This is a genomic window from Synechococcus sp. RC10A2, from assembly GCF_047502605.1.
In genome coordinates this window covers 1-47,547 of record NZ_JANSHP010000086.1, presented here as the reverse complement: position 1 = coordinate 47,547, position 47,547 = coordinate 1, and the positions used below count along the sequence as shown (strand labels likewise).

Below are 47,547 nucleotides of genomic sequence, written 5' to 3'. Positions count from 1 at the left end.
TACGAACAGATCCAGGCCCGCCTAGGGGATCTCAGCGCCAAACTGGAAACCCTGCACCAAGAGCGCACCGAATTGTTGCTGCGCATCGAGAACTTTTCCACCCTGCGCCGCCAAGCGTTTTTGGATGCCTTCCATGCCATCAACGGCCATTTCCAGACCATCTTTGCCCAGCTTTCCGAGGGAGAGGGCTATTTAGAATTGGAGAACCCAGAGGATCCGTTGGCCGGGGGTTTGACCCTGGTGGCCCGCCCCAAAGGCAAGCCAGTGCGTCGTCTCAGCGCCATGTCGGGCGGAGAAAAATCCTTGACGGCCCTCAGCTTTATTTTTGCGTTGCAGCGCTATCGCCCCTCTAGCTTTTATGCCTTTGACGAGGTGGACATGTTTTTGGATGGGGCCAATGTAGAAAAATTGGCCGACATGATCTGGCAGCAATCCCGCCAGGCGCAATTCTTGGTGGTCAGCCTGCGCCGTCCCATGCTTGAAAAAGCGGAGCGCACCATTGGAGTGACCCAAGCTCGCGGCGCCTACACTCAAGTGATCGGCCTAGTCAACCCCACCGCTCACGTCGGCTAAAGCACCCAGCAGGCGGCAATCGCGGCGGGATCCCATCTCGCTTGCTATCTAGAGAAGAGCGTAGATTCCAAAAACTCCGCAGGGCAAACCATTTCAGCAGATGTTGATGAAAATGCAAGCTCTTCTATCCCAAAGCTGCCGATCGATATTGAGCTTGAGGAAAATCCCATCAGCATTGTCGATAGCAACAACGCTGCTGCTTTTGGTCGGCAATGCCTCTGCGCAATCCCTGGACAAGGGTGGATCCAAGGCAGAAGCTCCTACAGCTTCCCTTCAAGTTTTGTCGGCTTTGCCAGCTGCCACAGCGAGAACTTGGGTCGCGCAAACCTTGCCAAACCCCGGCAGCTCTGGTGATCGCACTGCCATAAGGCAAGCTGTGCTCACCGACCCATTGATCAACGAGTATCTCCGACAAGCAGCAGCTCGATCTCCCGGTGTGCCGGTTCATCCTCTGGAAACCGGAGCAATCGCCATTGCCGAAAACTATGCTCTGGTTGAAGTCTCTGCCGGAGTTGGCGACCTTCCGGTAATTGATGGCTGCTATTTGCTTAAAAAACACAGTGGTCAGTGGGTAGTGGTGGCTCAGGCGGGCTGGGAGCCAGGGCTAAGCATTAATCCAAGTTGGCTCTCGACAGTGCTAGATGTGCCCAAAGATGTTGTCAGTCGGCTAATTGATACACTTCGCAGTGCCGGCAAGGAGGTTGAGATCGACGACACCTTGTACACAGATGTCCCCCTGCCCTGCATTACTCAGATAGAGGATCCCAATCCGCCGACTAATGTACGATCGACACCCGCTGTAGCCGCAGGCAATGTTATCGGTCAACTGCCCAATGGAACCGAAGTGCGGGTCATGGAAGTACTCAACGGCTGGCTCAAGATTCGGCAGCCATTGGTGGGCTGGGTATCGATGGGTCTGACACGGGTATCCTGTGGCAACTCCCTGGCAGAAGTGGAAAAGAATCTAGAAGCTCTGCATTCTCTGAAGGGGGAATTGGCCAGAGAGGCCGCCGATACCCTGGTGCGATACCTCTATCGGGGTGCAGAGGGATCCTTTGCCGCAGCGGCGCTGGCCCATTTCAACGAGCTTGCCATCAACCGGTTTTATGCTCTGAAAATGGTGCTTGACAGGCACACTGAAGAGGTGCGTCGTCACGTATTGCAGCAAGCCATCGCAGCAGGGATCCATCCTCAAGCCCGGACACACTTCGAGCAGGAAATTGCCCAGAGCAAGACTCTCTCCCCTACTCTCAAGACCTGGAAAACGTTGAATCAGAGCCAAACCAGACTGAGACTTTATAAACTAGAGCCCTAGAGCCAGGGCTCCCAATTGCTTCCTATTGCCCTTCAGCAGGGGGTTATTCTGGAATCCAGTTTTGCATGGGAGTGTCCAGTTCCTGCCATGACGGTCTTAACACTCAATCTCAGCCCTTTGATGACTCTGACGCGGGAGGATTTTATCCGGCTGTGTGCGGCCAATCCTGAGCTAAAGCTGGAGCGCACCGCCCAGGGAGAGCTGGTGATTATGTCTCCAACCGGAGGTGAAATTGGCAACCTCAACTTTGAAATTGCGGGGGCAGTCTATGTCTGGAACCGCCAATCAGGTCGAGGCAAAGCCTTTGATTCTTCCACGGGGTTTTCTCTGCCTTCAGGCAGCGACCGCTCTCCTGACCTGGCCTGGATCCCGCTGGAAAAGTGGGAGGCTCTGGATCCCCAGGCGCGCCGGGGATTCTTGCCCTTGTGCCCCGACTTTGTGGTGGAGATTTTCCCGCCCACTGATTCTTGGGTTCAAGCCCAGGCCAAGATGCAGGAGTACTTGGACAACGGCTGCCGCTTGGGGTGGCTTTTGGATGCCAAGGCCAAGCGGGTGATGATCTACCGAGCAGGACAGGCGCCGGAACTGTTGGAAGACCCAGAAACCTTGTCGGGAGAAGACGTGCTGCCCGGCTTCACCCTGCCTATCCGCACAATCTGGTCTGCCGAGAGCTAGGGCACACCCGCGCTGCTTCGGGATCCGAACCGGGAAACGCCCAGACAGAGGCAAGAGGGCAAGACAACCAGTAGTGTCTCATGATTTAAAAAACAAGTATTTGGCCCTGCCGACAGTGGTAGAGGAGATTGCCCAGAGTTTATCCTATTCACAGCATCTGCAAACAAGGGCAGGCCACCATGAAGGGATTTGCGCGGGCAGTTCAGGTGTGGGGCACAGTCGGGGCGCTCAGCGGAGTCCTTTCTGGCAGAGTGATGGGGCAAGCGGCCTTGCCCCCTGTGCCGGTCATGCCCTCAGTTGAGGATCCGATTGCGAATCCGATTTCTCCCTTCCAGGGTGCGTCGCCCGATCTGGGCATCCCGGCAGCTCCTCCTTTGCCAGCAATGGGCCAGGATTTGCGCTATCTGGTGGAGTTGTTCATCAACGAGTCTTGGCAGGCGGGCAAGCAAGCCGCTGCGGTTAACTACAACGACCTCTACACCCGCCTGTTGGCCCGCACCTACAGCGATCCCCGTCCGCCCATCGAAGTCGAGTACGAGCTGATTCGAGAGGTTCTGCGCGAATACGGGGATCCCGCCGATCGCTTCTGGGATCCCCAAAGCTTCAGGGACTTGCTCAACCGCCCTCGTCCACCCCTGCAGGCGCGTCAGATTGGGCCGCGCCAGGTTTACCTGGCAGTGCCGGAGCTCACCCCTGCCACAGCCCAGCAGATCCGCCAAGCCCTCTACACCCAGGATTACAGCCAAGGCATTGTCCTCGACCTGCGCAGCTCGGTGGGCTATGACCCGCAAGTGATAGCGGATGTGGCGCGCCTATTTTTGCCTCGCTCCGTGCAGCCGCTGCTGGTTACCGAAGACCGCTTTGGCCAGCCTACCCCCTGGAACAGCGAAAACCTGCCACTGGCTGCTGGGATCCCATCGGCCGTCCTGGTCGACGGCAACACCCGCCAGGGGGCCACCCTCCTGGCGGCCCAGTTGGGAGCCAGCGGCAGCACCGTTATAGTAGGGCAACCCACTCAAGGCAGCGAACGCCAGACCCGCTTCTTTGCCCTTCCTTCTGGCGCGGCGGTGGAACTGGCCGTGGCCACCTGGAAGACAGGCGATGGACGCTCCCTAGCCCAGGGTTTGGTGCCCCTGCAAAAGGTGGAGGGGGATGAGAACGCCTGGCTAAAGGCCGCCCTAGAAGCGCTGGCCCTGCCCCGCCGCCCCAGCCCTCCCCCCCGCCCCACCGTCCTGGTGCAAGAGGGCCGTGTTGGTCGCTTTGTCCTGGGCATGGATACCCGCAACGTCGATACCCACCTCTTGGGCAACGTGGATTTGATCCCGGCCGAATCGCGGGCAAATGTATTTCAGCCCAACAGCGACCTGAAGATCTTCTACTTGCAGGACTACATCCTCTTTGCCTACCGCCGTCCGGGCGTTCTCAATAGCTTTTTTGCCGACCGCATCTACACCACCCAACCCGAAGCCATGACTGGCGAAGGGATCCGTATCGGCTCCACCTACTCGGAAGTGATCGCCATTTACGGCGGGCCTGGCGAGAACGGCTACAACGAGGTGGTGCCCTACCCCAAGGGGAGCCGAGAATATCTGCGCGACGATCGCTACTATGTCAACTACGACGCCCTTGGCCTGTCCTTTGCCTTTGCGGCGGGATCCAACCAGGTCACCGCCATTGGCCTGTTCAAGCCGGGGAGCTAAAGGGAGCGGGCTGCTGCCCTAGCGAGGGGTCGAAATTAATCGATTGTTAACGTTTTTGTCCGAAGCCCTCAACACTGCCTGGAGCAATGCGGTAAATTAGTGCAGCGACCCCGCAAAGGGGATTTTTTGTGCCGTTCAGAGACTGTAGGAGAAGCCCTTGGCAAACGTTGTGGTTGTCGGTGCCCAGTGGGGCGACGAAGGAAAAGGTAAGATCACCGACCTCCTCAGTGAAAAGGCGCATGTGGTCGTCCGCTACCAAGGCGGGGTTAACGCAGGACATACCGTGGTGGTGGGGGGCCAAATCTTTAAGCTGCACCTGATCCCCTCCGGCATCCTCTACCCCGACAAGCGCTGCATCATCGCCAGCGGCACGGTGATCGACCCTGAGGTGTTGCTGGCCGAGATCGACCAACTGCACCAACTGGGGATCTCCACCCACAACCTCTACATCGCCGAGACAGCCCACGTAACCTTGCCCTACCACCGCGTCATCGACGTGGCCGAGGAAGAGCGACGCGGCATCTACCGGCTGGGCACCACCGGGCGAGGCATTGGCCCTACCTACGCCGACAAGGCCGAGCGCATGGGCATCCGCGTCGTGGACTTGATGTACCCCGACCAACTGCGGGAGCGCCTCAGTTGGGCCATTCCCTACAAGAACGTTTTGCTGGAAAAAATCTACAACCTACCCCCTCTGGATCCCGAGCCGATCATCGAGCAATACCTGGCCTACGCGGAGCGGCTGCGCCCCTACGTCACCGACGCTGCCCTACTCCTCACCCAGGCCATCGAGGAGCGGCAGAACATCCTCTTTGAGGGGGCCCAGGGCACGCTGTTGGATCTCGACTACGGCACCTACCCTTACGTCACTTCCTCCCATCCCATCGCCGGCGGCGCCTGCGTGGGGGCCGGGATCGGCCCCACCAGCATTGACCGGGTGATTGGGGTAGCCAAGGCCTACACCACCCGCGTCGGCGAAGGCCCCTTCCCCACCGAGCTCAAGGACGAGATTGGCGCTTACCTGGGGGCGGCGGGAGCCGAATTTGGCACCACCACCGGGCGGCAGCGGCGCTGCGGCTGGTTCGACGGCGTAATCGGGCGCTACGCCGTGCGGATCAACGGCCTGGATTGCTTGGCCATCACCAAGTTGGATGTGCTGGACGGCCTAGACGAGATCAAGGTGTGCGTGGCCTATGAGTACCAGGGGCGCGAGATCCGTCACTTTCCCAGCGATGCCCGCGTCTTTGCCCAGTGCAAGCCCATTTATGAAACCCTGCCCGGCTGGAAGTGCTCCACCAAAGACTGCCGCTCCCTTGAGGACTTGCCTCCCGAAGCCTACGACTACCTGAAGTTTTTGGCCCAGTTGATGCAGGTGCCGATTGCCATCGTCTCCCTGGGAGCCAGCCGCGACCAAACCATTATCGTGGAGGATCCCATCCACGGCCCCAAGCGCGCCTTGCTCTACCCCAACGGCCGCAAGCAAGTTCACGCCCTCATGCCCGACTGACGCGCCCTAGCTCAGTGGCTACTCTGCTGAGGGACACTGCTTAGCAAACCAGCCTGGGCCGCGCAGAGGGAGCCAAGGGAGAGGGATCTGCCCCCCAACCCTTACGTTGCCGCTACCGCCCCATAAGGATCCGCTAAGCTCAAAAAAGGTAGAGATTGCTGACCCTGTCTTCTGGTCTTGCCATGGCTGCTCCCACCTATTACACCATCACCTTCGGCTGTCAAATGAACCGGGCCGATAGCGAGCGCATGGCCGGGATCCTCGAGTCGCTGGGGTATGTGCCCGCCGAAGACGAGCTGCAGGCAGACTTAGTTCTCTTCAATACCTGCACCATCCGCGATAACGCTGAGCAAAAGGTGTATTCCTACCTGGGCATCCAGGCGCAGCGCAAGCGGAAAAACCCAGCCATCAAGCTCATCGTGGCCGGCTGCGTGGCCCAGCAGGAGGGGGAAAGGTTGCTGCGCCGCGTCCCCGAGTTGGATCTGGTCATGGGCCCCCAGTACGTCAACCGCCTTGGGGATCTGCTGGCCCAGGTGGAGGCGGGCAACCAGGTGGTGGCCACCGAGCCTGTCGAGATCCCGGAAGACATCACCAAGCCCCGCCGGGATAGCCGGGTGACAGCCTGGATCAACGTCATCTACGGCTGCAACGAGCGCTGCACCTACTGCATTGTGCCGTTGGTGCGGGGACGGGAGCAGTCGCGCCAGCCGCAGGCCATCCGCGCCGAGATTGAGGACGTGGCCCGGGCCGGCTACCGCGAGGTCACCTTGCTAGGGCAAAACATCGACGCCTACGGGCGGGATCTGGATCCCAAGACCAACCTGGCCAGCCTGCTGCGCTTTGTCCACTCGGTGGAAGGGATCGAGCGGATTCGCTTTGCCACCAGCCACCCGCGCTACTTTACTGAAGAGCTGATCGCCACCTGTGCCGAGCTGCCCAAGGTGTGCGAGCACTTCCACATCCCCTTCCAGGCGGGCAGCGACGCCGTCCTCAAGCGGATGCGGCGGGGCTACACCCAGGAGCGCTACCGCCAGCTCATCCAGCTCATCCGCCAGTACATGCCCGAGGCCACCATCAGCGCCGATGCCATCGTCGGCTTCCCCGGCGAAACGGAAGCCCAGTTTCAGGAAACCCTGCAACTGGTTCAGGATATCGGCTTTGATTTCCTCAATACTGCCGCCTACTCTCCCCGCCCTGGCACGCCGGCAGCCGAGTGGCCTGACCAGGTGCCGGAAGAGGAAAAAAGCGACCGCCTGCAACGGCTCAACCGCTTGGTCGCGGAGGTGGCTGCCGCCCGCAGCGCCCGGCTGCTGGGCCAGGTGCAGGAGGTGCTGGTGGAAGGCCCCAATCCCAAAAACCCCCGCCAGGCCATGGGGCGCACCCGCGGCAATCGCATCGTCTTCTTCGACGGCGATCCCGAGCAATTGCAGGGATCCCTGGTGCCAGTGCGCATCACTGCCACACGGGCCTTTTCCCTCAGCGGCGAGATCGTCAAGCCAGGGGAAGAGAAACCTCAAGCGGCGGAACTTGGAGCCTGCACGTAAGCCCACGACGAGGATTGAACTCGTGACCTCCCCCTTACCAAGGGGGTGCTCTGCCACTGAGCTACGTGGGCGGCATGGTGGGCCGAGTTGGATTCGAACCAACGTAGGCATAAGCCAGCGGATTTACAGTCCGCCCCCTTTAACCACTCGGGCATCGACCCTTGGACACTGGCTTCCTATATTAGCAGAAAGTGCTGCCCAAGATCGAATCCAGGCGAGAAGAGCTGTCTTGGGGACGGGAGCTAAACAGGGAGGGAGTTCCCGGCAAGACATCATGCCCTACCTTGCGGGGGCTGCTGGCAACAAGGGGCTTGAGGGCATTTGGCCAAACTGGAGAGAAAACTTGATAGGGTGGAGGACAGTCCCTTCACTTGTCCCTATGGTTTCAACCCTCGGCACTTCCACCTCCGTCGAACAAGTTTCTCCCAACCAGTCGCTATTGCCCCTGACCAGCCGCACCAACAGCCAGGGCCACCTGGAAATCGGCGGCTGCGACGTGGTAGAGCTGGTGCGCCAGTTTGGCTCTCCCCTCTACATCCTGGACGAGTGGACGTTGCGACACGCCTGCGGGCTCTACCGCGACACCTGGGCCCGCTGCTACCCTGGGGGATCCCAGGTCTTGTATGCTACGAAAGCCTGGAACTGCTTGGCCATCTGCGCTTTGGCCTTACAAGAAGGGCTGGGGCTGGACGTGGCCTCCGGCGGGGAGCTCTATACCGCTATTCAAGCAGGAGCCAGGGGTGAGGAGCTCTACCTGCACGGCAACGCCAAGTCGGCGGAGGAGCTGGCCATGGCCCTGGAGGTGGGCTGCACCCTGGTGGCCGATAGCCTCTACGAGCTACAGCAACTGGCCGCTCTGGCTACCCCTGCACGACCGGCCCGCTTGTTGGTGCGGGTCAACCCCGGCATTGACGTCCACACCCACGAGTACATCCGCACTGGCCAAACCGACAGCAAATTTGGCATCGGCCAGTGGCAACTGCCGGAGGTATTTGATTTTTTGGCAGCCCATCCCCAATTGCAATGCGTCGGGCTCCACGCCCACATCGGATCCCAGATCTTCGACCTACAAGGCCACCGGGATCTGGCAGGGGTACTGGCCCAGGTCTGGCGCCAAGGGCTGGAGAAGGGGCTGCCCTTGCAGGAGCTGAATGTGGGCGGCGGACTAGGGATCCGCTATGTCGAATCCGACGATCCCCCCTCCATTCCGGAGTGGGTGGAAGCCGTGGCCACTGCAGTGCAGCAGAGCTTCACCGCCGCCGGGATCCCGCTGCCCAAGGTGCTCTGCGAGCCTGGACGGTCTGTGGTTGGGCCAGCGGCTGTAACCGCCTACACTTTGGGGGGCAAGAAGTGGATCCCGCCCAGCGAAGACCTTCCCGAAGGGCGTCTCTACGTCACCATTGACGGCGGCATGTCCGATAACCCCCGCCCTATCACCTACGGAGCCCGCTACACCGCCCTTCTGGCCAACCGCCCTGAGGCCGAGGCCACCCAGCGGGTGACAGTGGCCGGCAAACACTGCGAGTCGGGGGATGTGCTCTTGAAAGATGTGCTTTTGCCCAACCCAGCGCCCGGCGAAGTCCTAGTTGTGTTGACCAGCGGGGCCTACAACTACAGCATGGCCTCCAATTACAACCGCTTCCCTCGGCCCGCGGCAGTGCTGGTCAACCAAGGGAAGGCCCAGTTGATCCTGCGGCGGGAAACTTATGCAGATCTGATCCGTCAGGACATCTTACCGGAGCGGTTGCAGCGGTGAAGGGCAGAGACGGCTGCCTGTAACCGTTGCCGTTGAGGGCGGGGCCCGGCTTTCTCTGCAGCGGCGACCCCGCTGGCTCTGGGGCAGGAAAGACTGGAAGACAGGTAGGAGGTGAGTGGTAGGCTGGTCAGGGGGCCGCAGTCCAACAGGGGTTCCGGAGCCAAAAGGTTCTGGGGCGCAGGATGGCGTAGGCAAAGGGTCCGCAACGAGGGGAGCGTGAACGGGGTTTTTCGGCATGCTGGCGGCCTTATGGGCTTGGCTACAGCAATTTAATGTTCTCAGCCTGTTGGACTGGGCTCTGGCCGTCTTGCTATTGGCTTTGGCCCTCTATTACACCCGCGAGAGCCGGGCCGGGGTGCTGGTGCGGGGGTTTATGGTGCTGCTGGTCCTGTATCTGGCCACCGCCTCGCTGCCGCTGGTGCACCTGATTTTGGATCGCTTGCTCCTGGCCGCGGCTGTGGCGATGGGGGTACTCTTTCAGCCGGAGTTTCGGCGGCTCCTGGAGCAACTGGCGAGGGCCATCTGCGTTGAGTGGCCGAACAGCACAGACGATGACGAGGATGACCCTAAGGAGGATTTGGTGGAGGAGGTGGTGCAGGCGGTGCGAGAACTCTCCCAAAATCGGACAGGGGCGCTGATTGTCATCGAGCCAGATCAGCCCATTGACTCGCGGGTGTTCACCGATAAAGGGGTTCCTCTCCAGGCGCGGGTGTCCCGGGAGCTCTTACAGACGATCTTCCAGACCTCGACGCTCCTGCACGATGGGGCTGTAATTATCCATCGGGATCGGATTCGCGCGGCAGGGGTGATCCTGCCGGTTTCGGAGCGAACTGCCTCTCGCCAACTGGGCACGAGGCACCGGGCGGCGATGGGGATCACAGAACAGGCCAATTGCTTGTGTATTGTGGTCTCAGAGGAGACGGGATCCATCTCACTGGCAGAAGGCGGACGCCTCGAGCGACCTCTGACCAGTGCCAAGCTCCACGAACTGCTGGTGCAGCGGTTGCGCCATCCGCGCGAAGCCAAAAAACGGGATGCTCCTCTGCAGGGATTGTGGGCCCACCCGTGGATTCACAATGGGCTGTTGCGCTGGTGGGGATCCCTGCCAGATCTAGCCAAACTCCTTCGCAAACCTGAGAAAACCCTTCCTAAAGACTGATCCGCATGACCCTTTCTCCTGTCCATCTTCTGCAGTTGCCTGCCGACCTAGATCCGCAGTTATTGCCCCGCCATGTGGCAGTGGTCATGGATGGTAACGGGCGGTGGGCGCAAAAACGAGGCTTGCCCCGCAGTGTCGGGCATCAGCGCGGGGTAGCGGCTTTGAAGGAGTTGCTCCGCTGCTGTCACGATTGGGGGATCCCCCTCCTCACCGCCTACGCCTTCTCCACGGAGAACTGGGGCCGCGCCCGCGAGGAGGTGGATTTCCTCATGACCTTGTTCGAGCAGGTGCTGTGGCAGGAACTGGCGGAAATGGTGCAGCAGGGGGTGCGCATCCAGTTTGCCGGCCAGTTGTCGGCCCTGCCCCGATCTTTGCAGGACACGATCCTGCATGCGGTGGAACGCACCCAGCACAACGAGGGCATTTGCCTGACGGTGGCCCTCAACTACGGCGGCAGACAGGAGATCGTGCAGGCTTGCCGCTCGATTGCCACCCTGGTGCAGCAGGGGCTTTTGCAACCGGATCAGATCGACGAGGCCCTCTTTTCCCAATTTCTCTACACCACTGGCTTGTCGGATCCCGACCTGTTGATCCGCACCAGCGGCGAGATGCGCATCAGCAACTTCCTGCTCTGGCAGATGGCCTACACCGAGCAGTACTTCACCCCCATCCTCTGGCCGGATTTCGACCGCGCCGCCTTTCACCAAGCCCTGCTCAGCTATCAGTCGCGGCAGCGGCGCTTCGGCAGATAAGACCTTGACGGATCCCCGCCTGGTCAAATCCAACTAGGGGCCGACCCAAGCGCTCCTGCCCTCACCCCCAACCCCTCTCCCTCAGGGAGAGGGGAGTTAGGGAACGACTTAGATGGACAGGCAGCACATATGTAGGAATGTGTACCTGAAGCCCCCCAGCTAGCGCAGAAAGCTGGTGACCAGCCACATCACCGCAAACGTGATCCCCACCAACAGGGCGCCGGGGGCATCGCCGCCGGTGAGGGGAAGGGCAATGGCGTAGGCCAACATCAGTCCCAGGCTCAGTCCTGCCAGCGCCAAGAGAAAAGCGCGAAGGAAGCGGCGCTCTTTGCGGTACAGGAAATAGATACAGGCCATCAGCCCCAGCGCCAGTTGCAGGGAGGGATACTCATCGGGAGCCAAGACAACCCAACCCACCAGTCCTCCCAGCAACACGGCGGGCCAGAGCATATCCGGGGCAGAGGGGCTATCCAGCCAGCGGCTGATCCAGGGGGGATTTTGGGCAGCGGGACGGGGCAAACTCGGTTCTGTCTCTGGACGGGCAGCCCGCTGTTCAGCGTAGCGAATGCGGTCGGGGACGGCGATCTTGCCCTCCTTGCGCAGGCGCAGGCGCTGCATCAGGATGGCGTCGTAGGCTTGTTCCACCCGCTCCTGCTGCTGTTCATCCGCACCCAAGCTGGCCAGGAGCCGTGCCCGCGCCGATTGGATCTCCTCAAAGGAGGCTTCTTCGCTGACTCCCAACACTTGATAGGGACTCATCTCAGCCATAACGACCAGCCCTGTAACTCTCTATCACCTTAGCCCAGCCGCCAATTCAGCGGCAGGAGCCGCTGGCAGGGGTTGGGTTGCCTTCTCCTCAAGGGATCCAGCGCCCGCAGCCGAGAGGAGAAGAGCCCGCAGCGACTGCGCCACCTGTTCAACTGCGGCTTGGGTGGTGGCCTTGCCCAGGCTGAGGCGGATGGATCCCAGGGCCTCGGCCTCGGAATAGCCCATGGCCAAAAGGATGCGGCTGGGGATCCGTTGGCCGCTGCTACAGGCAGAGCCGGCGCTGATGGCGATCCCCTGGCGGCTCATCTCCCTCACCAGCACATTCCCCGGCATGGCGGCAGTGCAGTAGCTGAGGTGGTGGGGCAGGCGTTGCTCCAGATCCGAGGGGCCAGTTAGCCGCAAACCTGGCACAGAGGCCAGCAACTGGGCCAGCTGCCGTTGCAACTGCCGCAGGCGGGCCGTCTCCTGCTGCAGCTCTTGGGCTGCCAAGGCCGCTGCCACCCCTAGACCGACAATGGCAGGGATCCCCTGGGTGCCAGCTCGCAGCCGCCGTTCTTGCCCGCCCCCCCGCAGCAGCGGTTGCAGCTCCACCCCCGGGCGTACGTAGAGCGCCCCCACCCCCTGCGGCCCGTAAAGCTTATGCCCAGACAGGGAGAGCAGGTCCACCGGCAGTTGCGCCAGATCCAAGGGGATCCGCCCCACCGTCTGCACCGCGTCGGTGTGGAAGAGAACTCCCGCCTGGCGACAGAGGCGGCCCAGCTCGGCAATGGGCTGCAGGGATCCCACCTCATTCTGGCCGTGGACGATGGAGACCAGCACGGTGGTGGGCTGCAGCGCCCGGAGCAGGGTTTGGGGATCCACCTGGCCGGCGGCGTTCACCGGCAGGCGGGTTACCTTCCAGCCTTGGGCCTGCAAGCGGCGGGCGGCATTCTCCACCGAGGCGTGCTCGACGCTGGAGATGATCAGGTGCTGGGGAGTGGAGTAGCGCTGCGCCACCCCAAACAGGGCCAGGTTGTTGGACTCCGTCCCGCCGGAGGTAAACAGCAGCGTCTCCGGCTCACAGTTGAGCAGCTCGGCCACCTGCTGCCGCGCCCGTTCCATGGCCATGGCCGCCCGTTCGCCCCAAGCGTGCAAGCTGGAGGGGTTGCCCCAACTTTCCTGCATCGCCAGCCGCATGGCCTCGATCACCTCCGGCCGAGGCGGAGTGGTGGCGCTGTGGTCAAAGTAAAGCGCGGGATCGAGAGGCGACATGGGAGCTTGACAACCCAGGACTCGATGTCCCCATCTTAGTGCTGGCGCGTTGGCAATTTACACCCCTTGCCGCAGGCGTTGCAGTCGTGCCAGCTCTTTAGGCGGGAGGGGGTTTTGGGCAGCGTCTGACTACCCCACCGCATAGGCAAGTGGGGTAGGTGCATCGAGATCTCAACCGCGCCAGGGCCCTCCAGGAGAGAGGACGAAAAGACTAGGAGGGAGTAGAAGCAGGGGTCGATCCCTGGCTCGTCAGCAGCGTTGCGCGCGGATAGGAGAGCGCTGCGGAGCGGCATGGCTACCGACCTGAGCCAGCGTCGCCAGAAAAGGAGGGAGAAGAAAACTCTTGAAATTACCTGAATAAGGTGGTGCGTTGGCGGTGCATGACCACCGATTCCACCAGGCCAATGGCCAGAAAGTTGGTCAGCAGAGCCGAGCGGCCATAGCTCAAAAAAGGCAGGGGCAGGCCGGTGATGGGGGCCAGGCCGATGGTCATGCCGATATTGACAACTGCCTGAAAGAGGATCATGGCCAGCACCCCGATGGCAATTAGGGAGCCAAAATTGTCCTTGGCCCCCTGGGCAATCCAGATGAGCCGTGCACAGAGAATCCAAAACAGAATCAGCACCGTCAGGGTGCCGACAAAGCCCATCTCTTCCCCAATGGCCGAGAAAATGAAGTCGGTGTGCTGCTCGGGGATGAAGTCCAGTTGGGTTTGGGTGCCCTGCTGGATGCCACGGCCCCAGAGCCCGCCGGCCCCGATGGCGATGCGGGACTGAATCAGGTGGTAGCCAGATCCCCAGGGCTCTTGCATGGGATCGATGAAGATCTCCAGCCGCCGCCGCTGGTAGGGCTTGAGGATGTGCCAGGCCACCTGGCCCAGATGCCCGGAGAGCAGGTTGAGCACTCCAAAGGTCATCGCTCCTGTCCACCGCCAAGGCAGCCGCCAAGCCGCCAGGCTCGCCATGCCCAAGCACCAGATCAGCCAGACCCAGAGCATCCAGCTCAGCTCGGGGCGGGTGTGCAGGCCGTAGAGGATGGCCCCCACCCCCGGCGACAGCAGCAAAAGGATCCAACTGCCCTTGGCCCCGGCCCAGTAGAGCATGGCCAGCAAGATGGCCACAAACACCAGGGCCGTGCCCAAGTTGGGCTGTAGGAAGATCAAAACCCAAGGAGGGGCGATGACGGCAACGGCCACCCAAATTTGGCTGAAGTATTTGATCGGCCAGTGGTGCAAAATGGCCGCCAGGGTAATAATGACCCCCAACTTGGCAAACTCGGAAGGCTGCACCTGGACGCCGGCAATGGAGATCCACCGCTCCGCCCCCCCTCCTGCCGTGCCGAAAAAGAGCACTGCAACCAAGCCCGCCAAGGTCAGGCCATAGGTAAACCAGTGCCAGCGCAGCAGCCGCTCATAGGGGATCCGCGCCACCATCGCCAAAAACACCAGGCTGATCCCGGCCATGATCAACTGCTGCAGCCAGTAGTGGCTGATGGGGCGCTCCCAGACAGCGCTGCGGATGGCAACAATGCCGATGCCCGTCAAGGCCAGCACCGTGGCCAGCAAGATGCCGTCGAACTCCCGCCAAAGCGACAAGATCTGCTGCAGGAGCCGTTTCCACCTTGACTGGGGGGGCACTTTTGGATCGGCGCTGTGCAGGAAGAGGGCCATATCTGATGGAGCGACGCCGGCACCAGTTTATCTCTATTCCCAGCTCTGCAGTTGCTCTATCCAGGCAGAGGGCCGGGATCCCACCTGTTCTCGGCGCCGCTCAAAATTGGCTGCCGTCCAAATCAGAAGCAGGCCCAGCAGGATGCCCATGCCCCACAGCAGCAGCGGGTAAGTCGTTATCAACAGCCATCCCTGCCGCAAGACGCCCAGGCCAAAGCCTAGGGTGCCCGCCCACAGGTAGGCCCGCACCCGCAGCGCCAGACCCAGTACTCCCAAAGCCAAGCCCAGCCCCACCAGCCAAAACCCTGCCCACAGTTGCCCGTGGGTTCAAAACCAAGGGCACCGCCAGCCACAGCCAGCCAATCGACTCCGCGCCCTGCGCCAAAAACACGAGGTAGCTGGATCCCAGCAGCACCAGCCCCATGCCAAAGGACTCCGTCCCGCTACCGCGAACGGCACTCTGCTGCCACAGCCGCAATCTCTGTCCTGCCGGTGCCGACAACCGCCCGCCCAGCGCCACCCGTCCCGCCCATTGCAGCAAGCCCAGCAGCAGCAGGATACCCCCCCAAGCAGACAGGCTTGAGTCAGGCCCAAGCCAGAGGATCCCGGCCAGAAGCGCCCCCAGCCAGTAGGCATGGGTCAGGAACACCCACCCATTGCCAACCCCGGACTTCTGCTGTAGCCACCAGGCCAGGATGCCAGTACTCAACAGCAAATGCCAAAAGCGAATTGCCGGATGGGGAAAGCTCAAAAGCAAGAGGGATCCGCCCAACCCCAACTGCGACACCTGCACCTGCCCCGAGAGCAACCCCCGCCAGATCAACAGGGATCCAGCCGCCCCGATTGGCCACAGCCTCGCTCCCCGCCATTGCAGCAAGCGGCGGCTCCAGGTGTAGGCCACCGCGCCGACAACCCCCAGATAGAGGATCCCGAGAACAACAGTAGGACGAAACTCCGACGGCCCCAGGCTCCAGAAGAGGTGCAGGCTGGAGAGAGCCAAAAAATGGGCCAATGTCTCGTAGAAAGCGGAACCCACCCCCAGCAAGCGAGCCCGTCGCCAAACCGCCAAGGGGATCCCTATGAGTAACCCCAAGGCAACAACCCGGATCCCCCACGGGATCCCCAGCCCGTCCAGCGCCCACATGTTGATCGGCAGCAGCAGCAGGGCAATAGCCTCCAGGGTTTGGCCTGTCAGACGCAGCCCTTCCTGCCGCCCCGCCCCCACCCCAAACGCCGCCGTATAGGCCAAGAGCACCCCGTACTGAGCTGTCGGGGAAAACTCTTCCCAGAGGCTGGCCGCCAGCACCCCCGAAGACACCACCACCAAAAACAGGCCCAAAAGCAGCAGCCAAGCCACGCTCAGCTCAGACAGCAAGTTGCGCAACAATACAGCCATCTCCGGGGGAGAGGAGGGCTCGCCGGTCAAGGACTCCGTCCCGCCAGCGCGAACAGGTTGGGGCTCTTCTCCCGGCGCGACAACCCCAGAGCCGGCCAAGCGAGCGTTTCTTTCCCGCACCATCTGCGGGATCCAAATCAAGTCAAGAGCTGACCGATCCCCAACAGCCCAAAAGTCAGCAGCCAGAGCAGCCCTGTGCGCCAGCGGCGCAGGTAAAAACGGTGCAGGCCGCAAAGGCCGAACAAACCCAAGATCCAGAGCACGTAGGCCGAGCCCAGGCTGGCCGGGATCCCGTTGCCGGGAGAGACTGCTGCTGCCTTCCGCTCTTCCTCCTCCGCTTGGCGCTCCAGCCGATACTGCTCCACCAGATGGCGAAATTGCTCTGGCGTCAGCAAACCCAGCTCCAGCCAGGCTTGCAACCCCCGCAAGACCTGCTGCCGGGATCTCGAAACGGTATCTTGGGAGCCCATCGCTGCATTCCCTGGGGATTAGTATGAAGAAATACCCAGTTGCTGAGGTGGGAAAAGCTAATGCTACGATAACGGAGCGTGCCTTTGGGCGCTAGCTACGGACGAGTTCAATACCGATCTGTGGTTCGCTCTGCCCCTTTTCTTCGCCCCTCCCCCCTGCCGCCTGTTTCTGAGAGCAACCGGCTTAAGATATTTTCCGGCAGTGCCAATCCCGCCCTGGCCCAGGAGGTAGCTCGATATTTGGGCTTGGATCTGGGCCCGATACTGCGCAAGCGCTTTGCCGATGGGGAACTGTACATCCAAATCCAGGAGTCGATCCGGGGTGCCGATGTCTACTTGGTGCAGCCCACCTGCCGCCCGGTCAACGATCACCTGATGGAGCTGTTGGTGATCATCGACGCCTGCCGCCGCGCCTCGGCCCGCCAGATCACCGCCGTCTTGCCCTACTACGGCTACGCCCGCGCCGACCGCAAAACCGCCGGACGGGAAGCCATCACCGCCAAGCTGGTGGCCAACATGATCACCCAGGCGGGAGCCCACCGGGTGCTGGCCATGGATCTCCACTCGGCCCAGATCCAGGGCTACTTCGACATCCCCCTCGACCACGTCTATGCCCAGCCGGTTCTGCAGGCCTACCTCAAAGAAAAAGGCCTGCTCGACGAGGATATTGTGGTCGTCTCTCCCGATGTAGGGGGAGTAGCGCGGGCTCGCGCCTTTGCCAAAAAACTCAAGGAAGCCCCGCTGGCGATTATCGACAAGCGCCGCCAGGCCCACAACGACGTGGAAGTCATGAACCTCATTGGCGATGTGCGCGGTAAAATCGCCATCCTTGTGGATGACATGATCGATACGGCGGGCACCATTTCCGAAGGGGCAAAGTTGCTGCGCAAGTCGGGAGCCAAGGCGGTTTACGCTTGCGCCATTCACCCGGTCTTTTCCGATCCCGCCATCGAACGCCTGCAGGGCGGGCTGTTTGAAGAGGTGATCGTCACCAACACCATCCCCATCCCTCCAGAGCGGCATTTTCCAGGCTTAACCGTCCTCTCGGTGGCGAGCGTGCTGGGAGAAGCGATCTGGCGCATTCACGAAGACAGCTCCGTCAGCAGCATGTTTCACTAAAGTTTCTCCAGAGCATCGCTAAAGTATAGATAGGGGGTGCAGAACGGGCGTACCTGGAGGGGATCCCTTGCTTTTTGCCCTGTGAAGACCAACTCAACAGGTACCCCCCATCTATCCTGATGGACTGGGTAGAGCTAGCTTCCCAGCCGAGTTTTTCCCATGTCGCCTCCCATTTCTAGGTCACCAAGATCCGTTGTGAACGGTTGTGTTGCCGGGCAGGCCGCCGCCAGGGAAGAGCTGTCCCTTCCAACTGAACTGAAGACAGAGTCCGCTGCGGCGCTGTACCCGCTGTTGCAATTGCTGGGGCAACTGCTGAACGTACCCTGGGTCTATCTAGAACTGGTCCAGCCGGGATCCCATTCCGACTCGCCTGCAAAAGGGATCCTCTACCCCAACCCCCAGCAGATCCCCGGCAACGAGCCGCCCAACCCCATCGGCGGATCTTGGCCCTTTCAGGAAGCCTTTCCCCTGCTGGATGAGGGAGGGAGGCGGCTGGCAACACTTTACCTGCTGGGGGAGCGCCCCCGCCAACTGAGCCTCCCCGAACGGGGACAGATCGACCTCATCGCCCTTAGCCTGCGACACATCCTGCTCCAGGCCCAGGAGCAGCGACAAGCCCTCGAGCAGCTCCAGACGCAACTGCAGCACAGCCGCAGCACCGCCGCCCGCTACCAGCCGATCTTCGAGAACGCCGTCGAAGGGATTTTTCAAACCACTCCAGAAGGGAAATATCTGGTGGCCAACCCGGCTCTGGCCCATATTTTCGGCTACGAATCCCCGGAAGATTTGATGCGCCACGTCTCCGATATCGGCACTCAGATCTACGGCGATCCAGAGCAGCGATCTGAGTTCGTACAGCGCATGCTGAAGGAAGGCCAGGTCGTGCACGCGGAGCAGCAGGTCTGCCGCAAGGACGGCAAAAAAATCTGGATTTCTTTAAACGCCCGCGCCCTGTACAACGAGCAGGGGGAGCCCCTCTATTTTGAAGGGTTTGTTACCGATATTACAGCCTCCCGCCAGCTTAAAGAACGGCAACAGCAACTGGAAGAAGCCCGCAGAGAGAGCGAACATCGTTTTTTGCAACTGGCTGAGAACAGCCAGCAACTGTTTTGGATTTCAACGCTCTGCGGCAAAGAGCTGATTTACGTCAGCCCCGCCTGTGAAGCCATTTGGGGCCTTTCCCCTGCAGAGGCCTACGCCAATCCCCAGGCCTGGATGCGCCGCATTCACCCTGACGATCGCTGGCTGTTCCCCGCCATTTTTCAAGCCCAACTTCAGGGCCAACCCACCGATGTGGTTTTTCGCCTCTGCCGCCCCGATGGCCGCCTCCTCTGGCTGCGAGAACGCACCTTTCCCATCCTCGACAAAGAGGGCAAGGTCTACCGGGTGGCAGGGATCGCCGAAGACATCACCGAGTCCAAGCAACTGGAAGCCGAACGTCGTCGTATAGAGCAAGCCTGGCAACAGAGCGCCAATCATTTCCGGCAGATCTTTGAGCTGGCTCCCAACGGCATTGCTCTGGTGGATCTGCAGGGGCGATTTATCCAGGTCAACGAGGCCTTTGCCCAGATCGTCGGCTACACCCCCGAAGAGTTGCAGCGTCGGCAACAACTGGACATCCTCCACCCCGACGATGTCAACCAACTGCTGGCGGCTAACGAGGCTCTCTTGACACGCAAAGTCTCCATCAGCCAGCGGCAGATTCGCTACATCCACCGTTCCGGCCAAGTTGTCCATGTGCTGTTCCAGGCCGCCCTGCTTACCGATGGAGCCGGCCAGCCCACCCAGTTTCTCAACCAGGTGATCGACATCAGCGCCCGCGTCGAGGCAGAAGTGGCCCTCAAAGAAAGCGAAGAACGCTTCCGCCAATCCTTTGAGTGGTCCCCCATCGCCAAGGCCATGACCCACCTGGATGGCACCTATTTTCAAATCAACGCCGCCTTTACCGAAACCCTGGGCTACACCCTAGAAGATCTCGAGGGGAAAACCGTCCTCGACATCACCCATCCCGACGACATCGCCGTCACCTTGGAGAGCACCAACCGCCTGCTGGCCGGCGAGGTGCACCACTGCGAACAGGAGCAACGCTACATTCACAAGAACGGGCAAATTGTCTATGCCCTTCTCCGCATCACCCTGGTGCGCACCGCCCAAGGGGATCCCAGCTACTTTCTCAGCCAAATTTTGGACATTACCGAGCGCAAGCAAGCCGAGGCAGCCCTTCGCCAAAGCGAGCTGAGTTTGCGGGGCATCTTTGAGCAGTCGGCCCTGGGCATTTCCATCGTCGATAGGCAGGGCCGTTACCTCAAGGTGAACCCCGCCCTGGAAGAGATCCTTGGCTACAGCGGCGCCGAATTGGTCAACAAGAGCTTCTGCGACCTCACCCACCCGGACGACCTCGAGGAAGATTGGCGACTCTTCCAGGAAGTTTTGAACGGCCAACGGGATCGCTACCACCTGGAAAAACGCTATATCCACCGCAGCGGCAAGGTGGTTTGGTGTCGCCTGGCAGTCTCAGCAGTGCGGGATCCCGAAGGCAAAAACCTCTTCATCATCGGCATCTCTGAAGACATTACCGAAGAAAAACGGGCGGAGCTGCAGATTCAGGCGGCCCTGCAGGAAAAAGAGATTCTGCTGCGGGAGATCCACCACCGCGTCAAAAATAACCTGCAAATCATCTCCAGCCTGCTGCGGCTCCAGGCGGATCAAATCAAAAGCCACAAGTATGCCCGCGTTTTTAAGGACGCCGGCAGCCGCATTCAGGCGATGTCTTTGATCCACGAGGGCCTGTACCAGTCCAACAACCTGGCTGCTGTGGATTTGAGGCAGTACCTCCACAATTTAATTTCTAATCTTTTCCACTCCTACGGCGTGAACCCCGAGATCATTCGCGCCAGCATCCGCGCCGAAGGGATCCGCCTCAACCTCGATGAGGCAGTTTTGTGTGGCCTGATCATCAACGAGCTGGTCACCAACAGCCTCAAATACGCCTTTCCCAAAGGCCGCAGCGGCCAGATCGACGTCCACTTTAAGCAAACCCGTACTTATACTCAGTTGCGCGTCTCTGACAACGGCATTGGCCTGCCCAGCAACTTCGATTTCAAGGAAACTCAATCTTTGGGTTTACAACTGGTTGCAACTCTCACCGATCAGCTCCAGGGCAAGATAGAATTGAGAAACAAGTCGGGTACCACTTTCATCATTACCTTTCCGAGGAGCCAGCCTTGAAGAAAGTTCCCATGCTTGCCAAAGGCAGCATTCTGGTTGTCGAAGACGAGAAGATCATCGCCAAGGATATCGCCAACGTCCTGAAAAAATTTGGCTATGCGGTGCCGGCCATCGCGTCCTCTGGCGAAGAAGCGATCCGATGGCTGGAGGAAATGTCGGTGGACTTGGTCTTGATGGACATCGTTTTGAAAGGGGATCTCGACGGTATTGAAGCCGCCAAGCGGATCGCCGAGCGCTTCAACATTCCGGTGGTGCACCTGACGGCCTACGCTGATGAGGACACTCTCTCTCGCGTTAAGGAGACACAGCCTTTTGGCTACATCATCAAACCTTTCAAAGAGCGGGAGCTCTACACCGCCATCGAAATTGCCTTGCACAACCACCGGCAGAGCCTAGAAAGCCGCAGGCTGGAGGAGAAAAGGCTGGAGGAGCTGCGACAGAAGCTGCAGCAGTTGCAGCAGTTTGCAGAGGTCAAGGGCACTTTGTTCAAGAAGTTCTTGCAAGATCTGAGTGAGCCCCTCTCGAACCTCAAGTTTGCCCTAGGATTGCTCAAGGAGGCAGAGTCGGAGCAGAAGCGGCAGCACTACCTACGGGTGCTGGAGGAAGAGTTTCACCGCGAGCTGGAACTGATTCATCAGACTTCTAACCTGGAAGATTTGCTAAACCTGGAAAATGTCGGCCTGCTGAGCCAGTTTAGCTTGTTGCGGGCCCAGGAGCCCAGCCGGAGTCGCCTGCTAGAAGGGGAGAAGCCGCCAGCCACAGCTACGGCTACCCTCTCCGAGCCCCCCGCAGCGGCGGCCTGTCCTGCCCCGCCGCCCAGCCCTGCCGCTGCCGAGGAGGCGATTACAGTGCCGCGGGCGACGCTGCGCCCCCTCAACCAAACTCAGTTGGCAGAGCGGCTGGGGGTGGTGGTCTCCGCCATCACCTACTGGAAGTTCAAGAGTGGGTTTCCCGAGTGGAGCCGCAGCCGGGATCCGGACGGCATTGCTTGGCACTACTCGCCCGATTCCAAGCGCTTTTCGCCCGTGCCTTAGCTAGCGCTGCACGACTTCCAGGCGCACCGGCGCCAGCCCCGAGCGCACCATCCCCAGGGCCTCCGCCGCCCGCAGGGAAAGGTCGATGATCCGACCGGGGATGAAGGGGCCGCGATCGTTGATGCGCACGACAGCCTGGCGCCCGTTGTCCAGGTTGGTTACCCGCACCTCGGTGCCGAAGGGGAGGGTGGGATGGGCAGCTGTCATCTCGTGGCGGGTGGGGTGCAGGTCATACCAGGAGGCGATCCCTTCTTGCACAGGCCCGACCACTCGGACAGAGTCCGGTTGCGCCTGGGCCTGAGTTTCTGATCGGCGGGCAGCGGTGGCTTTGGCGGCAGTCAGGGTGGCCGGCTGGGGCAGGGCCGAAGGGGCAAGAGGAGGGGCATCCAGCAGCAGACGGCGCAGACGATTGGCAGCCAAAACCGCTGTATCCACCGGGCGTTGGTTATCCAGCAGCAGCACTCCTTCGTCGATGCGCAGCAATTCCTCGTCGTTTACCCGAACCGCGTAGAGGGGATCCCCGGATTGGGGCTCTGCCCAAGCCAGAGTAATGGTCGTGTCCTTCAGGGATCCCTGGGCCATTTGGTTGAGCCGGGCCACGAGGGAGCTGGCCCGCAGCAGCGGCGACTCCAACCCGGGCTGCTCGACAAAGCTGACAACGGGGAGATCCCGAACGTAGACGGTGACCACCTGCCGCCCGTCCATCTGGTAGTCGTAGAGGGTGGAGACAGGCTGGCTGGACGACTGCTGCTGTTCGCCGATCTTGAGGATGGGCTCTTCCATTGGCCGAGAAGGGATTGCCCGGCGAGCCAGGGAAAGAGACTGCGAGTGTTGGGGGTTCAAGGTGCCGAGTTTGGCTGGCGGGGGAGCGTTGGGTTGGGGGGGAGAGACAAGGTCAGTTGCCGGGGAGAGGGAGTGGGTTTTGGGGGATAGCTGGGTTGCTCTGGCACTAGGGGAGCCGCTGCGAGTTGAGGCTTGCGCCCGCGAGGTTGGGCTGCCCAACATACCTGCCGGCAAGCTGAAGGCCGTAACACAGAGACAGCCGACCAAGCCCACTTGGCGGGCGGGAGCCAGTCCCTGTCCAAGCCGCTTCCAATTTCGCATGAGGCCGCGCTCCTCTCGAAACTCCTGTACAACGTCCAATGCGACAGTAAAACAGAAGTTAATGTACCATAGGTTTCGAAGTTGACAAGCTTGCCCGGCCAAGGGCAAAAGCCCAAGTCCCGTCAGCATAAGGATTTTCGGCATCTTGGACTACCGCTCAGCAGGGGTTGACATTGAACTCGGACGCGCTTTTGTCAAGGGGATCCGGGAGCGCGTTGAAGGCTCTCAAGCTCAGTCTTCAGGTTCTTCAGGAACCTTGGGCGGCATCGGCGGCTTTGCCGGCTTGTTGGAGCTACCGGCGGGCTACCGGGCCCCGGTTCTAGTTGCCGGCACTGATGGAGTGGGCACCAAGCTGGAGATCGCCCAGCAGTGGGGGCAGCACCGCGGCGTGGGCATCGACCTGGTGGCCATGTGTGTCAACGATGTGCTGACGGTGGGGGCCAGGCCGCTGTTTTTCCTGGACTACATTGCCACCGGCAAGCTGGAGCCGGAAGCGCTTTGGCAGGTGATCGACGGCATCTTGGAGGGCTGCCAGGAGGCCGGCTGCCAACTCCTGGGGGGGGAGACGGCAGAGATGCCGGGGTTTTACCCGCCCGGCAAGTACGACCTGGCGGGTTTTTGCGTCGGGATCGTCGAGAGGGCAGACGTTCTCGACAGCTCGCGGGTGCAGCTTGGGGATCGGTTGTGGGCCTTGCCCAGCAGCGGGTTGCACAGCAACGGCTTTAGCCTGGTGCGGCGCATTGTGGCCGAGCGGGGCTGGCCTTGGGATCACCAACCCCCTGGCTGGGATCGGCCTTTGGCGGAGGTCTTTCTCACTCCCACCCGCATCTATGTCCAGGCAGTGCAGCGGCTGCAGGCAGCAGGGATCCCCCTCCACGGCATGGCCCACATCACCGGCGGCGGCATCCCAGAAAACTTGCCCCGCTGTTTGGCTCCGGAGCAGGCGGCGCGGCTAGAGCCCCACAGTTGGCCCATCCCACCGGAGTTTCTCTGGCTGCAGGAGCAAGGCCAAGTGGAGACCTTGGAGATGTTCAACACCTTCAACCTGGGGGTAGGCTATGTGCTGGTGATCCCTCCTGAGGCGGAAAATCGGCTGAGATCCCTGCTCCCCGAAGCCTTTCCCATTGGCGAGGTGGTGCCGGCCCGCCCAGGGGAGAGCCGGGTCTTGGGGCTGGAGGAGTGGGGATCCTTGGTACCTTGAGTCCCCACCAAAGGGGGGAAGGAGCTGGCTGTGTTTGCGGATCCCTGCCGCTGCTGTGCTAAGTTTGCTGATGGCCTCGGCGCTGCTGCCTCTGTTGCTCTCAACCTCCGCCTATTTCACAAGAGAAGGGCTGCGCGCTTTCCCATCTCCGGACTTGGGCTGTTGGCCAACTCCCGCTGACCCTCTAGGTTAGGAGCCGCCGATGACAGGTTTATCCACTGCTCCTGCAACCAAGGCTGCCATCGAAGTGGAACATCTGAGCAAAACCTACGGCAGCTTTACGGCCATCCGCGACATCTCTTTCCAGGTCAACGCCGGCGAGATCATGGGGTTTCTGGGGCCCAACGGCGCCGGCAAAACCACTTCTATGCGCATTTTGGCTGGCTATTTGCCTGCCAGCGAGGGGACGGCGCGGGTGGCCGGGTTCGATGTGCATGAAAACCCTATGGCGGTGCGGCAGCGCATCGGCTACCTGCCAGAAAACCCGCCCCTCTACCCGGACATGACGGTGGAGAGCTACCTGGACTTTGTCGCCCAGATCAAACGGGTCAGCGCCGGGGATCGGCCGCGACGGGTGGACGAGGTGATCCGCCGCTGCAGCCTGGAAGACAAGCGCCACACCTTGATCCGCAAGCTCTCCAAGGGGTACAAGCAGCGGGTGGGCCTGGCCCAGGCCCTGGTGCACGACCCGCCGGTGATCATCCTGGACGAGCCCACGATTGGGCTGGATCCCAAGCAAATTATCGAGGTGCGCAACCTCATCAAGAGCCTGGCAGGAGAGCACACCATCATCCTCTCCACCCACATCCTGCCGGAGGTGAGCATGACCTGCGACCGGGTGGTGATCATCAACCGCGGCCAGGTGGCGGCCATTGGCACGCCCGCCGAGCTGACGGCCCAGCTTCAGGATCGGCAGCAGGCGAAGCTGGTGGTGGGCGCTCCTGAGGAAACGGCCATCCGAGCGGCCCTGCAGAACCTGCCCCAGGTGGAGGTGGTGAGCTTGCAGGCCCTGGGATCCGATCCCCCTCGCTGGCAGGTGCACCTGAAGAGCCATGTTTCTGCAGAAGGCTGGATCCCGGAGGTGGCCAGGGCCCTGGTACAGGCGGGGATCGACCTCTACGAGATCGGCCGTCCCCAGGCTTCTTTGGAGGAGATTTTCCTGCAGCTCACTACCCAAGAGGGATCCGAAGGCGCGTTGGAGGAAGCGGCATGAACGGCGTGGTTGCCATTTTTCGCAAAGAGCTGCGCGGCTACTTCACCTCCCCCATTGCCTACGTGGTGGCGGCGGTGTTCTGGGGACTGGCGGGGTTTTTCTTCGTCAACATCTTGGTGCGGGTGATCAACTTCTCGCAGCAGGTGGATCTCTTTGCCCAGTTTGGCCAAGAGAACCCTTTTGATGCCGCCACCATCCTGTCGCAGCAGTTTCTCAATCTGCTGGGCACGCTTTCCTTATTTTTATTGCCCATCTTTACCATGAGCTCCTACGCCGAGGAGCGGCGGCGGGGCACCATGGAGCTCTTAGCCACTTCCCCCATCACCAACCTAGAGGTGGCCCTGGGCAAGTGGCTGGCGGTCTGGGTGTTTTTCATCACGCTGCTGCTGCCGCCGCTGGTCTACCACGTGCTGGTGCTGAGTAGCGCCAACCCAGCAGTGGACTACCGCCTGACCCTGATGGGCTATGTGGGGCTTGCTCTGCTGGCCGGCAGCGTCATGGCCCTGGGGTTGTTCATCTCTTCCCTGACCGACAGCACCCTTATTGCGGCGGTGGCTACCTTTGGGCTGATCCTGCTGCTCTGGGTCATCGACGCGGCAGCCGGCCAGGAGAGCAACTGGATTGCCGCCACTCTGAGGCATGTCTCGCTGCTGCAGCAGTACAGCAACTGGGTGCAAGGGATCCTCAGCAGCAGCAGTGTTGTCCTTTTCCTCAGCATCATCGTGCTGGGGCTGTTTGCCACGGTGCAATCGGTGGAAAGCCTGCGCTGGCAGCAGAGCTAGGGTTGCGTTGGGAGGAGTGCGGTGATGAAAGCTTGGCAGGCATTGGCAGATTGGACGGGGATCGTCGGCCTTGGCGTCGTGGCCATCGGCCTGCTGGTGGGAGCTGCCCTCACCGGCTGGACGGCGGTGCCCCTGAGCCTGATGGCCACGGGCTTGGCCCTGGTGGTGGTTTGGGGCCTCACCCACCGGAAGGAAGTGAGCCTGTTCCTGGGCCTGCGCTCCACCCAGACCAACGCCAACATCCTGGTGGCGGCGGCGGCGATGGCCGTGATCTTGGTGTTGCTCAACGTCGTGGCGGTGCGCTACGACCTGCGCCTGGATCTCACGGAAGAGGGGCTGTTTACCCTCTCCCCCCAGACGCGGCAATTGGTGCAAGGGCTGGCCCAGCCAATGAAAGTCTGGGTGGTCACCACCGCCCCCGATCCCAACCTGCGGGAACAGCTGGAGCGCTACCGCCGCCTCAACCCCGAGCGCTTCCAGTTTGAGTTTGTGGATCCCAACCGCGATCCCCTCACTGTCCAGCGGCTGCAGGTTACCCAAAATAACACCCTGGTGGTCGAATCGGGCAATAACCGCCAACAACTGCCCCAGCCGCCCGCCCCTGAGCTGGAGAGTAAGCTCACCCCTGTGCTGGCCAAGGTGGTTAACCGCGGCGAAGTGGTGGCCTATTTTGTACAGGGGCATGGGGAGGTGAGCCTGGAAGCTCGCGAGGGCACCCCAACCCTGGCCCAGGCGGTGGCAGCCCTCGGCCAGGAGGGCTACCGGGTGGAGCCGCTGAACCTGGTGCAGTCGCAGATCCCAGAGGAGGCGGATGTGTTGGTCTTGGCAGGGCCGCAGCGGGCTCTCTTCCCCGGCGAGGTGGAGAAGCTGCAGGACTACCTGGCCAAAGGGGGGCGGCTGCTGCTCTTGATTGGGCCACGGGTGGATGCCGGCCTGGATCCCTTGCTGGAGGAGTGGGGCGTGGTTTTGGGGGATGACTTCATCATTGAGGTGAGCAGCGTCAGCCAGCTTTTGGGCACGGGGCCGGCGGTGGCCCTGGTTACCACCTACGGGGATCACCCCATCACCGCTCCCCTGGCAGAACAGCGGCTGATGACCCTCTTCCCCCTGGCCCGTTCTGTAGACACTGAGGTCCGCGAAGGGATCCAGGCCACGCCTCTGCTGCGCACCAGCCCGCAGAGCTGGGGAGAGACCAGCCCCAACCTAGAGGCCGGCCCGCTGCAATTTGACCCGGATCAAGACAAGCCCGGCCCCCTGACCCTGGGCGTAGCCCTGACCCGCCAGGTGAAAGGCGATCAGAAGACCTCAGAATCCCAGGAGGGGCCGACCGAGGCTCGGCTGGTGGTGATCGGCAACGTCAACTTTGCCCTCGACGGCAACCTGAGGCAGCAGGGGAACCGCGATCTCTTCCTCAACACCCTCAACTGGCTCACTGAGCGAACCGAACAGATCTCCATTCGCCCCAAATCCATCACCGACCGCCGTCTTGCCGTGACCGGCCAGAACTTCCGCTGGCTGGTGCTGGGATCGACGGTGCTCCTGCCGCTGGTGGCGTTGGGATCGGGGGCCGTGCTCTGGTGGCAAAGACGATAGGGCCAAGGAGGACGAGCATGTTCAAGCGCAGCACCTGGATTCTCTTGGGCTTGGCAGTGGCTGCTCTGCTGGGGTATTTCCTCTTTGACAACTTCCAGCAACTGCGCCAGCAGCAGCAAGCGGAGCGGGCGCGGCTTTTCCACTTTGCCCCCGACACCATTGCCCGCATCGAGATTCGCCAGCAGCAAGAGGGGGAACCGGAGGAAATCCTTTTGGAGCGCACTCCTGAGGCAGAAGAGGGATCCCGTTGGCGCATTATCCGTCCCATCCAGTCGGCGGCGCTGGACTTCCCGGTGGAGCAGTTGCTCAACAGCTTCTCCCGCCTCACGCCTCAAATCACGCTGGAAGGGGCTGAGGATTTGGCGGCCTTCGGCCTAGATAAGCCGCGCCACCAGATCGCCCTCTTCCCCCAAGAGGGGGATCCCTACCGCCTGGACATTGGCAACGACAACTTCGACGGCTCCGGCTTCTACGCCAGGCCAGAAGGGGGAGAGGTGGTGCTCTTGGCCAGCACCCAGAAGGGATCCCTCTTGCCTTCTCTGCTGGCTTTGCGGGACAAAACTCTGCTGCGCTTTGACACAGCGGCGGTGAAGTCTCTGCAGGTGCAGTTGGCCGAGGCAGAGCCAGAGGTCGTTCGCTTGGAGCGACAAGAAAATACGTGGCAGATCGTCGAGCCCCGCGAGCTGCCTGCCGATGACCTGAACGTCGACCGTCTGCTCAATACGTTGTCTCGCCTGCAAGCGGTGGAGTTTCCGGCTGAAACCAAAGCGGAGCTGGCTCCTTATGGTCTGGAGAAGCCTTCTGCCCAGCTAACCGTTGAGCTCAAGGATGGCAAGACCCTGACTGTGGCCTTGGGAGCGGAAAAAGAGGGCCAGGTGTACGTCATCACCTCCGAGCACCCGGCGGTGGCCACCCTCCTCACCAGCACCGCCGACATTCTCCGCTCCGACTTCGAGGAGCTGCGGGATCACCGCATCGCCCGTCTCAACCCCAACCAGGTGGGCCCAGTTACCCTGGAATCCCAAGGGGAGCGGGTTACCCTCAATCCTCTGCCCCAGGAGAAGGGATCCCTGGATCTGCGCTGGGAAAATCCGGAGCAACCGGGCCAGCCGGTCAACCTCAGCTCCCTCTTCTCCAGCCTCAATGCCGCCCGCGCCAAGGAGTTCCTGCCGGAGACGGATCCAGACGCCCAAAAAGCCTTGGCCGAGCCAGATCTGAAGCTGACCTTTGAGGCCAAGGGCGAGGACGGTCGGGATCCCTTGAGGTTGAGCTTGACGTCTGCCGGCCTGCGTGCCTATGTACAAAGCAGCTATCAGCCGGATATTGCCGTCATCGACCTCAGCACCTTCAACAGCGTGGAAACCGAAGTGAACCGCTTGCTGGAGGGCAAAGCGGAGGAGACAAGGGACCAACGGGGAGGGTCTTCCTCAGGCTCCTAGCGGTGGCCGGCGGGCTTTTCTTAGCTGGCAGAGGCGGTGGTTGTCTCTTCTTTGGCTGAGGCTGCTTTTTTCAGAGCCTCGCCCTGGATCGTCAACACCGAGCAGGGGGCCCGGTGGAGCACGTAGTTGCTGACGCTGCCCAAAAACAGCTCGCTCAGGCCGGAGTGGCCGCGGCGGCCCACCACAATCAAGTCCGCCTTCCAAGAGCGGGCCAAGTCGCAGATGACCCGACCGGGGTTGCCGTAGTTGAGGCGGTACTCGGCGCGAACTCCCTGCTCAGCGGCTTTCTCCACCAGCGAGCGCAGGTAGTCCATCTGGTTTTGCTCGAAGATGGCACACTGCTCCCGATAAGACTGCCACAGCTCAGCGCTGATGGTGGAGCTGTAATCCACCCCCAAGATCATGGGCGGCTCTGGGGCACCGGGCTCTTCCTGGGACAAAACATGGAGGATCATCATCTCGGCCTGCATGGCCTTGGCCAGTTGGACGGCCTTTTGAAACACTCCCTGGCTCAGCTCCGACCGATCCACCGCCACCAAAATCCTGCTGAACATACCGACTTCCTCCAAATGGCTAACAGATGGGCAAAAGACAAGGCTTGACTTCGGTTTCGACTCCAAGTTCCTTTTTTCTTTGCCCTCATCTATCTGTGTTGTAAAAGAACTGGGCGAGAAAACCGCGGGCATCTCGGATGACCTGTCGGATTGGCAATGAAAGTTCAGAGATCTTGACACAGGTCAGAACTCATCCTCCTGGGCTGTCCACTCTAACACCGCCTGCGCAGCAGTTCCAGCGTCAGGGTGGGGATCCGCCGTTCCTGCCCCGCCCAGGTGCCCAAAGAGCCAGGGGTGGGATAGCCGATGTCGTCGGTTACCGGCAGGCCGTTGCGAGCAGCCATCACCTGAGCCAGCTCAAGGGCAGGGCCATTGTAGTTCACGTAGGGATCGTTCTGGCAGGAGTGGGTAGAAAGGACAAATCGGGGTCGAATCTGGGCCAAACTCGCCAACAACGCTTGTGTCTCCGGCTCGGAGCCTGGGGCCGCTCCCGGCGGATAGCGAGCTTCCAAAGAAGCCGCGATCCAATCTTGCGTGGGCAGATTGCGGTTGAGATCCACGCCGTTGGCGTTGAGCCGTTGCCCTAGGGCACAGCCATCCGGGTTCAGGCATGGGATCGCCCAAAGCGCAGCCCTGCCCTCCAAGGATCTCCATTTCCCAGAAGCCACATAGCGCTCGATCAGGGCATAGCCTTCCACCTCATCGCCATGTACGCCGCCGACCAGCAGCAAGGGGCGGATCCCCTGGGTGAGCTGCCAAAGGTAAATGGGACGCCCCTGCACCGAGTGGCCGATCACTTGCAGAGATGCCAAGGGCTCACCGGCGCCCAGTCTTGGCAACATAGGGGATCCCAGCAAAACTTGCACCGCTAGAACGGAATATCGTCCGGCTCCGCTGGGGAAGCCCCCCCTCCTTCAGAGGAGTCCACAGTTGCAGACTCACCCATCCCCGTCAGAGAGAGAACCCGCGCCGATCCCAGTTGGTGGACGCGACGCGCGGTGATCTCGGCCAACTTTTCCTTACGCCCATCCCGCTCCACCACATTCATGTGCAGTTGGCCCTCCACCGTGATCTGATCCCCCACGCGGCAGGTGTCCACCACCCGCTGGGCCAGCTCTCCAAAAAAGGCAACCCGCACTTGGTACGGTGGCTCCTCTGGGCGCAAGCTGGGAAAGCGCAGCACCAGTGAGGTAACGGCCAGGTTGTCGGGAGTGTAGCGCAGCTCCGGCTCGCTGGCCACTTCCCCCATCAAGACAATCGAGTTCATGACAGAGCCACTGTAAAGTCTATTGGGGCGTTAAAAGAAGGCAGCTCAACTACCTTTACCATGCCTCCAGACCCGGATCCCGTCAACCTAGTTCACGCGCAGAGTCATGTAGCGCAGGATGCTCTCGTTGATGCGCAGATTTTTCTCCCAGGTGGCCACTGTCCTTGGCTCGGCCTCGTAGTTGAACTGGATGTAGAGGCCTTCCTTGAACTTCTTCATCTCAAACCCGGCAAAGCGGCGCTTGCCTCTGTTGGTAATTTCCAGGCCAGTTGCCCCGTTTTCTCGTAGGAGCGATTCCTGCTCGGTGAGGAGTTGTTGCAAGGGTTCGTCCGAGAGGTCGGGGCGCACGATCAGCATTGTCTCATAGGCGCGGGGCATGGAAGCCAGTTCTCCTTGGGAATCCAAATCAAAAGGTGCAGTAGGCTATCCTAGCTTCTCTTTGCGACAATCGAAAAGGGCCACAGCTCAATTCTCCACCCCTCTGCAGCGACAAAAGCAAGCCTCTTCACAAGAGGGGATCCGTTGTCCGATACAATAGGGGATACTTCGATAGCTGCCGGTTGGCTTAGCCAAGACACTCTCAGTCGATCGATATCTAGGGTTCCAAGCATGAGCGCAGATGAAGTTTACAGCCGTGTTCGCAAGATCGTGTCCGATCAACTAGGCGTAGAGGACGACAAAGTAACCCTGGAAGCTAATTTCCAGAACGACCTAGGAGCCGACAGCCTCGATACGGTGGAGCTGGTCATGGCCTTCGAGGAGGAGTTCGATCTGGAAATCCCCGATGAAGATGCGGAGGGCATTGCCACTGTGCAGGATGCCGTCAACTACATCCTCTCTAAGAAAGCTGCCTAGCCTGGGAGAGGGCAATTCTGCCGGCTTGCCTTCCTTCTAACCGGAGGGTACCGCGTCGAAACTGCTCATGGTTGTCGTGGATCCTGCCGCCGCTCCTATGTCCATCCCATCCAACTTCCATCGCCGTGTTGTCATCACGGGGCTAGGGGCGATAACCCCCCTTGGCAATTCTCCTGGCGAGTTCTGGCAGGGCTTGCTGGCAGGGCGCTCTGGCATTGGGCCAATTACCCACTTCGACGCCTCCCGCCACGAGTGCCGCATTGCTGGGGAGGTGAAGGGGTTTGATCCCCTCGACTACCTAGATCGCAAGGATGTCAAGCGCACTGACCGCTTTGTCCACCTGGCGTTGGCTGCCACTCAGCAGGCCCTAGAGGATGCCCAATTTCGGATTACCCATCTCAATGCTGAGCAGGTGGGGGTGGTGCTGGGCAGCGGCATCGGCGGCATCCGGGTCTTGGAAGAGCAGCAGACCATTTATCTCCAGAAAGGGCCAGATCGCTGCAGCCCCTTTATGGTGCCGATGATGATTGCAAATATGGCAGCAGGCCACGTGGCCATTCACTTTGGCGCCAAGGGGCCCAATTTCTGTACGGTAACAGCCTGTGCTTCCGGCTCCAACGCCATTGGTGATGCCTTCCGGCTCCTGCAGCGGGGAGAGGTACAGGCTGTGATTGCGGGGGGTACGGAGGCAGCCGTAACCCCTCTGTCGGTGGCCGGGTTTAGCGCCATGAAAGCTCTTTCCACCCGCAACCACGCCCCGGAGCAGGCCTGCCGGCCCTTTGACCGGGATCGGGATGGCTTTGTCATGGGGGAAGGGGCAGGGATCCTGCTGCTGGAGGAGCTGGAGCATGCTCGCGCCCGCGGCGCCAAGATCTATGCCGAGATCGTCGGCTACGGCCTCACCTGCGACGCCCACCACATCACCAACCCCGCCCCCGCTGGCGAAGGTGCCGCCCGTGCGATGCGGCTAGCCCTTAAAGATGCCGGGATCCAGCCTGACCAGGTGCAGCACATCAACGCCCATGCCACCGGCACGCCTGTGGGGGATGTTGCCGAGGTGCAGGCCATCAGGGCAGTTTTTGGTGAGCATGCCCCTCGCCTAGCCATCAGCGCCACCAAGTCCATGACGGGCCATTTGTTGGGGGGAGCAGGCGGCGTTGCCACCGTGGCGACGGCCCTGGCCATCCACCACGGCTGGGTTCCCCCTACCCTCAACCTGGACAACCTCGACCCCGAGTGCGAGGGGCTGGACTTTGTCCCCCACAGGGCACGGCAGATGGCCGTTGACGTGGCCCTGGTCAATGCCTTCGGGTTTGGGGGGCATAACGTGACCCTGGCCCTGCGCCGCTACTCTTCCAACTAAGGGATCCTGCCCATGTCCACTTCTGAAGGCTCCGCCCCCTCTGTTCGCCAGCAGGCCCTGGCCGCCTTGACGGCGGAGCTGACGCAGCAGGGCCATCCCCCTGAATACGCCCAGCACATGGCGGCGGCAGTGATTTTTCAGGCCGATCTGGATCTCTGCGCCGCCCAGTTGGCGCGGCTGCTGAGTTGGCTAAAGCAAAACCATCCGCAGCTCTATCCAGAGGCAGTGCAACTGGTGGATGCCACCCGCGAGGAGTTTGAGCGGCGAGTTCAAAGGGGGTAGTGGCGGGGATCCCAGCGTTAGGATAGGGAGAGTACCCCTCATTCCTGATTTTGCCGATGGCGCCAAAAAGCGAGGTCGAGGGAGTCCCTGTAATGGCCCCTGCAGAGGCGCCGCACCCTGGGGAAGAAACCCAGCCAGCCAAGCCCGCTGTGGAGGATAGGCCCTCAGAATTGGCTGGGAACGGATCCCTGCTGCTCCAAGTAGGGGGGATGAGTTGTGCTGGCTGCGTCCGGACCGTTGAGCAGCTGCTCCTAAGCCAGCCTGGAGTGGTCAAGGCCAGGGTTAACTTGGTTACCGAGTCGGCCCTTGTGGAATTTGCCCCCGGGATCCAGCCTGACCCAGAACAGCTGGCCCGGATCTTGACAGAGGCGGGGTTTCCCAGCACTTTTCCCCAAAATCAGGCCCCCTTGGTAGCGGGCGAAAAGGCCCTGGACGCGCCCGCGGATCCCCTGGCCCGGCAGCGGCGGCAAACCCAAGACCAAATTCGCCAGGCCCTCGCCGCCGCTTTTTTGCTGCTGGTCTCTGCCGCTGGCCACCTGGATCTGTTCACCCGTTTGGGCTTGCCCGTTCTCAACGACGTCTGGCTGCACTGGGGGTTGGCGACGTTGACTTTTCTTGGCCCAGCTCGGGGCATTGTCCTGGACGGCTGGCGGGCGGCGCGGCGGCTGGCCCCCAACATGAACACGCTAGTTACCCTGGGATCCGGATCCGCCTACCTGGCCAGTCTGGTGGGGTTGCTGGCCCCGCAGGTGGGCTGGGAGTGCTTCTTTGAAGAGCCGGTGATGCTGCTCAGCTTCATCCTGCTGGGGCGGGCCCTGGAACAGCAGAGCCGTCTGCGGGCGGCCAGCAGTTTGCAATCGCTGCTCAGCCTGCGCCCCAGCGTTGCTTGGCGAGTCCGACCCTCTCAACGGTCAGGATCCCCAGCCGAAGACCTGAGCAAAGGCGAGCTGGCGGCAGAGCAGTGCCCCGTGGAACAGGTGCAGGTGGGAGACTGGCTGCAGGTGCGGGCTGGCGAGCAGATCCCGGTGGATGGGGAAGTAATTGCCGGCCAGGCCACGGTGGACGAGGGCATGCTCACCGGGGAATCCCTACCCGTGCTCAAACAGCCAGGGGATCCGGTCGTGGCCGGGACGGTCAACCAATCGGGGCTGCTGCTGTGCCAAGCTACGCGCACCGGCAAAGACACCACCCTGGCCCAGATCATCCGCTTGGTGGAAGAAGCCCAGGCCCGCAAGGCCCCCATCCAGGGCCTGGCCGACCGGGTGGCCGGCTACTTCACCTACGGGGTGGTGGTGCTGGCCCTTCTCACCTTCGCCTTCTGGTACTGGGTTGGGATCCCCTTGTGGGGCAGCGAGCTCCTGAGGGGGGTCGGCCTTCACTCCCCTCTGCACCTGGCGGATCACCCGCCCCACCCCACCCCTCTGCTCCTCAGCCTTAAGCTGGCCATCTCGGTGCTGGTGGTGGCCTGCCCCTGTGCCCTCGGATTGGCGACGCCGACGGCCATTCTGGTGGGCACCGGCCTGGGCGCGGAGCGGGGGCTGCTCATCCGCGGCGGCGATGTCCTGGAGAAAACCCACCGCCTGCAAACGGTTGTCTTCGACAAAACCGGCACCCTCACCCAGGGGGATCCGCACCTAACAGATTGCCTGGCCCTCGACCCCTCTCTGGATCCGGCTCGGCTGCTGCAACTGGCGGCCACGGTGGAAAGCGGCACCCGCCATCCCCTGGCCCAGGCCATTTTGGGGGCCCTCCGCGAGCGAGGACTACCCCTGCTCTCTGCCGACGAGTTTTACACTCAGCCAGGCCTGGGGGCCTCGGCGCGGGTGGAAGGGCAAGAGGTCATCTTGGCCTCCTTAGAGGGGCTGGCCGCCCTAGGGATCCCGATTTCCCCGCAAGCGCAGGCCCAAGCCCAGGCGCTGCTACAAGCTGGCAAAACGGTGGTGGGGGTGGCCGTGGCGGGATCCCTGGTGGGGCTGTTGGCGGCCCAGGATCCCTTGCGGCCTGATGCCCAGGCAACGCTGCAACAGCTCCAGAAAATGGGCCTACAGGTGGTCTTACTGACTGGGGATCGGGCCGAGGTGGCTCACCAGGTGGCCCAAGCTTTGCAGGTGCCAGGGATCCGCGTCATCGCCGAGGTGCAGCCAGCCGACAAGGCTCAAGTCATCCGAGATCTGCAGGCCCAGGGCCAGAGAGTTGCCATGGTGGGCGATGGCATCAACGATGCACCGGCTTTAGCCCAGGCCGATGTGGGCATTGCCCTGCACTCTGCTACTGCTGCCGCTCTGGAGACTGCCGATATCATCCTCATGCGCAACCGCCTCTGGGACGTAGTGGAAGCCATCCGTCTCAGCCGCGCCACCTTTCACAAGATCCAGCAAAACCTCCTCTGCGCTATTGGCTACAACCTGCTGGGGATCCCGCTGGCAGCAGGGGTGCTCCTGCCCGCCTTTGGCATTGGCCTGAGCCCGGCAATGGCTGGGGGTCTCATGGCCTTGAGCTCCCTCAGTGTAACCCTCAATTCGATTCTCTTGAGGAGAACATTTGTGCCCCGTGAATTTTCGAGTAGCTACAGCTAAAAAGTGTTAGAGGCTGCGAACAACCGGACATTGATTGTTAAATATTTGTTAATCTTCCGAGTTTTTACCGAGCTTCTGACATAGCAACTGCTGCATACAAGTTAGGAAAATTTAGCAAGTTCGACTAACTCTGACTAAAAAATGTATCAGATTTAATCTTTTGCAACCTAGGCTTATGATTAAGTCCAGACTAGCCCATGAGGGCACTCTTTGGTTTTTTGCCTAACAGAGCAAGATCCGTGAAAATACTGGAGAAACTGATCCTAGAGGGGCAAGGGGAGTAAAAGTATGGCAATGCTAGGGGATCTTCAGGAATTCTCCCTGAGCGACCTATTGCATTTGATGGAGAAGGGTAAGAAATCGGGGCAATTGTCTGTCTGGGCGCCCAATGGTATCTACCGCATCTGGCTTTATCAAGGCCGGGTGATTGCCGCTTTGCCCCCTGAAGAAAAGCATCGCTTGGAAAACCTGCTGACTGGCTCTAGGCTAGTGGACAGCCAGGTGATTAGCCAGTTGGTTGCCAGGGGTCTGGAGGAACCTCTGGGGCGTTGCCTACAGCAGCAAGGGTTGATCTCCCCTGTAGATTTGGTCAAGCTCTTTCGCCATCAACTGCAAGTGGGGCTCTACTGCCTCTTTGCCTTGGAAGCGGGCCAGTTCAGCTTCTTACCCAACGTACCGTTGCCCTATCAAGAGATGACTGGCTTAAGCAAGGAGGCTTCGGCCGTAGTTTTGGAAGGGCTGCAGCAGCTGAAGCAGGATCAACGTCGGGAAGAAAACTTGCCTCAGCCGGACAGCTACTTCTGGCGCACCAGCCTTGAGCTTCCTCTATACAAGCTTTCGCCGCTGGAGTGGTCGATCTTGGAGCAGGTCTCTCCTTCCCGCAAGCTAGCTGATCTAGCGCGGGCATTGGGGGCTGATTTGTTGGAGGTGCGCTATGCCTGCGCGCGCTTAGCTAAGCTTGGACTCATCGCTCCCTGTGAAGGCCCAATAGCTATGCCTCAGCCTTCTCTGGTGGGCACTTCTAAGGCTTCGGGAGCAAATAACCTTGGAGAGACAAGGGAGCCGGCTAAGCCCTCCTTGGTCAGCCGCCTCTCCATGCTTCTTAGGAGCATTCGCGAGAAATAGCTGGTCGAGTCAACGACTCGGGATTCAGTGTAACTGCTGCCAGGTCGGGTAGCGGGAAAGTCAGCCTTTTCCGCGACTGCATAGTTGTCCGGGGAAAATATTTGGTCGAGAATAGGATGTGTTGCGGGGATCCCTAAAACACTACGCGAGGGAGGCTGGCCATGGCCATAGTCGGAGACCTCCGGGAATTTTCTCTGCCTGACTTGTTGCAGCTAGTTGAAAGGGGCAGCAAAACAGGTCAACTTTCCGTCTGGGCCCCAAACGGCATCTACAAAATCTGGTTTTACCAAGGTCGGGTGATTGCAGCTCTGCCCCCCGAAGAGGAACATCGCTTGGAGGGTTTGCTGGCCCGCTCCGGCCTGGTTAGCGAGCGGGTGGTGGAAAAGCTGGCCTCTTTCTGTGGCCCGGAAGAGCCGCTGGGGCGGTGTCTGCAGCGGCAGGGGTTAATTTCGCCTGTGGCTTTGGCCAAGCTCTTTCGCCACCAACTGCAGGTAGGTCTCTACAGCTTGTTTGCCCTGGAAGCGGGCCAGTTCAGCTTCTTGCCTAGTGTGCGCCTGCCCTATCGCGAGATGACCGGCCTGAGCAAGGGTGCCAGTGCCGTGGTTTTGGAAGCGCTGCAGCAGCTCAAGCTGGACCAGCGTCCTGAAGAAAGTCTGCCGCAGCCGGACAGCTACTTCTGGCGCACCAGCAGCGAGCTGCCCTTGTACAGGCTTTCGCCTTTGGAGTGGGGAGTCTTGGAGGGAGTTTCCCCCTCTCGCAACCTGGCTGAGTTGGCCCGGGCGTTGGGGGCAGATCTTCTGGAAGTGCGCTATGCCTGCGCCCGCCTGGCCAAGCTGGGGCTCATCAGCCCCTGTGATGGCCCAACGGCCATTGTTCCCTCTTTGCTGGTTTCGGACAAGTTGACGGCGGTGGCAGAAAGCTTGGAAGCTGCGAAGGAAAAGCCGAGCACCAAACTACCCTCTTTCTCACAGGGAAGCGACCGGGTTAAGCCCTCCCTCGTCTCGCGGCTGGCTACTTTGCTGAGGGGGGTTCGGGATAAGTGAGAGATTTTTGAGCGAGGAGATCTTCTGGCAGATCTTTGCAGTACTATTTCTACAGCAGATAGAAGTATCAGCAAATAGATACGAGAAAAAATGACAAAAAGTCTTGAAAGCAGGGAGAGAAAGGATGGCTAATTTATCCTCTTTGCAAGCAATTCTCCAGAATTACGTTTCCAGCACGCCGGAAGTTCAAGGAGCAGCAGTGGTCACGCCAGATGGCTTGCCTCTGGCCTCTGCATTGCCAGCAGGCATGGACGAAGAAAGGGCATCGGCCATGTCGGCGGCTATGCTTTCTCTGGGGGAACGAATTGGGAAAGAGCTGAGCCGCGGAGCCATAGAGAGAATTTTTGTGCAGGGAGAAAAAGGGTACGGCGTTTTAACCAGTTGCGGACCTGACGCCGTTTTGCTGACGCTAGCCAGCCATGAAGTTAAGCAAGGCTTGCTCTTTTTGGAAATGAAGCGAGTGGCCGCAAGCATTGCAGAAGCGATGAAGTAGGCAAGCTAAGCAGGGAAGCTGGGTTTTGATTTTCGCTTGATTTTGAGGGAACTATGACTATCAAACCTTTGGAGCTGCTACAAGTCTTGATCTCGCGCACCGAATTTACAGACGAAGACAGGAAGATTTTGCAGCAAAGTGCCGACTGGGGCAGCAGCATCGCCACAGAAATGTCGGATGCCTTTTACGGCTATTTGGATCGCGATGCTGAGATGGCAGCTGTTATTGCTAAGCACAACCGGCAACGGCTGGGCCAGACTTTTACGGACTGGTTTAAGGAAATGTTTACAGGCATGGACAACTGGGGCCCCCAGTACGCCGAGCGCCGCTGGAAAATTGGCCTAGTTCATGTGCGCGTTGGCATTGGCCCTCAACACGTGGTGCCGGCCATGGCCACGGTTGTGCAGGAGGTGAGCCGCCGGCTGGTCAAAGAGGGCAAGCCCGAGCAACTGCGGATGAGCCTGAGCAAGGTCTGCATGATCGATCTCTCCTTTATCGAGCAAGCCTATCTGGAGGTGGCTTACAACGCTGTGCAGCAGGAAACGGGCATGAGCGAGGCGTTGTTTAAGCGTCTTATTGCCACCGGCGCCAGCAACTTAGCTTCTTAATTCGGCAAGGGCTCTAGGGGCAGATTTAGGCTAGGGGTTTAGGGCAGGGGCTGACTATGGACAACATTCTCCGCATCGTCGTAACCGGGCCGGTGGGGGCTGGAAAGTCCACTTTTATCCGCACCATTAGTGAGATCGAAGTGGTCGATACAGATCGCAAGGCCACCGATGAGGTGGCAGAGCTGAAGCAGAGCACAACGGTCAGCATGGACTTTGGCCGCCTGAGGATCGGAGAAGAGGAAGAAGAGATGTGGCTGCATCTCTACGGCACCCCCGGCCAGGCCCGCTTCAGCTTTATGTGGGATATTTTGATCCGGCGCGCCCATGGGTACATCCTTTTGGTGCCCGCCCACCTGCCCGGTCAGTTTCGCAACGCTCAGGCTATTCAAGCTTTCATGAAGGCGAGGACAGATGTTCCCTCGGTTATTGGGATCACCCATGTCGATCACCCCAATGCCTGGGATCCAGAAGACATTTTGCTGATCTTGAACAACCAATCGATTCCCCACACGACCCTAAATGCCCAAGAGCCGGCCTCTGTGGCCAATACTCTGCTCCTATTGGTTGAGCAACTGATGCCCCAGGTGGTTGTCTGAGAGGGGGTAGCTGAGACGGCTCGACCTGCTCCGATTTCTCTTAGATGCTGACTCCGCAGCAGAAGATGCTAAGAAATGTTAAGCTAAGGAGGACTGGGATCAGGTAAGCTTCATGGAGTCTCTTTACGCTGGCGGCGAGTTTTCCCGTAGCTTTGTCAACCCCCCTATCTACTCGGCCATTGCCCTGCTCAGCTTCTTCGCGGTTATTTTCGGCATCATCTTTAAAGACAAGTTGGAGTACCAGGTAGCTCTTTGGCAGCAGAACCGAGAGAGCCAGGGGCAGATTCGCTACCGCACGCCGGGGGTGATCCTCACCTATACTCTCTGCTGTGTGTTTACCTTCGGCTTTGTGGCTGCCTGTTTGAACGTGTTTGGCCTATCTTTGGGCTTGGCTGCTCTGGTGGGCGGGATCCTTGTCTTCAGCACAGCAGGATTGATCTGGTGGCGGCTGGGATCCCTGATGGAGCTGTTGGCGGTGGGGGGATCCCAAGCGGTTGACATCGACTCCTACGGGGCAGGAGCTGTTTTAGATCCTGAGGCAGCGACGCCCACGGAAGGAAAATAGGGTACTGATGCAGAACTTTTGGCAGGCCGTCGCTCAGCACCTTTCTGAAATCACAGGGGATCCCTTGCGTCCTCTACACTACCGTCCTGTGGGCGGGGGCAGCATCAACGCTGCCTACCGGCTCTCCTGTGTGCTCCAAGCTTTTTCTGCCCAGGAAACTAGGGACTACTTTGTTAAAGTGGCACGGGGAGGAGAGGGAGCGCTGGAGATGTTTGCGGCGGAAGCGGCAGGCCTGCAAACTTTGGCGGCAGCCAAGGCTGTGCGGGTGCCGCAGCCGATGGCCTGGGGATCCGTCGGTGGGCAAGCCTACCTGGTGTTGGAATATCTGGAGCTGACCTCGCCCCGCCCCCAAACGGGGAGTCTGCTGGGATCCCAGTTGGCCCAGTTACACCGCACGCTCTCCCCCAACGGCCACTACGGCTGGGATCGCAACAACACCATCGGCTCGACGCCGCAGATCAACAGTTGGCGACAGAACTGGCTGGACTTCTACCGGGAACAGCGACTGCTCTACCAGGTCAAGCTGGCTTGTCAGCGGGGTTACCGCGGCGCGTGGGTGGCGCAAGCCGAGCGGGTAATGGCGGAGCTAGAGACTTTCTTTCTGGACTACCGACCCGTCCCGTCTCTGCTGCACGGGGATCTCTGGGGCGGCAACTACGGCGCCTTGCCCGACGGCTCGCCGGTGATTTTTGACCCAGCCACCTACTACGGGGATCGGGAGACGGATCTGGCGATGACTGAGCTTTTTGGCGGCTTCCCGGCGGAGTTCTACCGGGCCTATCAAGAGGCCTATCCCCTGGACGAGGGGTATCCTCACCGCAAGCCCCTCTACCAGCTCTACCACTGGCTCAACCATCTCAACTTGTTTGGAGAGGGTTACCTGGGCTCAGTGCAGCGGGCCTTGCAGCAATGCTTACGCTTTCTTGCATAGTCTTGTTCTACTCCCTCGCCTACGCTTAGTTACTGGGATAGCCAGCCGGCAGCTAGCGGCTCTTCTCTGGCGTCGCTTCCCCGGCCATGACCACAGCCCCCATATCTCCCAGCAGGCGAGACTGGTTGCGCAATACCCCCAACAGGTTCAGCCGGTTGGCCCGCAGCCTGGGATCCGGATCCATGACCAAAACCGCCTCGAAAAAACGATCCACTGCGGGGGCTGCTGCCTGCAGGCCCTCCACCAGTGGGGTAAAGTCTCCTTGGAGGGCTGGCTCCACCCCCAGGCGGTAAACCCTCTGGCAAGCCTCGTACAGCTCCCGTTCTGCCGCCTCCTGCAACAGGTCGGCATCCACAGCCGCTGCCGGATCCAGCACGGCGCTGTCCAAGTCTCCCTGGGCGGCCAGGCGGGCACAGCGATTGAGGGTGGGGTAGAGATCCGCCAATTCCCCGGTGGCTCGCAGGTGTTGCAGGTACTCAGCCCGCAGCAGGGTGAGGGGCAGGTTGGCTAAGGCTCGCCGAGGGAGGTCGGACTTTGCTGGCTCCCCCTCTTGCAGCGCTTCTGGATCCCCAACCACTGCCCTGACCAGGTCGTAATCAATCCGCTTTTCCTCCTGCAGAAGGATTTGCAGCCGCTGCAGCAAAAACTCCTGCAAAGCCTTCAAGGTCTTCTCGTCGCCTGCCGCGTAGTCCTGCACCACCCTCTGCAACAGGGAGTTGAAGTCAAAGGTCCAGCCGGCATCCCAGGCAATCAACACCAGGCTGTTGGCGGCCCGCCGCAGGGCAAAGCGATCCGAAGAACCAGTAGGGATCTGCCCCAAGCGAAACATGCCCACCAGGGTATCGAGGCGATCCGCCCAGCCCACCACCCGTCCGGTTAAAGAGGCGGGCAAGGCCTCCCCTGCCCCCAGGGGCCAGTAGTGTTGTTCGATCCCCTCTGCCACGGCTTCAGGCTCGCCGTCCTGGCGGGCGTACTCGGCGCCCATGATCCCCTGCAGCTCCGGGAACTCGTACACCATTTGGGTCACCAGATCCGCCTTGCACAGGTAAGCGGTGCGATCCACCAGCGCCTGCTCCTGGGGATCCAAGTTCAGGGCAGCGGCAATGAGGCGGCTGATGTGGCGGATGCGCTCCACCTTGTCCCGCATGGATCCCAGCCCTTCGGCAAAAGTAACCGCCTGCAGGCGTTCCACCCGCTGCGCCAAGGGGATCCGCCGATCCTCTTCGTAGAAAAAGCGGGCATCGGCCAGGCGTGCCCGCACCACACGGCTGTTGCCTGCCCCGATCCGCTCCGATTGCCGGGGGTCGCCGTTGGAGATGGTGATGAAATAGGGCAGCAGTTTCTGGGGATCCCGGCCATCCCGCACTGGGAAGTAGCGCTGGTGGGTGATCATCACCGTCTCGATCACCGCCACGGGCAATCGCAAAAACTCCGGCTCAAAGCGCCCCAGAACCGCCGTCGGCCACTCCACCAACTGCACCACCTCCCGCAGCAGAGAGGAAGGGATCTGCGCTTGCCCGTTCACCTGCCTGGCCAGCTTGGCCACCTCCGCCTGGATGTGCGCTGCCCGCGCCGCCGGATCGGGGCTGACCCCGGCCGCTTGCATTTGCTGAACATAGCTCTCGGCCCGCTCCAGGACAACCTGCTGGGATCCCAGGACGCGGTGCCCCCGACTCACCCGCCCCGCCACCAGGCCCGGCAAAGGATTTCCCTCGGAGGTAGGCCAGAGCAAAGGCAACACCTGATCCTCCCAAAGGGAAACCAGCCAGCGGATGGGACGGGGAAACTTCAGGTCTCCATAGCCCCAGCGCATCAGCCGTTCGCCGCTCAAGCTGGTGATCCAGGTGGGCGCCAATTCCTGGAGCACCGCCGCCGTCGGTCGGCCCCGCACCCGCTGCACGGCAAAGACAAAGGATCCCTTGCCCACTTGCCGGATTTCCAGGCTGCCGGGATCCACCCCTTGTTTTTGGGCAAATTTTTCCCCGGCAGGGGTGAGCTGGCCATCTTGGTAGGCGACCTGAACCGGCGGCCCCTTCACCTCCAAAGTGCGATCCGGCTGCTGGGTGGGCAACCCCTGCAACAGAACCGCCAGGCGGCGTGGCGTGCCGAAAAGCTGCATCTGCTCGGCCTGCAGATGGGCTTCTGCCAAAGAGGCCGGGATCCCCGTCCTCCACTGCTCTAGGGCCGAATCCACAAAACTAGCTGGCAGCTCCTCACAGCCAACTTCCAGCAAATAGGCAACCATAGGCTCCGCCCGGCGCTAGCGACGTCTTTCCTCGGCGAGGGTGGGTGTTGATCGCGATTTCTCAGTCTAGCAGGGGAAGCGGGCTGCCGTTTGAGCCAGTCTCACTAGCCCTAGTACCAAGTGGAGTCTCCTGCCGCCAGAACACTCTCCTGCAAACGCGGCGGGTGGGCAGCAGGCAGATGCACCACGATCATGGGGAGGTCGGGACGATGGCGGGCGATGATCTCCGGCTCGCGGCTTAGGCGAAAGCGGCTGCGGGCTTCGCTGAGCACTCCCACCAACATATCCCCCGGCTGCAGGGCTTTGAGCACCTCGGCCACCAACCCCCCCTGCACCCGCTGTACCGGCAGATGGGCATAGCTTGCCGCCCCCGGGCCCGGAGAGCGCTCCCGCAGCGGTCGGGTTTGCACTAAGAGAAGCTGCAGCGCCGCTTTCAACTCCCCAGCCAGCGTCTGCGCCAGCCCAATCGTCTGCTGCAGGGATCCGGAAGACACTTCCAACTCGGGGGCTGCCAAGAGGATGCGCTGTGTCGTCTCGATCGGGACGGGAAACCGTGTAATCAACACCGGGATCCCCACCTGGCGCACCACCGCATCGATGACGCTGCCGAAGAAATTCTCCGCATAGGTGGAGTAGCCCTTCCAGCCCAGGATCACCAAGGTCGCCTGCCGTTCTGCTGCCGAGCGAACGATCCCTTTTTCCACCGAGTCATCCACCCGGCGAATGGCTTCCACTCGGGCCACGGCGCTGTGGGCCAGAGCTTCGGCAAAGGTCAACAATTGCTCTTGCCGGGCCAAAGCTGCCGGCGAGATCCCGGCGCGGTCAGACAAGACGTGCAGCGGCAGCAGCGTCCCCCCTTCTTTTTTGACCAAAATCAACGCCAACCGCAGCAGGTTGCTTTCGGTATCGGGGTTGGCCACCGGCACCAAGACGCGGGATCCCCAGGCCGGTTTGGGCAAGTCGCCGGCTTCTGCCGCCACCTCCGCAGGCTGGAGTTGCTCGCCCCAGCGGGCCACGATCCAAGGCGAGGCAATGCAGGTAACCAGGATCATGGCGATGGTGCCGTTCACCGTCAGCTCATCCACCAACTCCACGTTAAAGGCCACCGTGATCGCCGCCAAAGTAGCCGCTGCCTGCGCTACCGACAGGCCGAACATGACCATGGCGCTGGCCAAGCGCCAGCCGAACAGTTGGGCCGGGATCCAAGCGGCCAGAAACTTGCTCACCACCTCCGCTGCGATCATCACTCCGCCCACCAGCAGCGTGCGCGGCTCCCCCAAGAGAATGCCGGGATTGATCAGCATCCCCACCGAGATCAAGAAAAACGGCACAAACAACGTGTTGCCGATAAACTGAATGCGGTTCATGAGGGGGCTGAGCTGGGGGATGATGGGGGTGATGGCCGTCCCGGCCAAAAAGGCGCCCACCACCGGCTCAATGCCGATCAACCCCGCTCCGTAGGCCACCACGAACAAGGTGGCAATCACAAAGGTAAACTCTGCCCCCTCGTCGTGGCCAAAGCGCCGGAAAAACCAACCGCCCAGCTTGGGCACCCCCCAGAGGGTGGCCAAGGTGTAGAGGGCAATCGAGGGGATCAGCGTCAGCCAAAATTGCAGCGTCAGCTCGCCTTGGTGGGCGCGCACCACCACCGCCAGCACCAACAACGCCAAGACATTGGTAATTAGCGTCGCCCCCAAGGTGGCCGTCACCGTCTGCAAGCGCATCAGGCCCAACTTGGAGACGATCGGCAGGGCGATGAGGGTATGGGAGGCAAAACACGAGGCCACCAGCACCGCCGCCAAAAAGCCATACCCCAAAGCCAGCATGGCCGCCGTGCCGATCACCATTGGCAACAGAAAGGTGAGCGCCCCAAAGATGCTGGCCTTCCAGGCATTTAGCTTCAGATCCTCCAGGCTGGTCTCCAGCCCGGCCATGAACATGAGAAACAGCAGCCCCACGGTGCCCAATAAGACGATGGTCTCGTCCCGCTGCAGGATGCCCAAGCCGTAGGGCCCCACCACCAAGCCGGCCAAGATCAGGCCGATGATCCCCGGCAGGCGCAGCCGCTCAAACAGCAGCGGCGCCACCAGCATGATCGTCAGGATGATCAGGAACACCAGCACCGGGTTTTTCACCGGGCCGAGCGTGGCCAGAGGGATCCCTGAGATTTGCAGCCAGCTAGCTCGCATAAATACCCGACAGACACCAACGCAGAGACTCGGCAAAGCGCCCGCCTGAGTCTATCAGATTCATCTCCAGATAGCTCCCCATCGCTCGCAGCCTTCGTCCAGTCTTCAATCTCCGACAGGACGTTTAACAAGCATTCAAAATACATCAAAAACACGCTGGGAATGAAGACAGCCTGGCGGTGGCGCCCGCAAAGAGGCGAGAGAAACTTTCGAGAGACACCCATTAAAATCGGAGGGTACATGCTCTTGGGCCGCTTATGAACCAGCTTGCTCCTGGAAAAGTGATCGGTCAGCGCTATCAACTGGTTCAGAGCATTGCGGCAGGGGGCATGGGGCAGGTGTTCAAGGCTGTGGATACCCGCCTGTTCAATCGCCCGGTGGCGGTGAAGCTGTTGCACCAGAACTTGGCAGGCGATGAAAACACCCGTCGTCACTTGCTCAAGCGCTTTCAGCAGGAAATTCGCATCAGCACGCTGCTGGGGGAGCACCCGGCCATTGTCAAGGTGCTGGATTACGGCCTGGAGAACAACCAACCCTATCTGGTGATGGAATACCTGACGGGGCGCAGCTTGGGAGAACTGCTGCTCAAGCAGCCGCTGCTGCCGCCGCAACAGGTGGTGAAGATCGCCCGCCAGGTGTGTGCTGGCCTCTACTACGCCCACAACTTGGAGACCGAGCAAGATGGCCACCTCATCAAGGGGGTGATCCATCGCGACATCAAGCCCAGCAATCTCTTTGTCTTGAAAGATGAGACCCTGGGGGAGACGGTCAAGATCCTGGATTTCGGCATTGCCAAGCTGCTCAGCGATGTTTCCCTGGCCCTCGGCACCCAAACCACCGGCTTTTTGGGCACAGTGCGCTACGCCTCTCCCGAACAGGTGCGCGGCGAGGAACTGGATCCCCGCTCCGATATCTACTCGTTCGGCGTGGTGCTCTACCGCATGCTGACCGGTCAACACCCCCTAAAACCGAAGACCGATTCTTTTCCCGGTTGGTACGAGGCCCACAATTACCAACAGCCTCGGCCCTTCGACCGCTCCCAGTTGCCCCATGAGATCCCGCCGGCGCTGGAGGAAGTGGTGCTTGCTTGTCTGGCTAAAGATCCCGGCCAGCGGCCCCCGAATATGAAGCTCCTCAGCGACCAATTGGAGGGATCCCTGCAATCTGACAGCAGCGCCGGCTCTGCCCTCACCCCCCCTCCAACAACCTCGCCCTTTTCCGAGCGCACCCTGGCAGCCCTCGATGGTCAGGAAGGCGCCCATCGGCTCAGCGCCCAGCCGGAGCCCAAAGGTAGGCCGCTCCCCCTCTGGGGAGGGATAGCCCTTTTGGCCGCCATTGCCGGGAGCACTTTTTGGGGCCTGCGTCTGCTCTTGGATCCGGGCACAGGCATGGAGAGACCGCCTGCCGTTCCGCTGCCCCCTGCCACCGATGGGCAGCAAGCCATCCCGGAGCCGCTGCTGGACTGGCTGCTGCGGGATCCAGCGGGTGAGCCAGCGTTTGAAGATGATCCGGATCCGGCTCGGGACAACCCTCAAGACCCTCCTCAACCCGAACCCACGCCCACACCGGCAACCGCCCCAGCACCCCCGCCCACTTCGCCGCCCCCC

40 protein-coding genes, 2 tRNA genes and 1 pseudogene are annotated in these 47,547 nt (G+C 61.0%); 29 read left to right on the top strand and 14 right to left on the bottom strand.

Annotated elements, in window-relative coordinates:
• From NW848_RS11880 to miaB, 6 genes and pseudogenes are all read left to right on the top strand, one after another.
• Positions 1 to 573: pseudogene (locus NW848_RS11880) on the top strand (chromosome segregation protein SMC); the annotation flags it as partial.
• Between the two features lie 106 nt (positions 574 to 679).
• Complete coding sequence (locus NW848_RS11875) at positions 680 to 1,888, top strand: SH3 domain-containing protein (protein WP_414511165.1); 1,209 nt, start codon at positions 680 to 682, stop codon at positions 1,886 to 1,888.
• A gap of 87 nt (positions 1,889 to 1,975) precedes the next feature.
• Complete coding sequence (locus tag NW848_RS11870; RefSeq protein ID WP_414402412.1) at positions 1,976 to 2,563, top strand: Uma2 family endonuclease; 588 nt, start codon at positions 1,976 to 1,978, stop codon at positions 2,561 to 2,563.
• A 179-nt stretch (positions 2,564 to 2,742) separates the two neighbouring features.
• A complete protein-coding gene (locus tag NW848_RS11865) occupies positions 2,743 to 4,263 on the top strand; it encodes a S41 family peptidase (RefSeq protein ID WP_041438701.1) in 1,521 nt (506 codons plus the stop codon).
• A gap of 157 nt (positions 4,264 to 4,420) precedes the next feature.
• Complete coding sequence (locus NW848_RS11860) at positions 4,421 to 5,770, top strand: adenylosuccinate synthase (protein ID WP_011431667.1); 1,350 nt, start codon at positions 4,421 to 4,423, stop codon at positions 5,768 to 5,770.
• A 182-nt stretch (positions 5,771 to 5,952) separates the two neighbouring features.
• Positions 5,953 to 7,314 carry a tRNA (N6-isopentenyl adenosine(37)-C2)-methylthiotransferase MiaB gene (gene miaB / locus NW848_RS11855; RefSeq protein ID WP_011431666.1) on the top strand — a complete coding sequence of 454 codons (1,362 nt, stop codon included), beginning with the start codon at positions 5,953 to 5,955 and terminating at the stop codon, positions 7,312 to 7,314.
• Here miaB and NW848_RS11850 read toward each other — a convergent pair.
• Both NW848_RS11850 and NW848_RS11845 read right to left on the bottom strand, forming a co-directional pair.
• Positions 7,314 to 7,385 (bottom strand) — tRNA-Thr (locus NW848_RS11850). The two genes, miaB and NW848_RS11850, sit on opposite strands and share 1 nt — an antisense overlap.
• 4 nt (positions 7,386 to 7,389) lie before the next feature.
• Positions 7,390 to 7,475: transfer RNA gene (locus tag NW848_RS11845), tRNA-Tyr, on the bottom strand.
• A gap of 218 nt (positions 7,476 to 7,693) precedes the next feature.
• On the opposite strand from NW848_RS11845, the gene lysA reads away from it, so the two are divergent.
• From lysA to NW848_RS11830, 3 genes are all read left to right on the top strand, one after another.
• Entirely contained in the window at positions 7,694 to 9,070 is a 1,377-nt protein-coding gene (gene lysA, locus NW848_RS11840) for a diaminopimelate decarboxylase (protein WP_414508528.1), read from the top strand.
• A gap of 235 nt (positions 9,071 to 9,305) precedes the next feature.
• Positions 9,306 to 10,229, top strand: coding sequence for a diadenylate cyclase CdaA (gene cdaA, locus NW848_RS11835; RefSeq protein ID WP_011431664.1), 924 nt, complete (start codon positions 9,306 to 9,308; stop codon positions 10,227 to 10,229).
• Between the two features lie 5 nt (positions 10,230 to 10,234).
• A complete protein-coding gene (locus tag NW848_RS11830) occupies positions 10,235 to 10,981 on the top strand; it encodes an isoprenyl transferase (protein ID WP_011431663.1) in 747 nt (248 codons plus the stop codon).
• 159 nt (positions 10,982 to 11,140) lie between these two features.
• Here the strand turns inward: NW848_RS11830 and NW848_RS11825 are convergent, their stop codons facing one another.
• The 5 genes from NW848_RS11825 to NW848_RS11805 form a co-directional block, all read right to left on the bottom strand.
• Entirely contained in the window at positions 11,141 to 11,749 is a 609-nt protein-coding gene (locus NW848_RS11825) for a CPP1-like family protein (RefSeq protein WP_011431662.1), read from the bottom strand.
• 24 nt (positions 11,750 to 11,773) lie between these two features.
• Positions 11,774 to 13,000, bottom strand: coding sequence for a cysteine desulfurase family protein (locus NW848_RS11820; RefSeq protein WP_011431661.1), 1,227 nt, complete (start codon positions 12,998 to 13,000; stop codon positions 11,774 to 11,776).
• 349 nt (positions 13,001 to 13,349) lie between these two features.
• A complete protein-coding gene (gene rodA / locus NW848_RS11815) occupies positions 13,350 to 14,669 on the bottom strand; it encodes a rod shape-determining protein RodA (RefSeq protein ID WP_414346054.1) in 1,320 nt (439 codons plus the stop codon).
• A gap of 100 nt (positions 14,670 to 14,769) precedes the next feature.
• Complete coding sequence (locus NW848_RS11810) at positions 14,770 to 16,188, bottom strand: hypothetical protein (RefSeq protein WP_240531035.1); 1,419 nt, start codon at positions 16,186 to 16,188, stop codon at positions 14,770 to 14,772.
• A 14-nt stretch (positions 16,189 to 16,202) separates the two neighbouring features.
• Positions 16,203 to 16,535, bottom strand: a complete 333-nt coding sequence (locus tag NW848_RS11805; RefSeq protein ID WP_414402413.1) for an NINE protein — start codon at positions 16,533 to 16,535, stop codon at positions 16,203 to 16,205.
• A gap of 120 nt (positions 16,536 to 16,655) precedes the next feature.
• Here NW848_RS11805 and NW848_RS11800 point away from each other — a divergent pair, with 120 nt between their 5' ends.
• The 3 genes from NW848_RS11800 (at position 16,656) to NW848_RS11790 (ending at position 21,916) form a co-directional block, all read left to right on the top strand.
• Positions 16,656 to 17,654: a ribose-phosphate pyrophosphokinase gene (locus NW848_RS11800; protein ID WP_099884625.1), complete on the top strand. Its 999-nt coding sequence runs from the start codon at positions 16,656 to 16,658 to the stop codon at positions 17,652 to 17,654.
• Positions 17,655 to 17,849: 195 nt separating this feature from the next.
• A complete protein-coding gene (locus NW848_RS11795; RefSeq protein WP_240527771.1) occupies positions 17,850 to 20,882 on the top strand; it encodes a PAS domain S-box protein in 3,033 nt (1,010 codons plus the stop codon).
• Positions 20,879 to 21,916, top strand: a complete 1,038-nt coding sequence (locus tag NW848_RS11790; RefSeq protein WP_099812661.1) for a response regulator — start codon at positions 20,879 to 20,881, stop codon at positions 21,914 to 21,916. The genes NW848_RS11795 and NW848_RS11790 overlap by 4 nt, the downstream gene beginning before the upstream one ends.
• On the opposite strand, the gene NW848_RS11785 is transcribed toward NW848_RS11790, so the two are convergent.
• Positions 21,917 to 23,020 carry a septal ring lytic transglycosylase RlpA family protein gene (locus tag NW848_RS11785; RefSeq protein ID WP_099812662.1) on the bottom strand — a complete coding sequence of 368 codons (1,104 nt, stop codon included), beginning with the start codon at positions 23,018 to 23,020 and terminating at the stop codon, positions 21,917 to 21,919. It abuts the gene before it with no gap.
• 145 nt (positions 23,021 to 23,165) lie between these two features.
• On the opposite strand from NW848_RS11785, the gene purM reads away from it, so the two are divergent.
• From purM to NW848_RS11760, 5 genes are all read left to right on the top strand, one after another.
• Entirely contained in the window at positions 23,166 to 24,221 is a 1,056-nt protein-coding gene (gene purM / locus NW848_RS11780; RefSeq protein WP_011431653.1) for a phosphoribosylformylglycinamidine cyclo-ligase, read from the top strand.
• Between the two features lie 202 nt (positions 24,222 to 24,423).
• On the top strand, positions 24,424 to 25,434 hold the full coding sequence (locus tag NW848_RS11775) for an ABC transporter ATP-binding protein (protein ID WP_099812663.1): 1,011 nt from the start codon (positions 24,424 to 24,426) through the stop codon (positions 25,432 to 25,434).
• The gene (locus tag NW848_RS11770) at positions 25,431 to 26,216 is read left to right on the top strand and encodes an ABC transporter permease (protein ID WP_011431651.1); all 786 of its coding nucleotides are present in this window, start codon (positions 25,431 to 25,433) and stop codon (positions 26,214 to 26,216) included. The genes NW848_RS11775 and NW848_RS11770 overlap by 4 nt, the downstream gene beginning before the upstream one ends.
• Positions 26,217 to 26,240: 24 nt before the next feature.
• The gene (locus NW848_RS11765; RefSeq protein ID WP_011431650.1) at positions 26,241 to 27,809 is read left to right on the top strand and encodes a GldG family protein; all 1,569 of its coding nucleotides are present in this window, start codon (positions 26,241 to 26,243) and stop codon (positions 27,807 to 27,809) included.
• 17 nt (positions 27,810 to 27,826) lie between these two features.
• A complete protein-coding gene (locus NW848_RS11760; protein ID WP_099884425.1) occupies positions 27,827 to 29,248 on the top strand; it encodes a DUF4340 domain-containing protein in 1,422 nt (473 codons plus the stop codon).
• Between the two features lie 20 nt (positions 29,249 to 29,268).
• Here NW848_RS11760 and NW848_RS11755 read toward each other — a convergent pair whose 3' ends face one another.
• The 4 genes from NW848_RS11755 to rpsF form a co-directional block, all read right to left on the bottom strand.
• The gene (locus NW848_RS11755; protein WP_041438695.1) at positions 29,269 to 29,802 is read right to left on the bottom strand and encodes a universal stress protein; all 534 of its coding nucleotides are present in this window, start codon (positions 29,800 to 29,802) and stop codon (positions 29,269 to 29,271) included.
• Between the two features lie 212 nt (positions 29,803 to 30,014).
• Positions 30,015 to 30,614: a M14 family zinc carboxypeptidase gene (locus NW848_RS11750; protein WP_414508527.1), complete on the bottom strand. Its 600-nt coding sequence runs from the start codon at positions 30,612 to 30,614 to the stop codon at positions 30,015 to 30,017.
• Between the two features lie 56 nt (positions 30,615 to 30,670).
• On the bottom strand, positions 30,671 to 31,069 hold the full coding sequence (locus NW848_RS11745) for a single-stranded DNA-binding protein (RefSeq protein WP_099812668.1): 399 nt from the start codon (positions 31,067 to 31,069) through the stop codon (positions 30,671 to 30,673).
• Between the two features lie 87 nt (positions 31,070 to 31,156).
• Positions 31,157 to 31,447: a 30S ribosomal protein S6 gene (rpsF, locus tag NW848_RS11740; protein ID WP_011431645.1), complete on the bottom strand. Its 291-nt coding sequence runs from the start codon at positions 31,445 to 31,447 to the stop codon at positions 31,157 to 31,159.
• A gap of 231 nt (positions 31,448 to 31,678) precedes the next feature.
• Here rpsF and NW848_RS11735 point away from each other — a divergent pair, with 231 nt between their 5' ends.
• The 11 genes from NW848_RS11735 (at position 31,679) to NW848_RS11685 (ending at position 41,506) form a co-directional block, all read left to right on the top strand.
• Positions 31,679 to 31,924 (top strand): acyl carrier protein, encoded by a 246-nt coding sequence (locus tag NW848_RS11735; protein WP_011431644.1) that lies wholly within the window; start codon positions 31,679 to 31,681, stop codon positions 31,922 to 31,924.
• A 67-nt stretch (positions 31,925 to 31,991) separates the two neighbouring features.
• Positions 31,992 to 33,287, top strand: coding sequence for a beta-ketoacyl-ACP synthase II (gene fabF / locus NW848_RS11730; protein ID WP_414511164.1), 1,296 nt, complete (start codon positions 31,992 to 31,994; stop codon positions 33,285 to 33,287).
• A 12-nt stretch (positions 33,288 to 33,299) separates the two neighbouring features.
• Entirely contained in the window at positions 33,300 to 33,569 is a 270-nt protein-coding gene (locus NW848_RS11725; RefSeq protein ID WP_099812671.1) for a hypothetical protein, read from the top strand.
• 209 nt (positions 33,570 to 33,778) lie between these two features.
• Complete coding sequence (locus NW848_RS11720) at positions 33,779 to 36,145, top strand: heavy metal translocating P-type ATPase (RefSeq protein WP_414511163.1); 2,367 nt, start codon at positions 33,779 to 33,781, stop codon at positions 36,143 to 36,145.
• 288 nt (positions 36,146 to 36,433) lie between these two features.
• Positions 36,434 to 37,270, top strand: coding sequence for a DUF4388 domain-containing protein (locus NW848_RS11715; protein ID WP_414402418.1), 837 nt, complete (start codon positions 36,434 to 36,436; stop codon positions 37,268 to 37,270).
• A gap of 161 nt (positions 37,271 to 37,431) precedes the next feature.
• Positions 37,432 to 38,313: a DUF4388 domain-containing protein gene (locus tag NW848_RS11710; RefSeq protein WP_414508524.1), complete on the top strand. Its 882-nt coding sequence runs from the start codon at positions 37,432 to 37,434 to the stop codon at positions 38,311 to 38,313.
• A 124-nt stretch (positions 38,314 to 38,437) separates the two neighbouring features.
• Positions 38,438 to 38,806 (top strand): roadblock/LC7 domain-containing protein, encoded by a 369-nt coding sequence (locus NW848_RS11705; protein ID WP_011431637.1) that lies wholly within the window; start codon positions 38,438 to 38,440, stop codon positions 38,804 to 38,806.
• Positions 38,807 to 38,859: 53 nt separating this feature from the next.
• On the top strand, positions 38,860 to 39,414 hold the full coding sequence (locus tag NW848_RS11700) for a protoglobin domain-containing protein (protein ID WP_011431636.1): 555 nt from the start codon (positions 38,860 to 38,862) through the stop codon (positions 39,412 to 39,414).
• Between the two features lie 56 nt (positions 39,415 to 39,470).
• On the top strand, positions 39,471 to 40,010 hold the full coding sequence (locus NW848_RS11695; RefSeq protein WP_011431635.1) for a GTP-binding protein: 540 nt from the start codon (positions 39,471 to 39,473) through the stop codon (positions 40,008 to 40,010).
• A 112-nt stretch (positions 40,011 to 40,122) separates the two neighbouring features.
• Complete coding sequence (locus tag NW848_RS11690; protein ID WP_011431634.1) at positions 40,123 to 40,575, top strand: hypothetical protein; 453 nt, start codon at positions 40,123 to 40,125, stop codon at positions 40,573 to 40,575.
• Between the two features lie 7 nt (positions 40,576 to 40,582).
• Positions 40,583 to 41,506, top strand: a complete 924-nt coding sequence (locus NW848_RS11685; protein WP_414508523.1) for a fructosamine kinase family protein — start codon at positions 40,583 to 40,585, stop codon at positions 41,504 to 41,506.
• Positions 41,507 to 41,558: 52 nt separating this feature from the next.
• Here NW848_RS11685 and glyS read toward each other — a convergent pair whose 3' ends face one another.
• Both glyS and NW848_RS11675 read right to left on the bottom strand, forming a co-directional pair.
• Positions 41,559 to 43,751, bottom strand: coding sequence for a glycine--tRNA ligase subunit beta (gene glyS / locus NW848_RS11680; protein ID WP_414508522.1), 2,193 nt, complete (start codon positions 43,749 to 43,751; stop codon positions 41,559 to 41,561).
• Between the two features lie 110 nt (positions 43,752 to 43,861).
• Entirely contained in the window at positions 43,862 to 45,940 is a 2,079-nt protein-coding gene (locus NW848_RS11675) for a cation:proton antiporter (RefSeq protein ID WP_414511162.1), read from the bottom strand.
• A gap of 257 nt (positions 45,941 to 46,197) precedes the next feature.
• Here NW848_RS11675 and NW848_RS11670 point away from each other — a divergent pair.
• A partial coding sequence (locus NW848_RS11670) for a serine/threonine protein kinase (protein ID WP_414511161.1) occupies positions 46,198 to 47,547 on the top strand: 1,350 nt, incomplete at its 3' end.

Bases quoted from the DNA above. Each gene is read 5' to 3' on its own strand.
- NW848_RS11875 (WP_414511165.1), top strand. From the start codon at position 680: ATGAAAATGCAAGCTCTTCTATCCCAAAGCTGCCGATCGATATTGAGC.
- NW848_RS11870 (WP_414402412.1), top strand. From the start codon at position 1,976: ATGACGGTCTTAACACTCAATCTCAGCCCTTTGATGACTCTGACGCGG.
- NW848_RS11865 (WP_041438701.1), top strand. From the start codon at position 2,743: ATGAAGGGATTTGCGCGGGCAGTTCAGGTGTGGGGCACAGTCGGGGCG.
- miaB (WP_011431666.1), top strand. From the start codon at position 5,953: ATGGCTGCTCCCACCTATTACACCATCACCTTCGGCTGTCAAATGAAC.
- lysA (WP_414508528.1), top strand. From the start codon at position 7,694: ATGGTTTCAACCCTCGGCACTTCCACCTCCGTCGAACAAGTTTCTCCC.
- cdaA (WP_011431664.1), top strand. From the start codon at position 9,306: ATGCTGGCGGCCTTATGGGCTTGGCTACAGCAATTTAATGTTCTCAGC.
- NW848_RS11830 (WP_011431663.1), top strand. From the start codon at position 10,235: ATGACCCTTTCTCCTGTCCATCTTCTGCAGTTGCCTGCCGACCTAGAT.
- NW848_RS11825 (WP_011431662.1), bottom strand. From the start codon at position 11,749: ATGGCTGAGATGAGTCCCTATCAAGTGTTGGGAGTCAGCGAAGAAGCC.
- NW848_RS11820 (WP_011431661.1), bottom strand. From the start codon at position 13,000: ATGTCGCCTCTCGATCCCGCGCTTTACTTTGACCACAGCGCCACCACT.
- rodA (WP_414346054.1), bottom strand. From the start codon at position 14,669: ATGGCCCTCTTCCTGCACAGCGCCGATCCAAAAGTGCCCCCCCAGTCA.
- NW848_RS11810 (WP_240531035.1), bottom strand. From the start codon at position 16,188: ATGGTGCGGGAAAGAAACGCTCGCTTGGCCGGCTCTGGGGTTGTCGCG.
- NW848_RS11805 (WP_414402413.1), bottom strand. From the start codon at position 16,535: ATGGGCTCCCAAGATACCGTTTCGAGATCCCGGCAGCAGGTCTTGCGG.
- NW848_RS11785 (WP_099812662.1), bottom strand. From the start codon at position 23,020: ATGCGAAATTGGAAGCGGCTTGGACAGGGACTGGCTCCCGCCCGCCAA.
- NW848_RS11775 (WP_099812663.1), top strand. From the start codon at position 24,424: ATGACAGGTTTATCCACTGCTCCTGCAACCAAGGCTGCCATCGAAGTG.
- NW848_RS11770 (WP_011431651.1), top strand. From the start codon at position 25,431: ATGAACGGCGTGGTTGCCATTTTTCGCAAAGAGCTGCGCGGCTACTTC.
- NW848_RS11765 (WP_011431650.1), top strand. From the start codon at position 26,241: ATGAAAGCTTGGCAGGCATTGGCAGATTGGACGGGGATCGTCGGCCTT.
- NW848_RS11760 (WP_099884425.1), top strand. From the start codon at position 27,827: ATGTTCAAGCGCAGCACCTGGATTCTCTTGGGCTTGGCAGTGGCTGCT.
- NW848_RS11755 (WP_041438695.1), bottom strand. From the start codon at position 29,802: ATGTTCAGCAGGATTTTGGTGGCGGTGGATCGGTCGGAGCTGAGCCAG.
- NW848_RS11745 (WP_099812668.1), bottom strand. From the start codon at position 31,069: ATGAACTCGATTGTCTTGATGGGGGAAGTGGCCAGCGAGCCGGAGCTG.
- rpsF (WP_011431645.1), bottom strand. From the start codon at position 31,447: ATGCCCCGCGCCTATGAGACAATGCTGATCGTGCGCCCCGACCTCTCG.
- NW848_RS11735 (WP_011431644.1), top strand. From the start codon at position 31,679: ATGAGCGCAGATGAAGTTTACAGCCGTGTTCGCAAGATCGTGTCCGAT.
- fabF (WP_414511164.1), top strand. From the start codon at position 31,992: ATGGTTGTCGTGGATCCTGCCGCCGCTCCTATGTCCATCCCATCCAAC.
- NW848_RS11725 (WP_099812671.1), top strand. From the start codon at position 33,300: ATGTCCACTTCTGAAGGCTCCGCCCCCTCTGTTCGCCAGCAGGCCCTG.
- NW848_RS11720 (WP_414511163.1), top strand. From the start codon at position 33,779: ATGAGTTGTGCTGGCTGCGTCCGGACCGTTGAGCAGCTGCTCCTAAGC.
- NW848_RS11715 (WP_414402418.1), top strand. From the start codon at position 36,434: ATGGCAATGCTAGGGGATCTTCAGGAATTCTCCCTGAGCGACCTATTG.
- NW848_RS11710 (WP_414508524.1), top strand. From the start codon at position 37,432: ATGGCCATAGTCGGAGACCTCCGGGAATTTTCTCTGCCTGACTTGTTG.
- NW848_RS11705 (WP_011431637.1), top strand. From the start codon at position 38,438: ATGGCTAATTTATCCTCTTTGCAAGCAATTCTCCAGAATTACGTTTCC.
- NW848_RS11700 (WP_011431636.1), top strand. From the start codon at position 38,860: ATGACTATCAAACCTTTGGAGCTGCTACAAGTCTTGATCTCGCGCACC.
- NW848_RS11695 (WP_011431635.1), top strand. From the start codon at position 39,471: ATGGACAACATTCTCCGCATCGTCGTAACCGGGCCGGTGGGGGCTGGA.
- NW848_RS11690 (WP_011431634.1), top strand. From the start codon at position 40,123: ATGGAGTCTCTTTACGCTGGCGGCGAGTTTTCCCGTAGCTTTGTCAAC.
- NW848_RS11685 (WP_414508523.1), top strand. From the start codon at position 40,583: ATGCAGAACTTTTGGCAGGCCGTCGCTCAGCACCTTTCTGAAATCACA.
- glyS (WP_414508522.1), bottom strand. From the start codon at position 43,751: ATGGTTGCCTATTTGCTGGAAGTTGGCTGTGAGGAGCTGCCAGCTAGT.
- NW848_RS11675 (WP_414511162.1), bottom strand. From the start codon at position 45,940: ATGCGAGCTAGCTGGCTGCAAATCTCAGGGATCCCTCTGGCCACGCTC.